The sequence below is a fragment of the Chryseobacterium sp. CS3K3.1 genome, assembly GCF_059515165.1.
On sequence record NZ_JCAKRV010000009.1, the window covers coordinates 1 to 57,671 of the forward strand.

Consider the following 57,671-nt stretch of genomic DNA (forward strand, 5'->3'; position numbering starts at 1 on the left):
TTTTTACCTATTTAATGAATATTGTTTTAAGCAGAGTATTAGCCATAAAACTTTATGACTATACAAAATAAAGTTGATGTCTACTTGTTTTTATCCGTATACTTTGCTATCCACTTATATAGTGTAGTTTTTGGGATTTTATAATCATTTATTATCTCCAGCTTTGTTTTTTTTCCTGTTTCAATTTGCTCAAGAATAAATTCTATTATTTCCTTGGTGTAGATGTTTTTCCTGAACGCTGGCAGAGAAGATGTTTTTTTATCGGAAGTTTTATGGGAAGCCTCCTTTTTGGGAGGAGAAAAGAGTATAAGATGTTGTGAGTAGGCCCGGAAAAAATCATACTCCAGCAACTTGCTCCACCTCAATAATTTATCAGTTGTCAGATCTTGTTCAAGGAACATTTGTTCAATTTCAGATTCAGTACATTTCATGAAACTGCATGCTCTCTGCATGTCCAGTGCTTCTTCCTGAAACTTAGCTTTAATAGTACTGCCAATATGTATTTTTTTAAAATTCAAAATAAACGGTATTATATAGTTAAAATTTTTTTTTTGCAAAGAATAATTAAGTCTTAGGACTTATTTTCGTTGGTTGGATGACAGATATGGTTTGGATTATAGTGAGTATTTTCACTATGTTCTATACAGGTAATATTAATTCCTACCTGAGAAGAGAAAATAATAAGGGTAACCTTTTTTCTATCATTTGTTCAAATTTAGCATTCATTATTTTTTTTTAATTAAATGGCTCTACATCAGAGATACATCAATTTCTATGGTATAGGATCAAAAAACTCCCGTAAAACGGGAGTAGCAACTTTGATCAGTATTATAGATTTCTATAAAAATGAAAACTGATTTTGTTATTAAATATTGAGAACTGAAAGTTTTACAACGGATGTTTTTATTTGTGTGAAAACTTTAATTAAATTCTCAACTCAATATTTTTTTTGTGCTTTATATCAGATTGTATCAATAAATTTTACTGTTACAAAGTTAAATCTGGTATATGATTAAAGCAAAATTTTATATACATCAAAAGTACATCAATTTATAGTTTGCCATTGTAGTAGTATCCGGGGCATGAAGATTTAATGCAAAAAAGAAATTTTATCAATTGGTTTACTACCTCAATAAATTTATTAATATAAATAAATTTCTGATGATTTTTAATTCATTAAGATTGACTGTTTATGCGTTTCAATTAATCAACATATGGTGAATATGATCATGATATATTATTTAATTTAACTAAAATTAGCAAAAATTTTATAGCGATATGTTTTTTTTATTTAATTTTATGGAAACTAAATTGTGCGTTGTAATTTGGTTGAAGAAGTTATTATTAATATCTTGTTAAGTAGTTTTTTGTGGTAGAATCTGATCTTGCTTTTTCACTTTAGAAACTAATTATTATTAAATTTACTATGCAAACATTAAAGCTTAACCAATTTTCGAAAGTATTGCTAAGCACGCTGATATATTTTTTGTTTTCTAACTTATACTTTTCTCAGACATACACCCCTCAATATATAGATAGTATGTTGATCAAAGTAAATGAGAATTTGAGAGTAAGTGGGAGAAAGAAAGAATTAATTGACCTTAATACGAAATTTTACAATATCAGTAAAAAACAGGATTATAAAAAAGGAGTCGTACTTTCATATATTAATCTGGGTAATATGTATGCGACTGTCGGGATGTATGAAAAAGCCTTCAAATACCTTCAGCTGGCTGAAAATGACCTTGAAGGGATGGAAGATTATTACCTGTGTACAAGACTATATCAGGAGTATGGCCAGGCAAACTTTGTAATAGGTCTTTATAAAAAAGCGATTAAGTATAATGCCAGGTCAATTTATTATGGTAAACAAATAAAAGATAAGCATGACCGGGAAATTTTATCCGTTGTGTATGCAAACAGAGCCGACTTTTTAAGGGAAACAAATTCGGTTGACTCTTCATTAATCTATCTGCACAAAGCGTTAGATGTAAAACCTACACCGGTTATCAATTCCACGATTGCTAATCACTATCTGCTTTTTGGTAAAAATGAGGATTCTGCACAGGTATATTTTAACAGAGCATTTTCTCTTTTAGAAAAAAAAGATTACTGGGATTCCCAGAGGGCGCTTACTTATTTTTATTATGGGAATTTTTTATTTGATAAACAGGATTATAGTCAGGCATTAGACTATTATACCAAATCGGTAGAAATACTCAAAAAGACCCAGAGAATTTATCAGGTTCCCGCATTGTATCAAGCTATTGCCAAGACCTATAAAAAATTAAACAATGATTCCAAAGAAAAAGATTATCTGGAGAAATATACGAAATTAAATGATAGCCTTGGAAAGATATGGGATGAGTCAATCAATACTTCTATTGATAAAATGCTTCTGGAAAAGGAGAAAAATGATATTGAAAAAAAGCATTCAGCCATCATATACAATGTAATCGTTTTTACATTATTAGGCGTTATTATAATTGTTTTTTTTGTCTATCGTAAAAGAATTGCCAAAAAGCATAAAATAATAGAGGAGAAAGAATTAGAGACGGAAGTTTTAATGAAAAAAATGTCTGCTAATGATGAAAGGCTGGTGTTTTTAGCAAAGAAAAATGATCCTTTGTTTTTTAATGAATATCAAAGTGCTTATCCTGAGCTGGTTGAAAAGCTTTTTGAGATTAATCCAAAGCTGTCAGCAAATGAACTTTCTTTCTGTGCAATGATACAACTGGGCTTTTCCTCTAAGGAAATTGCACAATATGGCTTTATGCAGCACAGATCGGTACAAACAAAGAAAAATAGATTAAGGAAAAAATTAAATATTCCATCCGATGTGGATCTTTATTTTTTCTTGCAAAATTTAAATTCCAAATAATAATTCAATCGCATTTTACGTGAACTTGTAAGTGTATGGGTAAAAATAAAGGCTGTCTGAGAGACGGCCTCTATTGGGTTATATCGGAAATGCGGAGTCCTAAATGTGAAAAGGAAAGAATCGCCGGCTCATACAGAGGGTTGGTTAACTTTCCAAATCCATATTTACAAAATATGAATGGTAACCCATTGGATGTTGCAGAATCATAATCAGTTTGGGTATCTCCAATATATATGGTGTCTTCAGCAGATAACTGATTTCTTTCCATAAGAAGCTGTATGTTTTCAGATTTGTTTTTTCGGGTTCTTCCGTGGGACTCAAAATCAACAAACAGATCACTGAATTGATAATAATCTAAAAAAGATTCAATATACCCATCCTGGCAGTTGCTTACAATGAAAAGAGAATAGGTATTAGCCAGATTCTTTAAAGTTTCTTCCACACCATCATATAAAATTCCACCTTCTAAGTGTAGAATTTTATTTTCTTCGCCTACAATTTCAGAAAGGAGTTCCTGAACCTGCAGGTCTGAAATGCCGGGAATAATATCTTTTACAATGTCATGAGCTAATAATCCCATATACTGATTCATGTCTTCAGGTTTCAGTTCTTTTTGGATCAACTGATGTTTACCCAATACTTTATTCCATATTTTGATAATCGTAGCTCTGGAATCCCATAATGTTCCATCCAGATCGAAGATTAAGTTCTTTGTTTTCAAAATGATAATTGTTGGTTTAATTTAAATACATAACGGTTAAACATTACAAAATCATGCTCAGTTGTACTCTTTTTCTTGCTTCATCCACTTCCGTTACCTTTACACGGACATGCTGATGAAGTTTTACCACTTCATTCACATCTGATACAAAGCCATCTTTAAGCTGGGAAATATGAACCAGCCCGCTTTCTTTGATTCCAAGATCTACGAAACACCCAAAAGCGGTAATATTATTGACAATTCCGGGAAGAATCATTCCTGCTTTTAAATCTTTGATGCTTTTAACATTCGGGTCGAATTCAAATACTTTTGCTGCTTTTCTAGGATCCAGTCCCGGCTTCTCAAGTTCTTTTAAAATATCTTTAATTCCTAAAATTCCGATTTCTCCTGTTGTATAGTTTTCCGGTTTTACCAGAGCTATTTTTTCTTTATTGGCAATCAGCTCAGTGGTTTTAATACCCAAATCTTTTGCCATTTTCTCTACAATTCCATACGCTTCCGGGTGTACTGCAGAGTTGTCCAGTGGATTTTTGGCATTGGTGATTCTCACGAAAGCGGCAGCTTGCTGGAAGGCTTTTTCTCCAAGCCTTGGAACTTTTTTAAGCTGTTTTCTGTCTTCAAATGCTCCGTTCTCAGTACGGTAATTCACAATGTTTTCTGCCATTTTTTCTCCGATTCCGGAAACATAACTCAATAGTGACTTACTGGCGGTATTTAAATTAATTCCCACCGAATTTACACATTTCATCACAGTAGAATCCAGCTCATTTTTCAGTTGAGTCTGGTCCACATCGTGCTGATATTGCCCAACGCCTATAGATTTAGCATCAATTTTCACCAATTCAGCCAGCGGATCAGAAAGTCTTCTTCCGATAGAAACAGCTCCACGTACTGTTACATCATACGAAGGAAACTCATCTCTTGCAATTTTACTTGCAGAATACACGGATGCTCCGGCTTCAGAAACTACAAAAACCTGCAAAGGCTTATCGAAAGCAATTTTTTTAATAAAGAATTCTGTTTCGCGGCTTGCTGTTCCGTTACCAATGGAAATAGCTTCAATATTATAGGCATTCACCATAGAACGGATTTTTTTCATCGCCATTCCGCTTTCATTCTGCGGAGCGTGAGGGTAGAGGGTTTCGTTATGCAGTAAGTCTCCCTTCTCATCCAGACACACAACTTTGCATCCGCTTCGGTATCCGGGATCTATTGCCAGAATTCTTTTTTCTCCCAAAGGTGGGGCAAGAAGCAGCTGGCTTAAATTCTCAGAGAAAATTTCAATTGCTTTTTTGTCTGCTTTTTCTTTGGCTTCCTGTAATGTTTCATTTGAAATAGCGGGTTCCAGAAGTCTTTTATAACTGTCTTTTATGGCCAGTGCAATCTGGTCCGAACTTTCATTGTTGGATTTAATGACCGCTTTTTCAATAAAACCGATTGCCTCTTCTTTATCTACAGCTACATTTGTTTTTACAAAACCTTCCGCTTCTGCTCTCAACATTGCAAGAAGTCTGTGCGAAGGAGTTCTGGCAAGGCTTTCTTCCCATTCAAAATATTGGGAAAATTTTTGCGCATCCTCTTCATCTTTTTTGGCTTTTACAACTTTAGAAGTGATAACAGCCTTACGCTGAAATAATCTTCGGAGATTTTTACGGACATACATATTTTCATTGATCCATTCTGCCATGATATCTCTTGCTCCCTGCAATGCTTCTTCTTCAGAACTTACTTCATTATTAAGATATTTTGAAGCCAAAAACTGCAGATCGTTATTCTTTTGGCTCATTATGATTTTGGCTAAGGGTTCCAGCCCTTTTTCCTTGGCAGTATCTGCTTTGGTTTTCTTACGCTTTTTGAAAGGCAGGTAAAGGTCTTCCAGCTCCTGGATATCAAAGCTTTCTTCTATTCTCTGCTGAAGTTCAGGCGTTAATGAATTCTGTTCTTCTATCGATTTTACAATAGATTCTTTTCTTTTAACAATGTCCTCAAACTGCTTGCTGATTTTTGAAATCTGTTCAATCTGTGTTTCATCAAGGTTTCCTGTCTTATCTTTTCGGTAACGCGAAATAAAAGGAATGGTGCAGTCTTCTGCTAATAATTGTAAAGTATTGTTGATGCTCTTTTCTGAAATATTGAGATGTCTCTGGATAAATTCTACGGTCGTCATTGTTCTGTTTTCGGATAGCTAAAATAGGGTTTTGGAATGAGAAAATATAGATCCTGAATGTATTAATCTGTTTATTTTTATATATTATACCAATTATTTCGGTAGGCATTTAATTTAATAGAAATATTTCCGCAAATGGTATTATCATTACAAATACTACAAAAATACCACATTTCTTGATGTATGTTAAGGCTCCTCCAAATAGGTTTTTCTATTTTTGTACCCGAAAACAACAAAATTCAAACTTTTTTAAACAGTTCAATATGAAAAAAATTAGCGTAATTGCATTAGTTGGAGTAGGATTGCTTATGGCATCATGTGATAAAGGAAAAACAGCAGAGTCTGCAGCAACAGCTCAGGAACAGACAGTAGCTGAAAGTAAAGGAGAAACACTGGCAGTAGACACAGCAGCTTCAGTAGTAAACTGGAAAGCATTCCACAAGGGAGGTATGGCACCTCGTTGGGGAACACTTACTGTAAAATCAGGAGATATCAGTGTTGATGCAGGTCAGGTTGCTGCAGGAAACTTTATTATTGACATGAATTCTATCAAAGTAGATCCGGCTTCAGTAACAGAAAAAGATAAAAAACCGGCAGACCTTGAAGCTCACCTTAAAAACCCTGATTTCTTTGATGTAGCTAAAAACCCTACTTCAGATTTCAAAATTACCAGTGTTACAGATTTGAAGGAAGCACCAAAAGATGCAGTAGCAGGAGCTAATAAAACAGTAAGCGGAAACCTTACATTATCAGGAAAAACAATGAATGTTACTTTCCCTGCTAAAGTAGATGTGACTGAAAACTCAGCGGCTATTCAGGCTAAATTTACAGTAAACAGAGCAGATTGGGGAATCAAATTCGGTACTTCAGAAGCAGACCCTGCAGAATGGATGATCAGCAAAGATATCGAGATTGCTATCGATGTAAAAGCTAAAAAATAAGTTATTTAAACTTTAATAACAACCGGGCTGTCTTTTTAAAAGGCAGCCCTTTTTATTTACTTAAAAATCAGTTCAAAATCGTTGAATTCTGAATTCTCACACAATATTCACTTCCAAGATATAGAGGATTACCGTGCTTTTCAGACCAGAATCCATCAAGTATATCCTTATTTAGACAGCGATATACAGCAACACCCTTATATATTTTATGATCTTCACCTTCATAATTGAAGTTGATTACCAGGATCTGATTTTTATAAAATCCGGTGCCATTTTGTATATGGTCGCCGATAATCCATTGCGCGATGATACGGTTATTCTCGTCAATGGATATGGTTAATATACCATGATATGTGGGTAGGGAAGACTCTTCCTGATTACTTCCTTCAATAGAGTAGCTTCCTGCAAGATCATGTACTGTCATTGATTTTATTTTTAGGAAGCGCAAATTTATAAAATCTTATTCTGATAAAATTATAAATATATTCATGGTTGTAAAGTTGTTTCCATATACAAATTAAGCTTTATTTTTGCCACAAATTAATTTTTTGAATGATTCCTTTTCTTTTTATAACAAACCTGATTACATTTGGGATCTTTGGATTTGATAAATGGCAGGCCCAAAAACATCAATGGAGAATCTCCGAAAATGCTCTTTTAGGAATCTCCCTTCTAGGTGGAATTTTAGGAGCGGCTTCAGGAATGGTGATTTTCAATCATAAAACTTCAAAAAAATCTTTTTTAGTAAAATTTGTGCTTGTGGTTTTGATTGACCTGGTTGTGTTTTACAGATTAATAAGACGTTGATATTAAAAATGTTAAATGTTTTTAATAAATAGTTGTCATGATTTATTTTTTTTATCTTTATCAGGCTAATAACAAATAAAGAACAACATGAAAAATCTCAAAAAAATTTCCAGAACAGAAATGAAATCAGTTCAGGGAGGAATCGTCAAAGGAATGGTAAGATGCAAAGATGCTGATACATGCGTTGTAAGATGGGGATGGGGAACCGGATTCTCCAGCAATTGTGCAGAGTTTGACATTATATGTGGAGAACCGCCTGCAGTAGATCCATGCGAAGTACAGGCTTGTGTATAAATAATCTAAAGAGTGTTTTTTGAGCACTCTTTTTTTATTGTCTTGTAAATAAGTATTTTAAACAAAATATTAAATATTTGTATAACTAAATATTTTTTCATTAAAAATCACTACTTTTGCACCCGTAAAAATCTTTTATGCAAAACATTAGAAATATTGCGATTATCGCACACGTTGACCACGGAAAGACGACTTTGGTTGACAAGATCATTCACGCTACCAACATTTTCAGAGAAAATCAGGAGAGTGGGGAGTTAATTATGGATAACAACGATCTTGAAAGAGAAAGAGGGATCACGATCTTATCCAAGAATATTTCTGTTACTTATAAAGACACAAAAATTAACGTAATCGATACTCCTGGTCACGCCGATTTTGGTGGAGAAGTAGAAAGAGTATTGAAAATGGCTGATGGGGTTATTTTGTTGGTGGATGCGTTCGAAGGACCAATGCCACAGACAAGATTCGTACTTCAGAAAGCTTTGGAATTAGGATTGAGACCATTAGTGGTTATCAATAAAGTAGATAAACCAAACTGTCGTCCTGACGAAGTTCATGATAAAGTATTTGACCTGTTCTTCAACCTTGATGCTACAGAAGAGCAATTGGATTTCCCTACATTCTATGGATCTTCAAAACAAGGATGGTTCAACACTTCATTAGAGCAAACTGAAGATATCTTACCATTATTGGATGGTATTTTACAATATGTTCCTGAACCAAAAGTAACAGAAGGTAATCTTCAGATGCAGATCACTTCTCTTGACTTCTCTTCATTCTTAGGAAGAATTGCAATCGGGAAAGTGACAAGAGGGGAGATCAAAGAATCTCAATGGATTGGTCTTGCTCAGGCAGATGGTAAAATTGTAAAAGGAAAAGTAAAAGAACTTTACGTTTTTGAAGGATTAGGAAAGAAAAAAGTAACTGAAGTACAGGCAGGTGATATCTGTGCTGTAGTAGGATTTGATGCTTTCCAGATCGGAGATTCTTTCGTAGATCTTGAAAATCCTGAGCCATTGGAAAGAACGGCAATTGATGAGCCTACGCTGAATATGACGTTCTCTATCAACAACTCACCTTTCTTTGGTAAAGACGGTAAATATGTTACTTCTAATCACCTGAAAGAAAGATTAACAAAAGAATTAGAGAAAAACCTTGCCTTAAGAGTTCAGCAGACTGACGATGCCAATACATTCCTTGTATTCGGTAGAGGTATTCTTCACTTATCAGTTTTGATCGAAACAATGAGAAGAGAAGGTTACGAAATGACAATTGGTCAGCCGCAGGTTATCTTCAGAGAAATTGATGGTGAGAAATGTGAACCTTATGAATCTTTGGTTGTTGACGTTCCTGAAGAATTTGCTTCAAGAGTTATTGACCTGGCAACTCAGAGAAAAGGTGACCTTCACATTATGGAAACTAAAGGTGAAATGCAGCACATGGAATTCGAAATTCCTTCAAGAGGTTTGATCGGATTACGTTCTCAGATGTTGACAGCTACAGCTGGTGAAGCTATTATGGCACACCGTTTCACAGAATATAAGCCTTTCAAAGGTGCTATTCCTGGAAGAAACAATGGTGTTTTAATCAGCAAAACAACTGGTCCTGCTACAGAATATTCTATTGCTAAACTGCAGGATAGAGGTAAGTTCTTCGTTGATCCAGGTGAGGAAATCTACACAGGAATGATCATCGGTGAGCAAAACAAACCTGGTGACTTAGTAGTAAACATCGTAGAAGCAAAACAGTTGAACAACATGAGAGCTTCCGGAAAAGATAAAGATACTGGTGTTGCTCCGAAAATCTTATTCTCACTTGAAGAATGTATGGAATACATCCAGGGTGATGAAGCGATTGAGGTAACTCCGAACTTCATCAGAATGAGAAAGAAAATTCTTTCTGAAGAAGAAAGAAAAAGAGTAGAAAGATCTGCAAAAGCATAATAAAATCTTATACATAAAATCAAAGCCTCGATTTTCGAGGCTTTTTTTCTATACCTACCCATTAAATGCTTATTTTGGCATAATAATCTCTGAAATAAAAAAATAAATTTTAAAGTAGTTTTGTGACTATGAGAATGAATAAATTAAAACTTATCGTTTTATTGGGCGTTTTTGCATCTTACGCTACCTCCTGTTCCGTTCAGAACAACGTTGTAAAAACACCTTCCGCGAAGAATCCGACAAAACCAATCAACAATACAAATCCTCCGAAAGTAAATCCGACAGCTGTAAAACCTGCTACAAATACAGGAGCTTCCGGTGAAGAAAATTTCAGAACCAATCTTCCCGAAATCAAAAGAGAATTCCGTGGAGCATGGATCGCAAGTGTTGCCAATATCAACTGGCCATCAAGAAATGATCTTACGGTGGATCAGCAGAAAGCAGAAGCAATAAGTATGCTTGATATGCTGAAAGATAACAATTTCAACGCCGCTATTTTCCAGATCAGACCTTCGGCAGATGCCCTTTATACCAGTAATATCGAACCATGGTCTTACTTTCTGACCGGAGAAACAGGAACTGCACCATATCCCAATTATGACCCGCTTCAGTTCTGGATTGAAGAAGCTCATAAAAGAGGTCTGGAGCTCCATGTCTGGTTAAACCCTTACCGTGCACATCATACCAACGGAGGTGCGGTAAATAAGCTGTCAATGGCCAATAAACTGTCTGATATTGTGGTTAGACTAAAGAATGGAATGTATTGGTTTGATCCTGCTAATCCGAAAACACAAGGTCACGTATCCAATGTGGTGAAAGATATTGTAAAAAGATATGATATTGACGCTGTACATTTCGACGATTATTTCTATCCTTATGCTACTTACAATAAAGGTGCGGATTTTCCTGATAATGCAAGCTGGAATGCCTATGTAAGCAGTGGCGGAACCTTATCCAGGGCAGATTGGAGAAGGGATAACGTGAATAAATTTGTAGAACGTATCTATAAAGAAATTCACGCAGAAAAAAATAATGTAAGATTCGGGATCAGCCCGTTCGGAATATGGAAACCAGGATATCCGGCAGGAGTTGTAGGATCATTACAATATGATGAACTGTATGCAGATGCTAAATTATGGTTAAATAAAGGCTGGGTAGATTATTTCTCACCACAGCTTTACTGGCCTATAGATTCCAAAGGACAAAGCTTCGAAGGCCTGTTAAGCTGGTGGCAGTCTGAAAATACAATGAAACGTCACCTGTGGCCGGGATTGAATACTGTTGAAATAAAAGTATCAGACCGTCCGGCTGAAATCAAAAACCAGATTGCAATTTCCAGAAATATCCTTAAAAATGATGCCGGAGAAATTCATTGGAGTATTGCCGGGCTTAGCAAAAATCCAAATATGCTTCCCGCTTTGAAAAGCGGACCATACAATGAAAAAGCATTAGTTCCAAAATCTCCGTGGATTAAAGCGGTTCCATTGCAGACTCCAACCTTGTTTATTGCTGATAACGGAAGCTTTGCTCAGACAAGCTGGAGTACAAAAAATGCTGCAGATGTTTTCCTGTGGGTACTTTTTACTCAGTACAACGGAGTATGGCAAACAGAAATTCTGACATTGGATACGCTTTCAAAAGATATTCCCAAATCTAAAGACGGAAAAAAATTGAATGCTGTTGCCATCAAAGCTATCGACAGATTAGGAAATGAGAGTGATTATACAGCAAGAAAGATTAAATAGTTAGTATGCCCATTCTAAATTGGTCATTGCGAACCTTTAGGTGAAGCAATCTCAATCATAAATTTAAAAAACCGGTTCTCAGACAGAGCCGGTTTTATTTTAGAATAACTATAAATTATTAATTTAAGTTACTGAATTTCAGTTGTATTTTAAAGGTGTTTTGGAATTTTTGTACGGAATAATAATCCTATCGGAACTGTTTTTGCATGATTCATCCCATAATCACCAAAATATAACATTATGAATACTAAAAGACTTTCCGACAACATGGAAAAGGCATTAAGTGATCAGATGAACAAAGAAATTCATGCATCACACGTTTTTTTATCTTATGGGATCTGGGCTGATGATAAAGGTTATCAGGGTATTGCCAATTTTCTTTACCGCCATGCTCAGGAAGAAAGAAACCACTCCATCAAATTCATGGAATATATCTTAAACCGCGGTGGAAAACCAAAAGTAGACGCTATTCCCGCTCCTCCGGCAGATCCGGACAGCCTTACTGCCTGTTTTGATGGCGTCTTTAAGCATGAAGTTGACAATACCACCGCAATTTACAGAATTGTAGATCTTTCTCTTGAAGAAAAAGACTGGGCTACATGGAATTTTATGCAATGGTTTGTACAGGAACAGATTGAAGAAGAAACATTAGCGCAGAACTTAATTGATAAATTAAAAATTGCAGGCGGCGACAGGGCAACAGATGAATCTTTATTTACTTTAGATAAAACTTTGCAGGAAGCACCGAATGATGTGCCGCTGGCTCAGAATGCTACAGGGGATAATCCTTAAAACAATTGGTGAAACCAGGCCATTTAAAAATCTGTCAGAATATCGGCAGATTTTTTTATTATGAAACTCCCTCAAAAATCACTATCTTTGCACACTCGTAATTCAAGGTTCTGAGTTCAATGTTTAAAGTTGGAGAAACCTTGAGTTACCCTAAACCTTAAACTTTGAATTTTACAATATGAAATGTGGAATCGTAGGCTTACCGAATGTAGGTAAATCAACTCTTTTTAACTGTCTGAGCAACGCAAAAGCTCAATCAGCAAACTATCCTTTCTGTACGATTGAACCGAACCTTGGAACGGTTTCTGTACCGGATCAGAGATTGTTTGAACTGGAGAAAATCGTAAAACCTGAAAGAGTTTTACCAGCTGTGGTTGAAATTGTTGATATTGCAGGTCTTGTAAAAGGAGCCAGCAAAGGAGAAGGATTGGGAAATCAGTTCCTGGCTAACATCCGCGAGTGTGAAGCGATTATTCATGTTTTAAGATGTTTTGACAATGGAAATATCGTTCACGTAGAAGGTTCAGTAGATCCGTTAAGAGATAAAGAAATTATTGATATAGAACTTCAGCTGAAAGACCTTGAAACGGTAGGAAAAGCAGTTGAAAAAGCTAAAAAATTCATCAAATCAGGGAAGAAAGAGGATATTCTTACTTACGAAACACTTCAGAATTTACAGAAATTCCTTGAAGATGGTAAAAATGCAAGAGAATTTGCTGCTGATGATTTTACAAAATCAATTATCGGAGAAGTTCAGTTGTTGACGAATAAGCCGGTTCTTTATGTTTGTAATGTAGACGAAAACTCTATCAAAAACGGAAATGAATGGATTGCCAAGATTGAGGAAATGGCTGCAGGTGAAGGTGCTGAAGTCGTAGTATTGGCAGCACAGATTGAAGCTGATATCAACGAACTTGAAACTTTCGAAGAAAGAGAAATTTTCCTTGATGAGCTGGGACTTACAGAACCAGGGGTTAACCGTTTGATCAGAAAAGCTTATGATCTTTTAAAACTTCAAACATACTTTACAGCCGGAGTAAAAGAAGTAAGAGCCTGGACTATCGGACAGGGATGGACGGCTCCGCAAGCTGCAGGAGTAATCCACACAGACTTTGAAAAAGGATTTATCCGTGCAGAAGTAATCAAGTATAATGATTATGTAAATTATGGTTCTGAAGTAAAGGTAAAAGAAGCAGGAAAGCTTTCTGTAGAAGGTAAAGAATATATTGTACAGGATGGTGACATCATGCACTTCAGATTCAACGTATAAGAAAAGTATTAAAGTTAGTTATATTAAAAAAGCGCTTCCATGTATTTGGGAGCGTTTTTTGCGTAAAATTAATAATGTAGGCTGTCTGTTTATATTTTGATATTTGGGACAGGTACTAAAAATTACTGCTCCCTGAAGTAGAGAGCAGTATTTTTATTTTTAAAGTAGAATACCTATATCAAACCGGCATTTTGGCTCGATACAGGATGGAGAGAAAACTACACAGTTATTGATGGTATCTGTACATTTTAACTGCGCCTGTCCAGTTCGGCACTCCGGTTCATAGCATGAAGGATGAATCTGTGCGCAAATACCTTGATGGCTGCATATCATCACACCTCCTTTAATGGTTTTCAACTCTTTTTTATTGAGTTTTTTACCATTATTTACATGTTGATTTCTCATTCGTTAAAGTCTTATGGTTTAGTTTTTTATTGGCTACAATTCAATACCAGGCTGGCATTGAATTTCTGCACAGGTAAAAGAATATTTCTTACAAGTAAGGTCTGGAAGCAAGCACATTTCTTTTCCACCAGTAATTACTCTTAATTGTTTTTTATTCAATTTTTTTCCGCTAGCTAAATTTTGATTTTTCATAATGTTAGATTTTAATGATTATTGATAAAATTAGAATTCAAGAAATATGATGTCTTACGGTCTGCAAATTTTCTGTGCACAGCTTGGAGAAAATATAGTACAGTTTCTAATATCTCCAGGTGGATAAGTTTCGCAAGGAAACTCTGTACACGGAACTGCCTCCATACAATCCAGCAAGCCCCCGTGAATCATTTTTAATTGTTTTTTTTCAAGCTTTTTACCTTTGCTTAATTCAATCTTTTTCATAGTTTTTTGTTTAAAATGATACTATCGTTATAACTCTGGTCTGCACTCTTTTTGTGCACATTTAGGAGAAATGATTGTACATCCGTATGGATCAGAAGATGGCTCACATGGTGTTGGACATAAAACAGGTTCCATACAGTTAATAAGACCTCCTTTGATTGTTCTTAATTCTTTTTTGTTTAATTTTTTTCCAATCTGACTGATTTGATTTCTCATTGATTTGATTTTTAATGGGTTAGTTTTAACGAAAGTAATAAAAATAAATGAAGTATATCACTGTCGTTAGAAAAAAATAGAGGATTTTTTAAATATTTTATTATGATATTGATGGTGAATATTAACTACAATCGGCAAATACATTGAATTTTTCAATAAGTTAATAAGGTTTTATTTTTGATATTTAAAAAGACTTTTTTGCTTCGCCAAACAATCTGGACTCATTTCAAAAAATATTGGTTGATAAGTTTGTATATTTGAATTTTACAAATTATTTGTGATGGAAAAATTAGCATTTACTTCACTGGAAGATTTTTATAAAGAGATGGCTGCCAAACTGGGCAAAGATCTTGAAAGTATTTTTCCAAAAGGACTTCACAAAGATATTGGTCATTTTAATGTTTTTGATATTGCCCAAACGATAGAAAGAGCAAGAACTACTTCTGAAATGCCTTATAACAGAAGGAAGTATTATAAGATAAGCTTTATAAAAGGACGGAACAGAGCAGAATATGCCGACAAGGTCATTTCAATTAAAGAGAACGCTCTGTTATTTGCAACGCCTAAAGTGCCTTATCACTGGGTTCCTGAAGATCCCGATCAGTCAGGAAGTTTCTGTGTTTTTACCGAAGACTTTTTCATCAAGGATAAATCGTACTACAACCTCAAAGATCTTCCTATATTCCAGCCAGGTGGAGTGCCGATCTTCGAAATTGATGGTGAACTGGCAGAAGAGATTGAAAACCTTTTTAAAAAGATAAAAAAGGAAATTGATTCAGATTATGTGTTTAAATATGATCTGATCAGAACCTATGTTCTTGAGCTAATCCATTACGGACAGAAATTACAGCCTGCTTCTAAAATATCATCGTCAAATGATGCATCCATGAGAGTGGTTTCTTTGTTTATAGAGCTGCTGGAAAGACAGTTTCCCATAGAATCCTGGGAACAGAGACTGCAATTGAAGACTGCAAAAGATTATGCAGACCGGTTGGCGGTTCATGTCAATTACTTAAACAAAAGATTAAAGGAAAGTACAGGAAAAACAACTACGGAGTTTATTTCGGACCGGATTATTCAGGAAGCTAAAATACTTTTAAAACAGACAAAATGGAATGTTTCAGAAATATCGTATGCGCTGGGATTTGAGGAAATTGCCCACTTTTCCAATTTCTTTAAAAGGAAAACTTCCTTTACTCCATTGGAATTCCGTTCCTGATTTGAATTTTGCAAATTTCAGATTGATTCAAGCAAACCCTTCAGCCTGAAAATTTCCCAACTTTGTACCATCAAAATAATCAAAATACAATGAACACAAAAACAAATATTGCACTGGTAACCGGAGGAAGCCGTGGATTAGGGAAAAACTCAGCACTTAAAATTGCTCAAAAGGGATTAGATGTTATTATTACCTACAGAAGCAATAAAGAAGAAGCAGAAGCTGTTGTGAATGAGATCAAATCAATGGGAAGGAATGCTGTTGCATTTCAGCTTGACACAAAAGATACTAAGAGCTTTGATACTTTTGTGAAAAACGTAACAGATCACTTACAGCAAAATACAGGAAGCACTCATATTGACTACCTGGTCAATAATGCAGGAACAGCTTTATATTCACCGATTACAGAAGTGACAGAAGAACAGTTGGACGATGTGGTAGACATTCATTTTAAAGGCGTATTTTTTCTGACTCAGAAATTATTGCCATTTATCAATGACGGAGGAGGAATTATCAACGTGTCTTCAGGCTTGGCAAGATTCGCAACACCGGGATCTTCTGTTTACGGATCCATCAAAGCAGGAGTTGAAATGCTCACAAAATATATGGCGAAAGAATTAGGTTCAAGAAAAATCAAAGCCAATGTTGTAGCTCCTGGAGCTATTGAAACAGATTTTGGCGGCGGAAGGGTGAGAGATAATGAAGAAATCAATTCCATGGTAGCTGGTGCTACAGCTTTGGGAAGAGTAGGTCTTCCTGATGATATTGGTGGAGTGGTGGCATTCCTGTGTACGGAAGATGCAAGATGGATCAACGGGCAAAGAATTGAAGTTTCAGGAGGGATGTTCTTATAAAGTGTCATAACCTTGGTGAATTATTATCTTTAAATAAATCGGCCGGCTCAGAATGAGCCGGCCGATTCCGGATATGGAGTAATGTATTTTATTCAACAGCTTCAAGAGGTTCCGGCAGCTGGCATTTTTGTTCTGAACAGCCGGGTCCGATGTAGATACAGTAGCCTGAAGAATTGGTGCATCTTATGTTGCCCAATCCTCCGTTGAATGTTTGCAGTTCTTTTCTGGTTAATTTTTTTCCTTTGTTTAAATTCTTGTTTTTCATGGTAGTTTTATTTTTGGTAATTATTGATTTATTATTTTTTTTGATTTAGATAAAATAGGAAAAATAAACTAAATAAATCACTAAATAATGATTATATATGATGACATTACTATTGATAAAACTATAAAAACATTTAAATATCAATATTTACGTATCATTAACAGGCCGCTCCTCCGGAGCTTTATTTTTTTGCAGGAACTTCACTTTTTTTCTACTAACAGCAGATTCCGATGGGATCAAATCCAGCTCCTATGGGAACTGACTGCTAATAGAACGTATTTGTTTTAAATATAGCTCCAGGGGAGCACCTCATACTCATGCTTTAATTTAATCGGACAGGAATAATATTATAAATAAATACTCCACAGATTAAACAGACAAGACCGACAGTTTTGATCTGCCAATCTGAAAAATCAATGGGAATAAGGTGGATGAAAAATAGATTACTGTTAAACCTTTGATAAATTCTCAAGAGCCTTTTCCAGTGTTTCCTGCTTCTTCGCAAAGCATAATCTGATCACATTCTCGTTCAGCCTGTTTTTATAAAATGAAGAGAAAGGAACGCTGGCTACCTTATGGTTGATGGTAAGTTCTGAAGCAAAATCAAAATCATTTTTATCTGAAATTTTATCATATTTTACTGCCTGGAAATAAGTTCCTTCACAATCCAGAAGCTCAAACGATGTGCCTGCAAGGCCTTTTCTCAGGAAATCTCTTTTTTCCTGGAAAAACTGATTAAGATGGGTGTAATGTTCATCATTTTTCATGTATTCTGCCAGTGCGAGCTGAATGGGAGTATTTACGCAAAAAACATTGAATTGATGAACCTTTCGGAATTCATCTGTTAGGTTTTTTGGTGCAGCACAATAGCCCACTTTCCACCCGGTAACATGGAAAAGCTTCCCAAAAGAGGCTACAAGAAGGCTTCTTTCTTTCAGCTCAGGGTATTTACAGATGCTTACATGCTGTTTCCCATCAAAAACAATATTTTCATACACTTCATCACTCAAAATAAGAATGGAAGTTCCTTTTACAATCTCAATAAGTTCCTGTATATCATTTTCTTTCAGGATTTTTCCTGAAGGGTTGTTGGGATTGTTAAGAATAATCATTCTGGTCTTTTCACTGACAAGATTTTTTACGGCAGCCCAGTCAATTTCGTAATCCGGAGCTTTCATTTCAAAGCGCTTTATAATTCCTCCGAAAAGTTCCACAGTAGGTTCATAGCAGTCATAAGCCGGTTCAAAAATAATCACTTCGTCATCCCTTTTAATAAAGGAGGCGATAGCGGTAAAAATGGCCTGGGTGCCGCCTGCGGTAATTGTTATTTCAGAATCCGGATGGTATACTGCCTGATGGCTGTTCTCAATTTTTCGTGCAATTTCTTCCTTTAAGCCAATCATTCCGCCAAGAGGAGCATACTGATTGAACCCTTTTTTGATAAAGTGATCCACATCATTGAGTAATTCCGGATCTGGCATAAAATCAGGAAAACCCTGAGAAAGGTTGATCGCCTCATTTTCATTGGCAAGTTGAGTCATCTGACTGAAAATAGTAGTTCCTACGTTGGAAAGTTTTGATAAAGGAAGTTGTATCATAAAAGCAGTTTTGTTGACCGAATTTAATGAAATATTTAAAACAGTTTGAACTTATGGTAATAAAAATTAGAAAATAGCAGGTTTAAAGAGAATGATGGAAATTGTAAATTAAATAGTCAGTTTCATAGTATAAAATAAATCTAAACATTTGTTTAAATTTTCCTTTTAAGTTAATGGAAAGATACTTACATTTGTTAGACAACAACCATAAAAACAATGACAATGAAGATTAAGAAGACAGAATTTCCTGAAAAATCTATTTTATCTCCGGGAAAAAAAGATTTCAATTATATCGATAGTTTTGAAGGAGAATTTGCGGATGGAGGCCGGAATATCGATATCTCAGAAGTAGGAAGAGCATTCTTTACAAGCGGGCCAAAATGGGGAAAGAAAATGTTTGCTTTCAGGAATAAAGCAGTGGGAATATTCGGGCTGAAGACCGGATCTGAAGCTGAAACACGGCAAAAGGAAAAGGATTTTAAATGTGAAGTAGGAGAACGTATGGGGCTTTTTAAGGTGTTTGATAAAACCAGCAACGAAATTGTTCTGGGAGAAGATGATAAGCACCTGGATTTCAGAGTATCTCTTCTAGTTGAAAAGAGTAAGGTACATCCTGATGAAAATTCACTTACCATTTCCACTACCGTAAAGTATCATAACTGGCTGGGTGTGCTTTATTTTCTGCCTGTACGCCCTTTCCATAAGCTGATTGTTCCGGCTATGCTGAAAAATATGATCGGGCAGCTGGAAAAGAAGAAATTGCATACCGTGTAGATATTGATATAAAATGACCATCCTCATCACAGGATGGTCATTGTTTTTAAGGGATAAAGTTTAATAATAACTCAATATCCAGGTTGTTTAATTGATGATCCCTGAGATCTGTCATAAAAACAGGTTGAAAAGAATAAAATTATAAAGAATATGAGGAAAGTAAAGAAATTTTTCACTTGATAATGATAATTTCGTAAATATATAATTTGATTAAAAATACTACAATGTTTGTAGTAGAATATTGAAAAAAACACGTTGAAAAAATTCGGATAATTTTGGACAATTTTGTACTTTTGTATGTTTGCTGAAATCATATATGTCACAAGAAATAAATCCAACCTACTCCGAAGATAATATCAGAACCCTCGATTGGCAGGAACACATCCGTCTGCGCCCCGGTATGTACATCGGGAAGCTCGGTGACGGTTCTTCTGCTGATGATGGTATTTATATCCTGCTAAAAGAAATTCTTGATAACTCTATTGATGAGTTCAGGATGAGAGCAGGAAAAAGAATTGAAATCAAGCTGGATGACGGTAAAGTTACCATCCGTGATTTTGGTCGTGGGATTCCATTAGGAAAAGTGGTAGACGCGGTTTCAAAAATGAATACCGGAGGTAAATACGACAGTAAGGCGTTTAAGAAATCTGTAGGACTGAACGGGGTCGGTACCAAGGCGGTAAATGCCCTTTCAGATTATTTCAGAGTTCGTTCTTTCCGTGACGGAAAAATGAAAGCTGCCGAATTCTCCCGTGGGATGATCAAAGAGAACTTTGACGAGAAAGAAACTTCGGACAGAAACGGTACCGAAATTTCCTTTATTCCTGATGGAGAGATCTTCCTGCATTTCAAATACAGAAAAGAGTATATCGAAAGAATGCTCCGTAACTATGCTTACCTGAATCCGGGACTCAAAATTCTCTTCAACGGAGAAACCTACTATTCTGAAAACGGTCTTAAAGACTTGTTGGAAGAAGAGCTGGAAAGCGATATCCTTTATCCGATTGTTCATTTGAAGGATGATGATATTGAGGTTGCCATTACCCATTCCGACAAATCACAGACAGAAACCTATTTCTCTTTCGTTAACGGACAGAATACAACGCAGGGAGGAACACACCTGAATGCTTTCCGTGAAGCGTATGTGAAAACAGTTCGTGAATTTTTCAATAAAAGTTTTGATGCTTCTGATATCAGAAAGTCGATCATTGCCGCAATTTCCATCAACGTGGAAGAACCTGTTTTTGAATCCCAGACCAAAACAAAATTAGGATCCAATGACATGGGACCCAACGGACCTACCGTAAGAACATTCATCATTGATTTCCTAAAGAGTAAACTGGACAATTTCTTACACAAAAATCCGGAAATAGCAGAAGCAATTCAGAGAAAAATCTTAATTTCCGAAAGAGAAAGAAAAGAGCTATCCGGAATTCAGAAACTGGCCAGAGAAAGAGCAAAAAAAGTATCTCTTCACAATAAAAAACTTCGTGACTGCAGGCAGCATTATAACGACCAGAAAGCCGAAAGAAAAGGAGATACCCAGATCTTTATTACCGAGGGAGATTCTGCATCGGGATCGATCACAAAATCCAGAGATGTAGAGACTCAGGCTGTATTTTCACTGAAGGGTAAACCGCTGAACTGTTATGGTCTTACCAAAAAAGTGGTGTATGAAAATGAAGAATTTAACCTTCTTCAGGCAGCTTTAAATATTGAAGAAAGTCTGGAAGACCTGAGATACAATCAGGTAATTATTGCTACCGATGCCGATGTTGACGGGATGCACATCCGTTTGCTGATGATTACTTTCTTCCTGCAGTTCTTCCCGGATCTGATTAAAAACGGACACCTTTATATCCTTCAGACTCCGTTATTCAGAGTTAGAAATAAAAAAGAAACAAGATATTGCTATACAGAAATAGAAAGGGTAAAAGCATTAAATGAACTGGGGAAAAATCCTGAAATCACGCGATTTAAAGGATTAGGAGAAATTTCTCCTGATGAATTTAAGCACTTTATTGGTAAAGATATCCGCCTGGAACCCGTAGTAGTAGGAAAAGACCAGACGATTGATCAGCTTCTGGAATTTTATATGGGGAAAAATACTCCGGACAGACAGACTTTTATTCTTGAAAATCTTGTGGTAGAGGATGATACAGATATTGATAAAAAAGAACTCCTGGATGAAGTAGAAAATTAAAAAAACTGTAACTTTAAAAAACTGGTTGTAAGGCCATTGCAGACTGAAAAAAGCACAACTTTGGATGAAGTAGGAATTATAGTACTTACACAGCCAAAAAAAATAAAATGAGACTAAGTAACCGTAATAAAGCATCAATTTATAATTTTTTATGCACGTTGCTTTTGATGATAACCGTGGTTGGCATCATCGCATTTGCTGCTAATGAATATAGGTTTAATGCAGTGGGGAAAGAAAGTTATTTATTGATTATTGTTCCTGCTCTGCTGCTGATTATCTTTTACATCAGCGGAAGACAGATTTTTGAATATGACAGCGATGGAGAAGCTTTGAATTTTAAAAACAGGAATATCATTCCATTTCTGGATAAGCCTCTTCACGACGAATTTCCAAAATACAAACTGATCAAATATGATGTAGTCAGTATTCTCTTTTTCAAAAGATTATACATCACCGTTTCAAGTAAGAATAATGGTTCTACTATCCTGAAGTACCAGATCTCTTATTTGAACAGAAAACAAGTAAACGATTTAAAACTCTCTCTGAACAAAGTAGTGAAAACTAATAAAGAGAAAAAAGATAAACTAGATGATGACAGAAGAATATTCGCATGAGGGTGAAAGCTTAAAAAAAGTCTCCGGTCTCTACAAAGACTGGTTTCTTGATTATGCTTCCTATGTAATTCTGGATAGAGCTATCCCTTCAATATATGATGGTTTAAAACCCGTTCAACGAAGAATTATGCACTCCATGCGGGAGCTGGAAGACGGCCGTTACAACAAAGTGGCCAATATCGTGGGAAATACCATGAAATATCACCCGCACGGTGATGCTTCCATTACAGATGCCATGGTGCAGATCGGGCAGAAAGAGTTGTTAATAGATACACAGGGAAACTGGGGTAATATCTATACAGGAGATTCTGCAGCCGCTGCGAGATATATTGAAGCTAGACTGACACCTTTTGCTCTGGAAGTAGTATTTAATCCTAAAACTACAGAATGGACAAAGTCTTATGACGGAAGAAATAATGAACCTATCGATTTACCGGTAAAATTCCCTCTGCTTCTTGCTCAGGGAGTAGAAGGTATTGGAGTAGGGCTTTCCACTAAAATTCTTCCTCATAACTTTAATGAACTTATCAATGCCTCTGTAGCCTACCTGAAAGGTAAGAAATTTGAACTGTATCCGGATTTTTTAACAGCCGGTTATCTTGACGTTTCTGAATATAATGACGGTCAAAGAGGAGGAAAAGTAAGAGCAAGAGCCAAAATTACCCAGACGGATAAGCATACATTGGTGATTTCCGAACTTCCTTATTCTAAAACAACCACTGATCTTATTGACTCTATTTTAAAGGCCAACGAGAAAGGAAAGATCAAAATCAAAAAGATTGAGGACAATACTTCAGACAAAGTAGAAATCCTTATTCATATCCATAATGATGTTTCACCGGATAAAACTATTGATGCTCTTTATGCATTTACAGACTGCCAGGTGACCATCTCTCCCAATGCCTGTGTGATTGTAGGGGATAAACCTATGTTCCTTACGGTATCCGATATTCTGAAAACGAATACGGATCATACAGTTTCATTGCTGAAGAAAGAATTGGAAATTGAGCTTCATGAGCTTCAGGAAAGCTGGCATTTCTCTTCACTGGAAAGAATTTTCATCGAAAACAGAATTTACCACGATATTGAAGAGGTAAAAACCTGGGAAGATGTACTGAAGACCATTGATGCAGGATTAAAACCGCACACCAAACATCTTTTAAGAGCCGTTACGGAAGAAGATATCTTAAAACTGACAGAGATCAGAATCAAGAGAATTTCAAGATTCGATTTGGATAAGTTTAAGGAAAATATCGCTTCGCTGGAAGGTAAAATAGAACAGGTAAAATACAACCTGGCCAACCTGATCGCTTATGCCATTGAGTATTACTTAAATATTCAGAAGAAATACGGTAAAGACAAACAAAGGAAGACTGAGCTTAGAATCTTTGATACGATTGATGCTACAAAAGTAGCCGTAGCCAATGAAAAGTTCTACGCGAATTTTGAAGAAGGCTTTATCGGAACATCTTTGAAAAAAGATCAGTATTTGTTCGACTGTTCTGATATTGATGATATCATCACATTCAGAAAAGACGGAAGTATGAAGGTTGTAAAAGTGGAAGCGAAAACTTTCATCGGAAAAGACATCCTCCATGTTGCCGTATGGAAGAAAAACGATAAAAGGACAGTGTATAATATGATCTACCGTGAAGGTAGGGAAGGACCCTATTATATGAAACGATTCTCTGTAACCGGAGTAACCCGAAATACAGATTATCCGCTGGCTTCAGATAAAAAGGGTTCTGAAACACTCTATTTCTCAGCCAACCCTAATGGAGAAGCAGAAACGGTAACCGTGCTTTTAAAACCAAACCCAAGAATCAGAAAGAACAAAATGGAGATTAACTTCTCCGATCTGGCCATCAAAGGACGTGATTCCAAAGGAAATCTGGTAACTAAGTACGCTGTCAAGAAAGTAGATATGAAGGAAGAAGGAGTTTCTACTCTGGCCCCTAGAAAAATCTGGTTTGATGATACGGTAAGAAGACTGAATGCCGATGCAAGAGGAACACTGCTGGGAAGCTTCAAAGGAGATGATAAAATTCTGACCATCAATACAAACGGTGAAGTAAAACTGGTATCTTTTGACCTGGGGAACCGTTTTGATGACGAATACCTGGTATTGGAAAAATGGAGACCTGCACAGCCGATTACCTGCATCTATTACGACGGAGAAAAAGATATTTATTTCATTAAGAGATTCTTACTGGAAAATACAGTTAATGTACAGACTTTTATGCCATCTGAACATCCGAAATCATTCATTGAAAATGTAATTGTTGCCAACGATGCCACTGCAGAAATCATTTTTGCAAAAGATAAAGGAAAAGAACGCGATCCGGAAACGATAAATATTGATGAGTTCATAGCGGTAAAAGGAATAAAAGCCATCGGAAACCAGTTTACAAAATTCAAAGTAAAGGCCATCAATATTACCATTCCTGAACCGGTAGAAGAGGAGCCTGAAGTATACGAAGATCCCGAACCTGCCGGCGAAACCGATGAAGACGGCGGAATGATCGGAGATCTTTTCCAGGATAACGGGAATAATGAAAATGAATAGATTGCATGTTTATTCAGTTATAACATAAAAGAACATAATGGATATAGTTGTTATCATTATCATTGCAGCCACATGTATTTTTAGCTACATGGGTTTCAATAATACAGCATTATTTGAAAAATATAAATTCAACGTCGGAGCGATCGCGAATCGTAAAGAATATGTAAGGCTGATCAGCTCTGCATTTTTGCACGCAGACTTTATGCACTTGTTTTTTAATATGCTGTCCCTGTATTTTTTCCAGGGCGTGGTTATTAGTTTCTTTGGAGAAATAGGATTTCTGATTCTTTATTTCGGATCCATGATCCTTGGAAACCTATTCAGCCTGCAGATTTATAAAAAGCAGCCGTGGTATTCTGCAATTGGAGCATCAGGAGCGGTTTCCGGAATTATTTTTGCCTCCATAGCTATGGCTCCGAATGAGATCAGTGTCAACTTTTTGCCGGGATGGTTATTCGGAACACTGTATTTCGGATATTCTGTATACATGATGCTGAACCCAAAGCAGTGGGACAACCTGGGGCATGCTGCTCACCTTGGGGGGGCGTTTTTCGGATTGGTTTACTCTATTGTAATGCATCCGCAGCTCGCCATGAGTAATATTCTTTTCCTGGGAATCATGTCACTTCCGCTCATCTATTTAGGATATGAAATTTTTGTAAGAAAGCGAATAGGATAAAAGACTATTTATAATCAAATATCAAAACCAATGAACACATCAGAGTTAAACAGTTTCATCGTGATACTTATCTATGGTTCATTGGTTTTGCTTTCTCTGCTGAAGCTGGCCAACCCCTTAAAAGTAAACCATAAGGCCAATTTCTGGTTTGGGATATTTCTCTTTTTATGGTCTACCTTCTGGCTGGATGAAGTGCTGTTTCTCATTACCGGTTCAGTAATAGAGTTCCACTCCCTGTTTTTAGTCAGAGTTATTCAGTTTTTTACACCTATTGTTTTTTACTTTAGTGTACTGTTCTATACTAATCCGTCTTTTACTTTTAAAACTAAAGATTGTAGATTTTTGATACTTCCTGCAGCTTTTGTGCTGTGTCTCATACTGGTAAAATCAGGGTACGAAAAACCATTTGAATATCTCAGTATTATTCTGATCCTGATCCAGGCTCTCTTTTATACGGGACTTTCCTATATTACCATCAGAAAACATCAAAAGAAAATTCAGCAGTTCTCATCCAATACAGAAGGAATCAATCTGAACTGGTTGGAATATATCATTCTGGTACTGCTTATCGTGAATATTATCTATGTAATTTATAATCTGTTCTATGATCCGAAATCACTGAATTTCTTTATCAATGCGGTCTTTTTATCCGTTATCTACTGCGTGGGATACTATTCTCTGAAGCAGAAGGAAATTTATCCGTTAGAAGAAAAACAAAGACAGGAGCTGATCTCTATTGATGAAGATTCCGGTCCGGAAGAAGTAAAGAAAAAACTGATATCCGATGAAGAACTATTAAAGATTAAAACCTTGCTGGAAGAAATCATGGAGCTTCAGAAACCTTATCTTGACAGTGAACTTAACCTGATCAAGCTGGCGGAAATGCTGTCCGTTTCTACCCACCATCTTTCTTATGTTATCAATACAGGGTTCGGAAAAAACTTCTTCCAATACGTCAATGAGTTTAGAGTTGAGTATGCCAAAAAACTTCTGAAAGAGCCCAACAGTAAATTGTCTGTTTTGGGGATTGCCTATGAAGCCGGATTCAATTCTAAAACCTCTTTTAATACAACCTTTAAAAAAGTGACCGGACAAACACCTTCTGAGTTCAGAAAATAAGTTCAGGTTTATAAACTTTTACTTTTTATTTGTTTTAAATAATTGATTTTCATATAGTTGTTTATTTTAATTTCCTCTTCTTAAAATCAGTTCGTTCAGATAACCCGGAACATTCAGACATCCTCTTTGCGATAGCTTTGTACCATACAATTTAAACTTATGGATACCAAAGAATCATATGCAGTCGTCACGGGTGCAAGCCAGGGACTTGGAAAATCATTTGCTGAACATCTTGCAAAACAAAAAATCAATGTCATTCTTATAAGTCTTCCGGATCAGAATCTCAGAGAATTATCCGGAGAGCTGGAGAAACAGTATGGAATAAAGGCTCATTACTATGAAACAGACCTTTCTGTTAATGAAAATGTAATGAAGCTTACAGAGTGGCTCAACCGTTCTTTTGATGTTCATATTCTGATTAATAATGCAGGACTTGGAGGAACGAAAAAATTTACGGAAGCCTCGTCGGATTATATCAACACTATTCTACAGGTGAATGTGGCGGCCACCTCACTGATGACGCATCAGCTGCTTCCTAACCTTTTAAAACAACCCAAAGCCTATATCCTGAATGTTTCAAGTATGGCTGCTTTTTCTCCGATTGGTTTTAAAACCGTATATCCAGCTTCCAAAAGTTTTATCCATTCATTTTCAAGAGGACTGCATGAAGAACTGAAAGATACCAATGTTTTTGTAAGTGTTGTGAATCCCGGGGCAATGAAAACCAATAAGGATGTGTGTGAAAGAATAGAAAAGCAGGGTCTGATGGGAAGATTAACACTTTTGAATCCTGATAAAGTAGCTTCATACTGCATCCGGCAATTATTTAAAAAAGATTCCGTAATTATGGTGAACCCAATCAGCTGGCTGGTGATGAAAATTTTACCCATATGGATCAAACTGCCATTGATGACCCAGGCTATAAAAAGAGAGATCGAAGCATGAAAAAAGTATGTGTAACCGGAGCAACAGGGCTTCTGGGAACTAATGTTATCCTTAAATTATTACAAAATGGTTATTCTGTTATTGCTCTGGTGCGTAAGAAAAGCAGCTGGCTGGGCGAAGAAAACGAAAATCTGAAGCTTGTGGAAGCGGATCTTCTGTGCGATATTTCTGGGCAGCTGACCGATATTGACTGTATTATTCATGTGGCAGCAGAAACACGTCAGAATCTTATCCGTTATGATGAATACAGAAAAGTGAATTACGAGGCCGTTGTAAATCTCTTTACCCATGCACAATTGATGGGCGTAAAAAAGTTTTTGTTTGTGAGTACTGCCAATACCTTAGGATTTGGAAACACCGCATTCCGGGGAACTGAAAAAGCACCGCAAATTTATCCTTTTACCCATTCACTGTATGCTCAAAGCAAGCAGGCTGCGGAAGATTATCTTTTAAAGAACAGTAAGAACACAGAGGTTATTATTGTTAATCCAACCTTGATGATCGGAGCATATGACAGCAAGCCAAGTTCCGGGAAAATAATCTTCTGGGCATGGAAAAAGAAACTGGTATTTTATCCGAAAGGAGGTAAGAACTTTGTACACGTGGAAGATGCAGCCAATGGAATAGTAAATGCTGTTGAATACGGAAGAACCGGAGAAAAATATCTCCTGGCCAATGAAAATCTGACTTACAGAGCGTTTTTTAAAAAAGTAAACCGGATTACCAATCAGAACCCGGTTATGATTACTATTCCCAACACGCTTTTGAGTCTCATTGGATTAATTGGTGATGGTTTAAGGATATTAAAAATAAAAACAAACCTCAGTACCCCCAATATGAAAGCATTGCAGATTTATAATTATTATTCTAATCAGAAGTCAGCAGACGAATTGGGAATTCAATATCAATCTGTTGATAGGGCAATTGAGGATGCTGTCCGGTATTTTATTGAAAACCCCGTAAATAATAAAAAAACCAGCTCTTAAAAGCTGGTTTCAAGTTATCTTGTTATTTTCTGAGTTACATTTTTATTGGAAATAACGCAGGCTTTGCTGCAGTTATTGGCAGTTGAAATATTAACCTGTACCAATGCCGGTAATGATCTGTATTCTTCACTATTGTAAGGCGCTTCAGTACCATTGCTTCCACCTCCTTTAATATCATACTGTATCTGGGCTACTCCTGTGAATCCTGCCGCAGGTTTGAAAGAAAGCGCTGCGGTAGTTGGGAAATAGGTCCATGTTCCCTGGCTATTGGTGTAGACACCGCCTGTTATATTGGGAATTACAGCTCCGTTATTATCTAAAAAACGAAATGAATTAAAATCAAGGTTATTATAGGAAAGGGTTGGAGGATTCTGGCCATTAGCTGAAGAATAAGCCGCATCATTAAGCAAAGGATAATACGTCGACTTTATCCCTGGACAGCCTGCAAACAAATCATCTGTTACTTCGGCAGCATAAGGTCTTGTAACCCCTAAATTTTTCAGTAAATGTATATTTTTGGCAGCTCCCGTAGATGCTGCAAATCCAATTCTGAAAGTAGAAGGAGGCGAAGTATCCAGAGTCCTTACCGTAGTGTTGGAAATGGTAGTCTCGGTATATTTCAGTGAAGTAGGGTAGTAATAATTGTCAATCACTTTTTCTTTCACCGTTCCGTGCTGGATTTCCAGGGTTATATTGTAACCGCCGGCCGAATTGGGGACAAGGGTAACATATGCTTTACGGAATCTTGCATCATTTTCGTTTTGAGGAATTGTAGTTCCGCCACTTTCGATGCTGAACTGTTGAAGTGCTGTATTTTTAATCCCGATATATTTCCCTGTTGCCGTATCCAGATAAGCAGATCGGTTGCTGCTGGTTGGTAAAGCATTGGTGGCGATACTGTAAAGCAGCGGATAACCGTTATATCCTGCAGGCTCAGCTGAAGACAGATATTGGTTTCCACGCTTTCCTCTTAATGAAACGTTGCTGCGCCCATCTGCCAGTCCCACCCCAAATATTCCGTTTCTGATCCTTTCAGTTTGGTTAAAACTTGTTTTAAAATTTCCGTATTCATCCAGGCCTATTCCCAGGTAACCACCTCTCAGTCCTTCCGTAGATTCTCCTCCGCGTACAAAACTGTATCCTAATCCTCCCCCAAAATACCCAAGGTTAAGCTGATCTTTAGGAATAGAACCATCTACCAGGAATATGGAAATTCCATCTCCTCCGTTGGTATTTCCTCCATAAATGGCAAATTCAAACTCAAATTTGATTCCCTGATCACTTTTGAATATTTTATCTGCCAATATCACTCCTCCTGAAATATTATTCACACTTCGGGTGAGCCTTAGCCCGTCTGTAGTAAAGGTTGCGTCATTCTGAACACCGCTGGTAGCTACCTTATAGGCTTCCTGGGGCTGTAATCCCTGAGTAAAGTTTACAAAATAAGGATAACCCGTTCCCTGTTCGTTCTGAGCCTGGATATTTTGAGAACAGGCAAATAAGGAAAAGGTAAACAAAAACCTTTTGTACCGTAAAATTGAGCTGCTGTTTATCATAACTCAATTATTTAACAACAAAAACAATATTGATAAAAGAACAGTCAGTAGCTGCAGCTTTTACATCATAAGTCATAACTCCGTCATCAGAAATAGAAATATTACTGAATACATTAGGGTCGGCATCGGTTACGTAATAGTACAGATCTTTACTGGACGGGAAAAAAGGAATAGAAGCTGGAGCACTGCTACTCTTTGCTTTTGGAGATCCAAACTGGGTTTTATACAATGTATACAAATCTTTAGTCCGGCCAGTGGCTGTGATGGAAGTGTCAAAAGAAACACTAGGCATATAAAACATTTTTACGGCATTGCTGCTGATACAAAGCCAGTCCGGCTTGAGAGGAGTACCGATATTCTGACTTAAACATTTCTTATCAGTATCGTAGATAAGAAGCGAGTTGGCAGGATTGGCAATGGCATCTCTTTGTAATGTAGTAAGTCTTGGTATCAATAACCCTTTACTTTGACTGTAAACATCAAGAGCGGCACTTCCATCAGGATTGGATGTGTTAATCCCTATCTGAGCAAATGTCAGAGAACTTACTAAAACGACTGGTAGAAATAATTTTTTAATCATGATGTCTTAATAATTTTTTATTTGTGTATTTTTTGTTTTTTGTAGGAAGGAATCTTTAAGAGGCTTAATTCATAAAGGCAAAAGATATAATCACAAGTTCATTAATACAATGAATTGTTCTGCTCAAATAATAGCCAGACGAGACCTTTGTTCAAAAGCTCATCAACAGATATAGCAAGCATGCTTCATAAAGAAAGATCCTATGCCTACCTGGTTGGTCGAAAAATTAAATTGAATTATGTAGCCGTATAAGCTTCTAAATAAGTAAGATTCATATTCCCTCGTGTTTTTTGCAAATATACAAAGAAATGTTCGGATTTTTATGGCTATAGAATTAATTCTAGCCTTCTCTTAATGATTAACATAATTTGAATTGAATTTTTACATAAACTTATAAACCTAAACGGTTATTTTTATTATGTAAATCTTTGTACTGTGGTAAGGAATTAAAAAACAGAAGATGCCGAGACCGTGATATCTCAAATTGAAAAAAGCTTTCGGTTTTTGTATCTAAAGAATTGAGAAATCGTCTATTTTGAAAAATAGACTAGAGCATCGTCCAATGATGGTACAAAATTAATGTGATTTGTTTTATTACTTTCAAAAATAAAATCCCTCATACTTTTGCTTTCATATTTACTGAAATCGCCAACAATAGCCAATCCTATGCGGTAGTTTGAAAACTTCTGGAGAATTTCTCCGGCAATTTTTGTTTTTAAATCGAAGAATTCAGGAGTAATATTTTTTTCGTAAAGAATAACTTTATCAAACCCCTGATAATAGATATTTCCCATAAGATCCAACCCATCTTGTGCAGACCGGATAATGATGTCGTCAGAAATAATTTCTGCAATTTTTATAGAATTGATTTCGTGTTGCTGAATAATCATGTTTATCGTATTGTTTTTTTTATGTCCTGTAGAAAGTTGCCTGGCAGAAATGCATCTCCCTGATTGGTAAGTGCAATAATACAGCTGTTATGCTGCAAATCTCTCCAGAATAAAGCTCTAAAACCGTTCAGGCCACCTGTATGCATTGCTGATTTTTTTCCATTTTTATTCTCTAAGTACCATGCAAAGCCGTAATTTGATATTTGTCCGTCAGATAACTGGAAAGGAGAATACATCATACTGATATTTTCTTTATTAATAAAAGAATTGTTTCGCAAAGCCTGATCAAATTTATAGAGATCTTCAGGAGTAGAGTAGATTCCACCGTCACCGGTTGTTAAAATTGAATAATCATCAGGCTGCTTTTGTTCATTATATCCCGATGCTCTATTGTGAATAACTGTCCCATGTTCATACACATAAGTGTTATTCATTTTTAATGGAGTAATAATCTGTTCATTGATGAATGCACTGTATGATCTACCTGAAACCTTTTCAATAATCAGGGATAGAATGATATACCCGGTATTGCTGTACTTAAATTTGCTGTCCGGAACAAAATCAAGATTTTTAAGATTAAACAGCCAGTTTATTACCTCCTGATTCGTTAATCCTCTTTTAGAAAACAGGTTTTCATAATCCCTGATTCCTGAAGTGTGATGCAAAAGCTGTCTGATCGTAATGTTTCTGGCATATTCAGGAAGCGTTATAAACCGGGACGCTTTATCATCAAACTTCAACAAACCTTTTTGCTCCAGCATGATAATAGCTGCTGCAGTGAAGGGTTTACTGAGGGATGCAATATAAAATGAGGTATTTTTATCTGTTTTCAGCCCTTTTTCAAAGTTGCGGAAACCCAAAGCCGTATCACAAACAATCCTGCCGTTGTTCACAATCAAAACGGAACCATTGAACTCTCCTTTACTATAATATTTACTCACCACATCCCGAGGATGCTTTTGGCAGGATACCAGCTGCATAATCAGTGAAAGACAAATAACGATGTTCCATAGTAAAGTTTTCATAGGTTAGGTGTGTATGAAAACAAAATTACTTATTTCCTTCCATAAATGAATCTGTCGTTTTCAGATAAATCCTTCAATAATTGTGCATTAGAAAAATCCAGATATAATTCCAGTGTTTCAGGACCCAGTTTCTGATTGATTTCAAGAAACAAAAGTCCGTTCTCATTCAAATACTTTTCAGCATCTTCCGCAATTTTTCTGTAAAAGATCAAAGCATCCGAAGTAGGGGAGAAAAGGGCCATTTTAGGTTCAAATTCTTTCACAGAATCAGCAATTTCGATCTCTTCTTCAATCCCGATGTAGGGAGGATTTGAAATGATGATGTCATAATTTTCAGCCAGATCAAAATTAAGGTAGTCGGCATGAATGAACCGGATTTCCAATTGGTGATACTCTGCATTTCTTTGGGCTGTCTTCAAAGCTTTTTCAGAAAAATCAATAGATGAAACCTCTGCTTCCGGGAAATGTTTCTTTAAAACCAATGGAATAACTCCGCTTCCGGTACCTATATCCAAAATCTTTAACCCTTGAAGCTTAAACTCTGAACCTTTAATCTCCCTGATAGCAATTTCCAATAATTCTTCTGTTTCAGGGCGGGGAATCAGAACATTTTCATCCACAAAGAATTTCATTCCGTAAAATTCTGTTTCACCCAATATCTGCTGATAAGGTCTTCCGGTTTTAAGTTCTGAAACAATATGATCAAGTTTTTCTTTATCATCCATCAGAAGTTCCTGTTCAGCAAATCTTCTTTGCTGAAATGAATCGAAACCTACGATCTGCTGAATGAATAAAGACGATAAAAACACACTTTCCGAGTCTGTATAAAGATCGGAAAGCTCTGTTTTGAAATATTTTTTAAATGCTGAAATTGTCATTTATCTTGTAAAAACCAGTTTTGTATCTGTTGACTTTTCTTCATCAATTCTGTATCCCTCATAGTTGAATGCTTTTACATCCTCCAGTGTTTTGGCGTTGGTTTCTGCACAGAATCTGACCACAAGACCTCTGGCATGCTTTGTATATACCACGATGGTCTTCAGTTTTCCGTCTTTTAATTCATAGAAATCGAAATCAATTACTGTATGGTTCAGTTTCTTTCTGTCGACTACTTTTCCATATTCGTTGCTGGCAAGGTGAAGGAGGATTTCTCCTTTTTTCATTTCAGCATTCAACTGCTCTGTAATCTTTTCTCTCCAGAATTCGTATAGGTTTTTGTATTGCTCAAATTCAAAAGGACGGCCCATTTCAAGCCTGTAAAGCATTACTTTATCAGATGGTTTCAGTAAACCGTAAAGCCCGGAAAGGATTCTGTAGTTTTTTTGAAGGTAATCTACAGCATTTTTATCCAGTGTTTTAGCATCAAGACCTCTGTAAACCTCTCCTGTAAAGGCAAACATAGCAGGAGCAGATTCTTTTGCTGTAGGTTTGGACTTCCATTTTTGATTTCTTTCCCAGTTTTCATCAGCAAGCTTTGGGGATATTTCCATAAGCTCGGAAAGGTATTTGGGTGATTTTTCTTTTAAATAAGATTGTATCAATGCTGCATCTTCAATGAATCTTGGAGTAGTGGTTTTCAACAGATCCGTTGAATTTTCCGTGTTCATTAATTTGGCAGGAGATGTTATAATTTTCATAATGTTAAAATACAGATAAGTGTTTAATATCAATACAATTCATGACCACCATTGCGATAAAATCAATCATAAAATGACAGATGATCAGAATTTTAATATTTGAATAGCGTTTATAAAATACAGCAAACACGATTCCGATAAAAAAAGGTCCAAGAACCTGGCTTATGGTACCGTAAGTGCTGTGCAGAATTCCAAACAAGACAGCTGAAATAACAATGGCAACTGTCGGGTTATTATATATTTTTTCAATCCTGGGCTGGATATAGCCCCGCATCAGAAATTCCTCTACAATAGCAGCCGTAAGGCATGTAAAAATAACTAAAAAATAATTATTTCTAAGAATGGGAACAAGGTTGAGAAGCTTCTCACTTATTTTTTCCTGTGTAACGAACATGACGACTGCATTCAGAATCACTCCGCCAATCAGACAGATAAAATATAAGCTCACAACAGCTTTGATGTAAAATGTTGCGGAATATTTCTTCTCCTTTTTAAGAAAAAAAGCACTTTTCTCAATAAAGACATTGTATAGAAATACAGTGATAAGAACTATCCATAGTATAATTCTGCTGAGAAAGAAATTGGTTTCTGTTATTCCTCTTATTCCTGTTATTGTGGTGACAGCAGGGAAAGAATACAGCATGGCTGCAGCTAAAATAGCAAAAGTGAGTAAAATTCCTACAGCATATTTCCCGGTAAGATTCATCATTCAGTACCCTAAACCTTGAACTTTAAATTAAATGATCCCTTTTCCCTGACGGATGATTTCCGGTTCTCCTGAAGTAAGGTCTACAATCGTAGAAGCTACATTGTCACCATACCCTGAATCAATAACGATATCTACCAGATGATCATATTTTTCTGCAATAAGTTCAGGATCGGTAGAATATTCGATAATTTCATCATCATCTTTAATGGAAGTGGATGCTATGGGATGGCCCAGTTTTTCAACAATAAGCTGCGGAATCGGATGATCCGGAACACGGATACCAATTGTTTTGTGGCCTTTATAGGCTAAAGGTAAACTTTTGTTGGCTTCAAGAATGAAGGTAAACGGCCCGGGAAGATGACTTTTCAGAAATCTGAAAACTGATGTATCGATAGGTCTTGTAAAGTCAGAAAGATGGCTGAGATCATTACAGATAATTGAGAATTTAGACTTGTCAAGCTTCATTTTTTTGAGCTGAGCCAGCTTTTCCATGGCTTTTATATCAAAAATATTACAGCCTAAAGCATAAATAGTATCTGAAGGATAGATAATCAGCCCGCCATTGTTTAATGTTTTAATAACCTCATTCACAAGATTTTCCTGTGGGTTGTCTGGATAAATTTTTAATATTTTTGCCATAAAACAAAGATACAAATAATAAAATAGTTTTTATAAAAGTCCTTTATTTAAAAGAAAAATTAGGATTTGTAAAAATTATTCGTACCTTTGCAATCCAATATCGCGGGATGGAGCAGTAGGTAGCTCGTCGGGCTCATAACCCGAAGGTCATCGGTTCGAGTCCGGTTCCCGCTACTAAGCAAGTGTTTTCGGTAAACACTCTAAAAATACACCGCGGGATGGAGCAGTAGGTAGCTCGTCGGGCTCATAACCCGAAGGTCATCGGTTCGAGTCCGGTTCCCGCTACTAAGTAAGTGTTTTCGGTAAACACTCTAAAAATACACCGCGGGATGGAGCAGTAGGTAGCTCGTCGGGCTCATAACCCGAAGGTCATCGGTTCGAGTCCGGTTCCCGCTACTAAGTAAGTGCTTTCGGTAAGCACTCTAAAAATACACCGCGGGATGGAGCAGTAGGTAGCTCGTCGGGCTCATAACCCGAAGGTCATCGGTTCGAGTCCGGTTCCCGCTACTAAGCAAGTGTTTTCGGTAAGCACTCTAAAAATACACCGCGGGATGGAGCAGTAGGTAGCTCGTCGGGCTCATAACCCGAAGGTCATCGGTTCGAGTCCGGTTCCCGCTACTAAACGAAAAATCGGTATGACTTATTGTTATACCGATTTTTTATATGTTCTGTCTAAAAAAGCTTAATTAAATAAACATACTAATTAAGCTTGTAAATTCTATAGTATTTTTAAGATCTGTTGATGGTATCCGATAGTATGATATTGCATAATTATTGAATTAGTTCAATTGAATTTTCATCTGTTAAATTTTGCAGTTTTTGTTTTTGTATATTTCGTACCGTTTCCATAGACTCTGATGTTATAGTGGTCTCCGAGTTTGAAAGTGATCCGATCATATTATTAATGAAATTCTTTTTCGCCTCTTGTAAGCCCGCTATAGAAGTTTCCGTAGAATTCTCATATCTTTTTTTCCTTACTGTCAATTCCATACCCTTCAGTTTCTCGCTTGATACAGATTTTACAAGTTCATAGTCATAATCCCCATTTTGATCCGATATTTTAATAATCAACCCCGGTAATCCTGTAAATTTATAAGGGCCGTACGAGAGGGGAATATCGGTGGAATACCAGGCGATCCAGTTTCGCCCTTTGTAATTAAGTTCAGCTTTTTTACAGTTAAATGATTTTATCACTTTGGACTCATTAATAAGTTTCCAGTTGTTTATGATAGGTTCTTTATAGGAAAGTAATGTCATCCCGATATTTTCAAAATATTGAATGTTCTGATTCGATTGGATAATCGTGTACGGGAATTTGGTTTTTGGGAAAGATTTTCCCCTAAAATCTATATTTGAATATCCGTTTACGGTAGCTTTTTTAAACTCACTTTGAAACACAGAATCAAATTTTACAGCTTTTTCACTGATAAAAAAAGCCCGGTCATTCAAGACTTGTAAAGAGAAAAACTCTTCATGTATATAGTTGGGGGTTGATTTGTTTATTTTCCCTTTTAATAAATAGGTGAAGTCCGCAACAAGGGCTTCTTTTCTTTCTGTCTGAGAATAAAATAATACAAATAAAAAGAAGGAAAAAAATAAAGAAATTTTCTTAGAGTTACTCATGATATTATGATAAATAAAAACTGCACTTACAGTTTATTGTTATTATTACTGTAAGTGCAAGATATAATTAAAAAATTAATTACAGTAATTTGCTTCAAGAGCTTCTGTCCATGCCATTATCTGTGCTTCACTCCAGTTAGACTGATTAGTTACCGCAGCTACACCACAGCTTGTAGTATAATAGATTGGATAAAATTTGGAATATTTCTTCTTTGTTTTAGAATCTTTCTTCAAAACTTCTATTCGGTTTTCTTTTTGAATCTTAGACGTAGTTGATTTCTCGTTCTTAGATGGAGCTGTAGCAGCACTCATGATTCCCGCTGTAAGAATTCCAGCGATTAAAATAATTTTTTTCATGGTTTTAAAATTTAAAATTAATTGAGTCGCGAATATCCGAGCGTCTTTGTTGTCAAAGGTTCTCTTCTGTTTTCATTTTTGTAAATCTAGGACATTACTACTTCTAATATATGTTTCAAAAATGATATTCTGATAACTGCTTAAATACTATCGTAATAATCAAATTTATATAACCATTAATTAATTTGATTACGGTTTTCCATAAGGAAAAATATAAAATTTTTTTATAGCAGCTTAAATTTTATAGAATTCTGTTTTTATTCTCTGGTCATTGCAGACAAAACGATGTTGGTGTACATTTGAATCATTCCATATTCATTTCCTTCCATTTTTTATAAGCTTCTTTCATACAATGCCCGCAGGGACGATAACCATTTTCTAAAGCTTCTTTCTCATCTGTGAAGAAAACCCTGTTCTCTTTCTTCATTCTTTTTCCTGAGCGGCAGCAGAGCAATCCATAGATTTTCAGTTTTTTATTTCCTCCAAAACGAATTTCTCTGTGATGGATTTTACTTCTTAGACTTTCGGTTGGGATCTGAGAGTGCTGAATCATGATTTACTTATTGAATAATTAAGCAGTCGCATCATGGAAGATAATACCCAACGCGTAGCGGTTTCCTTCTTTAACTTCACTTACACCATGTTTCATATTGACCCTGTAATAGCCTTTGGTTCCTTTCTCTGGTTTAAACTGAGTCGTAAAAATAAGTACATCTCCTTTTTTGGGTTGCAGAACAATAGCCTTTGACTGAGCTCTGGGAATCTGCTGGGTAAGCACAAACTCACCACCCGTAAAATCCTTGCCGGGTTCGCTGAGCATTAAAACAATCTGAATGGGAAAATAAATATCGCCATATAAATCCTGATGCAGCGTATTAAATCCTCCTTTTCCATATTTTAAAATTAATGCCGTCGCTTTTTGCTGCCCGTTAAGATGACATTGGTTTAAGAATTCCTGATGATCTGAAGGAAATTGGGTGTCTATTTGTAAAGCTTTAAACCATGCATTGGCGACAGGCGCCAGATAAGGATAAATAGTTTTTCGTATGGTTTGAATAATTTCAGGTAATGGATAGTTAAAATATTTATATTCACCCAATCCGAAACGATGTCTGGCCATGACAACTGTTTTCCGGTAAAAAGCTGGATGATCATAATCCAATTTCAGTTTTTCACATTCGTTTTCTGACAGCAGATTATCAATGATGGCATAGCCGTTTTGATGCATTGTTTCCGTAAGGCTTTCCCAGTCAATATTCTTGATTGTATGAATGATATCTTTCATTATTTTGATTTTATTCTGCAAAAATCCATAGTTCTTCAGAACAATACAATCCGAAACATGCGGTATTTTTATCGATGAATAAAGAGTTATAAAATATCTGGCCTATTGATTTAATATATTTCTGGATGATACCACTGGTCCTGTTTAAGGCTACCTTTGCCCTGTTAATAAAATAGATATAACGATGAATTACATTATTAAAAAGGCAAGTCTTGAGGATCTTGATGAAACAGCTGAATTGTTCAATCTTTATCGTGTTTTTTACAGACAGGAATCAGATGTTGAAAAGGGGAAGGCTTTTCTCAAAGAAAGGTTTTTAAACAGTGAATCCGATATTTTTCTAGCAGTAGCGGACGGAAAAGCCGTAGGATTCGTGCAGCTTTACAAATTATTTCACTATACCAAATTGCAAAAACAATGGCTGCTAAGTGATCTGTTTGTTCATCCGGACTATAGAGGAAAAGGTCTTTCTGTAGCATTAATTGACCGAAGTAAACAATGGTGTGAAGAAACAGGAGCGTGTGGACTTATGCTTGAAACTGAAAAAACGAATGATATAGGAAACACATTGTACCCGCGCTGTGGGTTTGAATATGACGGACTGCATAATTACTACCACTGGTGGAAGTAGAATAAGGCTATTCAGTACTGATCATAGCGCAGCTTTTTCAGCTACTTTTACTTCTATAAGGACAAGTAGTATTAGTTCTACAGTTCTGAACGTTTAATTCTACAGGTATTTTCAGCCAGCAGAAGGGTATAATCCTATTTTTGTAAAGCTCTTACAGATCATGGGTAGGACAGTTGATCTGTAGAGCGTATGCAAAAAAATCTCTGCCTATTTTCTACTTTTTCCCCAAGGTTTTATGATTAGTACCACAAAACTGCTTTTTCCGGCGGAGATTTTTTGCTTTTGAATACAAAAAGAGAATGACGATCGTCATTCTCTTTTTGTATTCTTAAAATATATTTAAATATTATTGAGCCAGTTGAGTGTAAGGAGTAAGCTTGTTGTCATCAGACATCGTCTGTCCCAGAAAGTCTCTTTTCTGATCCGCTTTCATTCTGCCTGCAGCATCATTGGCATTGAAATAAGCTTCACTTAGTTTTGTAGCGATATCAGCAGGTTTGAAATCGAATTTTGTATCTCCTTCAACTCCAAGATAACCGTTTTTTCTTGTAAGGTTGGTAATATAATTGTTGTAATTGATCATTGTTCCTCTCATCATATTGTTATGGTATTCCATACATTTCTTAGCTTTTTTAGATGAATTGTTCAGGATACAGTTTTTCATGTTGTTTCTGTATAAAAACCATTCAGATTCTACAATACCATATTCTCTACCCAAAGCAATCTTTCCATTATTCACAATATTATTATCGCCTTCTTTTGTAGCGATCGTCTGAAGATGTTGAATAACCAATGGAACGGTAGCTTCGATTTTTGATTTTGTATCTTTCAGTATGCTAAGATCGGCAGCAGGAGAACCCTTCTTTTGTGCTGTAGTAACATTAAAAATAAGCAGTAATAGTACAATCAGTAAATTATATCTTTTCATGAGAAATTTTTAAAGCACTAAAATAAATATAATTTCCCGGTTAAAACAAATTCATTTTAATTTTATTTAATAAAATTTAACAAGTTTTAAGAATTTACCTCTGAATTGCTTCTTTTTCTATCGATTAAGCAGGCTATATTTTCACTCTCTTAAAAATTTAATATATTTTAACTATTTTTATTTAATTGATTATCAGTTGTTTAATGTTTTGCTGGTGTTTATCACTAAAAAAATAGTTGTTTGATTCGATTTTATTTCTACATTTGTATAACTAATTTCTTAGTGATATAGAAGTCAAAAGGTTTATATCACGATAAATGATAAATGAACAGGATATGAAAATTCAGACTTTAACAAAAGCAGAAGAACAGGTAATGCAGTATTTATGGAAAATAGAAAAAGGATTTCTTAAGGATGTTCTTGATCTTTTTCCGGAACCCAAGCCCCATACCAATACGGTATCTACCATTTTAAAAGTGTTGAAAGACAAAGAATTTGTAGACTATCGTGTACATGGAAGACAGCATGAGTATTTTCCGCTGGTTTCAAAAGAACAGTATTCCGGGAAAACCATGAAAAGCCTTGTAAAGAACTATTTCAAAGGCTCTTACAAAAGTGCCGTTTCATTTCTGGTAGAAAAAAATGAAATGACGGTAGAAGATCTTGAGATGCTATTGGACGAACTCAAAAATAAAGACTAAAACCTATGGAAGCAATACTTTTATACTTTGGAAAAATTATTTTATGTTCGGGTGTAACATTTTTGTATTATCAATTGTCTTTAAAGGACAAGACATTCCATCATTATAACAGATTTTATCTGCTGGCAGCAATTGTGATATCCCTGTTATTGCCACTCATCAGAGTAGATGATTTTACGATAGAGGTGAATAATGATATATATATGCTTCTTGACAAGATTCAGAATTTTAATTCAGAAAAAAATATAAACAATGGTAACCTTTATTTTAACATTATTTTTTCAGCTCTGGGACTGGTTTCTTTCTATTTTCTAGGAAGGCTGCTGTATGGGATTTTTAAAATCCAGCAGTTTAAAAATCAATTTCAGAAAGAAAGCTTTGACGGGATCAACTTTTACCGTACAGACCTTAATGAAGCTCCATTTTCCTATTTTAAAAACCTGTTCTGGAAGAATACAATTACCCTGCATTCTGATATCGGAAAACAGATTTTAAAGCATGAAATGGTGCATATTGAGCAGAAACATTCCTTTGATAAGATCTTTATTGAGATTATTACTTCTGTGTTCTGGTTCAATCCGTTTTTTCATATCATCAAAAAAGAAATTAATCTCATCCACGAATACCTGGCGGATAAAAAAGCCGTACAGCAGTCGGACACCAAAGCATTTGCGCAGATGCTTTTAGCAAGCCACTTTTCCGGAACACAGTTGCCTGCAGCCAGTCCGTTTCTAAGTTCAAACCTTAAAAAAAGACTTAAAATGTTACAAAAACCAAAAACCAAGTTCGGATATGCGCGAAGAATTCTTGCATTGCCGGTTTTATTTACCGTAGCGTTTGCTTATCTGGTAAATGCGAAGAACAGAGAAATCGAAGAAACCAATCTTTCTATTAAAAAAGCAGTTTCAGAAATAAAAAAAGATACCATCAGACCTGAAAAATCGGTTCAGGGAAATATCCCGGAATTAAAAACCTTATCACCTGGTGAACACAAAAAATTGACTGATCTTGAAAAAAAGATAAAAGAAAAAGAGAAGGAACTGAAAGGATTGGATCCGGAAAGTGATGCCTTCAGTGATAAAATTGAAGAAATAAGTAATCTGGCATCAGAGATAGGAGAGATGGCGGCCAAAGTTGAAGTTGATAAATATTTCAATTCTGCTGAATGGAAAAATCAAATGAAGGAACTTGAAAATATGGATCCTCTTGATAAGAAAGAACTTCGCAAAATAAAAAGAGCAGCTAAAAAAGCGGGAAGAGAGGCTGCAAGAGCTGTAAAACACATTGTTCCGCCCACACCGCCTAATGCACCGGATGCACCTCTGGCGCCAATTGCTCCAGAAGCTCCACTAGCCCCAAAGGCTCCCAAAGTAGTTTACTTTAAAAATAATAACACCGTTTATTATAAGGATCTGAGTGCTAAAGAAAAAGAAGAAGTACGCAAAGCAATGGCAGAAGCCAGAGATGCGATGAAAGAAGCGGTAAAAGCCAGAGTGGAAGGTGAAACAGCAAGAGCTGAAGGAGACAGAATCAGATTGAAGGCTGAAAGAATCAGAATTGATGGGGAAAAAATCCGAAAACAAGTTGAAAAAGCCCGTGCAGAAGCAGAGAAAAGATCTGTCAGCTTTAGAAACGGAGCATTTATTAAATTTGACGGTAAACCTGATGTAATTGTAATGAATGCTGATTTTATCAAAAAGGATGGCAACGGAAATATTGCCATGAATGGGGTGAAAAATTTCAGAATAAGCGGTAATGATGATGTACAATACAAGTATTATATTGACGGAAGGGAAGTTTCTAAGGATGATGTAAACTCATTGGATACAAGCAATATATCGAAAGTTAATGTCAATACTCAGAAAAAAGGAGAGGTTAAGCAAGGGGAAATAAGAATCGAAACAAAGAAATAAAGTTCCATCAGGCTTTGTCAGTTTCAGATTGGCAAAGCCTTTTTTTAAACATACATTATGAAAAGTAAAATTCTATTTTTTTTATTTCTGGGTGTGCTTGTCAGTGCACAGGTCAACAGGTTTTTTTATGAATACAAATTTATTCCGGATTCCAATAACAAGGAAGATGTAAAGACAGAAATGATGTTGCTTGATATTGATAAAGAGGGATCAAGCTATTACAGCCGTGATAAATTTGTATCAGATTCTATTGGAAAGGCAGAACTTGAAAAACAGTTAAAAGCCGGAGGTGGAAATATCAGTGTTAACAGACGGGAAAAGCCCGGGCAGGTTTCTTATAAAGTTACCAAACAATATCCTGATTTCAAAACCTATCTTTTCAGAAGCATTTCCACAGATAAATATAAAATAAAAGAAGATCAGAAACCGGAATGGAAAATATTGGGCGAGAAACAAAAAATAGGAGCGTATCAGGCTCAGAAAGCCACTGCCAGTTTTGGAGGAAGGGAATGGATAGCCTGGTTTGCAACAGATCTTCCTTTTCAGGATGGGCCTTATGTCTTTTACGGTCTTCCCGGTCTTATCGTAAAGATTGAGGACACCACCGGATCTCATATCATGACGATGATAGGTAATAAAACGATTAATACTCCGGCTGCTGACTCGGAAATGCAGATGCCTGATCATGTAAAAGTGTTGGGAATAGGCGGAAAAGAACTGGAAGTCACAAAAGATCAGTTCAAAAAAGTATGGAAGGCTTATATAAATGATCCAGCAAAGAATATGAGAGAAATGTTGATGAAAAATGGTGATGGCAATACCAAATTTAGTTTCAAGCTGAGAACAGGAGATGGTAAAGAAATCTCAGATCCCAATCAGGTACTTAGGGAAATAGAAAAAAATACTAAAGAAGCCCTTAAAAAAGATAACAATCCGATTGAACCGGATCTGGTAAACTAAAAATTATATTTTCTAATATCTGCAGGATGGCATTTTTTGTCATCCTGTTTTTTGATAAAAGAAGTCAAAGAAAATGTGATCGTATCAATTTATAATGTTATAATATATTTTTTTATCTTTCAATAAGCAATAAGCAATAAGCAATAAGCAATAAGCAATAAACTTTATATCTTATGACAGAAAAGGAAAAATGTGCAGCCGGACTTTTATACAACGCCAACTACGATAAAGAATTAATAGAAGAACGCATTGCATGCAAAGATTGGTGTCAGGAATATAATGCTCTAAAAAATTCCGATTCCGAAAACCGATTCCGATTGCTTAAAAGCATTATCGGCAGTATCAAAGGGAATATCTGTATAGAGCCCAGTTTCTGGTGTGATTACGGATATAATATAACCGTAGGAGAGAATTTCTACGCCAATCACAATCTGGTCATTTTGGATTGTGCCAAAGTAGAGTTTGGTGATAATGTGTTTATCGGTCCCAACTGCAGTTTCTATACCGCAGGCCATCCTCTTGATGCAAAGCAAAGGAATGAAGGACTGGAATATGCACATCCCATCAAAGTAGGTGACAATGTTTGGCTGGGAGGAAACGTTGTTGTACTTCCGGGTGTTTCTATCGGAAATAATTCTGTGATTGGAGCTGGAAGTGTGGTAACGAAAGATATTCCTGAGAATGTAGTAGCCGTGGGAAATCCGTGTAAAATGGTGAAAAATATTCCCAAAGAATAATATGCAGAATCATTATAAAGTAAAATCCCGAAACAATGTTCCGGGATTTTTTATGTAATAAGGATCAGTGATTATGCTAATTTCTGAGAATCTGCAACAAACTGAGCCAATCCGCTGTCTGTTAATGGGTGCTTCAATAAGCTCAGGATCGGAGGAAGTGGAGATGTGATAACATCAGCTCCGATCTTAGCACAGTCGATGATATGCATTGAGTGACGGATAGAAGCTGCAAGGATTTCAGTTTCGTACATATAGTTATCGAAAATCAATCTGATTTCCTGAATAAGGTTCAAGCCGTCTGTAGAAATATCATCCAATCTTCCTAAGAAAGGAGAAACATAAGTTGCTCCCGCTTTAGCTGCCAAAAGAGCCTGCCCCGGAGAGAAGATCAATGTACAGTTGGTTTTGATACCTTTATCGGAAAAATATTTTAAAGCTTTGATTCCATCTTTGATCATCGGAATTTTTACAACGATATTCGGGTGAATAGCAGCCAATTCGTCTCCTTCTTTAATCATTTCTTCATACGTTGTAGAAAGAACTTCCGCAGAAATATCTCCGTCTACAAGCTCGCAGATCGTTTTATAGTGGTTTTTGATGGCTTCAGCTCCCTGAATACCTTCTTTTGCCATTAGGGAAGGGTTGGTTGTTACACCATCTAAAATTCCAAGGTCTCTTGCTTCCTTGATTTGCTCTAAATTAGCTGTGTCAATAAAAAATTTCATTTTGATAAATAGATTTATTGATACAAATATAGGGAATTAATTGGGTTATGAGGTATGAATTTTAAGTTACGGGGTTTTGGGTTTGCAGGGGTAGAGTGAGAGGGTTTGAGGGTAAACGGGTTTGGCTGTGGGAGTGTATGAAAGTAATGGTTTTGAAATAATAAAAAAAGAAATTCCTAGATATTCGTCAAACTGTTATTTTTGCTTCTAGCTTCTAGCTTCTAGCTTCTAGCTTCTAGCTTCTAGCTTCTAGCTTCTAGCTTCTAGCTTCCAGCTTCCAGCCAGACCAACTTAAAATACCATCCATGAAAAACAATAGTTTCAGCGCCACATTGGAAATCATAGGAATTAATCCTTTTGTATTTGTTCCGGAAGAAATATTGGACACGATTTTTGAAAAATCCGGAAGAAATAAGAGCCCAATCGCTGTAAAAGGAACGGTGAACGGGAAAGAATTCAAACAAAACCTCATGAAATATTTAGGTGAGTGGAGGCTTTACGTGAATCTGATTATGCTGAAAAATTCACCGAAAAGAATCGGGGAAATTATTGAAGTTGTTCTGGAATATGATGATTCCGACCGAAGTATACCTATTCATCCTCAATTAGAAAAGGCAATCAAAGAAAGTGCTTTAGCTGCGGAAAATTTTGAAAAGCTGATTCCTTCAAGAAAAAATGAGCTGGTAAGGTATATTAATAATTTAAAAACCGAAGCCAGTATTCAGAGAAATATTGAGAAAATCATCAGGCATCTACATGGTGAAACAGATTTTTTCGGAAAGATGATTGAGTAGGATCATAGCAAGACAAAATTTCAAATAATTACCGGAAATCTGGAATTATAAAAGATTAACTCTGCAAAAAATATATTTTAAATTTAATGCAAAGATTAGCTTAAATTCTCTTATTCCTAAGTGTGCTAAGAAAGCAACAATGTTGCTGATGAAGCTTTATGGTATACATGCGCTTAGAAAGGATCAATGAAATAGATTCCATCCTTGGCTTCCTCAAATATTTAACAGTATTTACTTGATCTTTGCGTTAAATTTAAATCATGATTTTTGATATTAAAACATATAAATAAACAAAAATGCCGGAAAAACTTCCGGCATTTTCTTTTTTACTAAGAATTTAATGCTTTGCTAAGCTTCACAGCATCCTGGTTGGTAGGATCATACTGTATCGATTTCGCAATATGTTCTTTTGCTTTATTGGGATCAGTTTTCTGTTCTGTAAAGGCAAGATAGAAATAAGCGTACGCCAGATTTTTCTTATTTTGCTCCACTTCTTCAGGTTTTACGGCTGCAATATACTTTTCGTAAGCAATTTTTGCGTTGGCATCATCTTTTGCAGACTGATAGGCATAAGCCTGGCTGTAATAAGCCGGAGCCCAGTCCGGTAATAAAACTGATACTTTTTTCCAGGTATCAATAGCATTGGGCCAGTCTGAAGCCTCCTGATAAGCATTAGCCAGTTTTACTAATGATTCGGCATCCTTTGGATTGGCCGCGATCTGTTTTTTAAGATCTTCGATAGTTGGATTAGTTGTTTGACTCGTTGCTGCTGAAGTTTCAGGCTGAGTCGTTTGTGCATTTACAAGACTTACACTTCCTGCCAGTATTAAGCCTAAAAACAGGCTATTAATTTTACTCATTTTCATAATCTTATATTTTAAAGTCAAAATCTAAAATTCAATAATAATTCCACAAAACCGTAAATTTTAGAGGCTTTAAGTTTTTTTAGAAAATATTAACGGGATTGATGTTTTTTTTAATTTAATTTTTGATTCGTTGATCTTTGAGGCTATCTTTGTGATTCGTTTTTAATAATACTTATAAATTTCGTGGTATGAATATCATATTAGCTTCAACATCTACACTTTTTGGTGGAGAATATCTGGAATACTTAAGAGAAGAATTAATCCAACTTTATAACGGAATTGATGAAATTGTATTTATTCCTTTTGCAAGACCAGGCGGAATTTCCCATGATGATTATACTGCAAAAGCACGTTCTTTCTTTGAAACCATCGATATAAAAGTGAAAGGCCTTCACGAATTTGAAGATAAAAAGGAAGCCATTCATCAGGCAAAAGGTTTCTTTACAGGAGGCGGAAATACCTTTTTATTGGTTAAAACATTACACGAAGAAGGGCTGATGTCTGTCCTGAAAGAAAATGTATCAAAAGGAAAAGCCTATCTCGGATGCAGCGCAGGAAGCAATATCGGAGGCCAGAATATGAAGACAACGAACGATATGCCGATTGTATATCCGCCAAGTTTCGACTGTATGGGATTGGTGCCTTTCAATATTAATCCGCACTATCTTGATCCTAATCCCGACTTAAAACATAACGGAGAAACCAGAGAAACCCGTATTCAGGAGTTTCTTACCCAGAATGATATCAAAGTGGTAGGGCTTAGAGAAGGGAACTGGATCAGAAGAACCAATGATTCCATTACTGTGGAAGGAAGTGAGCTGACAAGGATTTTTGAAAAAGGAAAAGAGCCTTACGAAATAGAAGCAGGAAGCAGACTTTAATGAGCGAAAATGAAATTAATCTTTTCATAGAACGCAATCTCACTAATTTTTCAGTGAACAGTACCGGATGGAATGAACTGATCCGGAAATTGCTGTATGAATTTGCTTTGGCAGGCTGGAATATGGAACACCGTGTCTTTGGAAAGGAGAAGTTTGGTGAATTGAGATGCTATACCTATTCTGAGGATGAAACGCTTAATGACAAACTTAAAAAGATCAAAAGTAAATATTCGGAACTTTCTGTCAAGACCTGTGAAATCTGTGGAGAAGAAGGTAAAATGAGAGCAATAGGCTCATGGCAGACCACATTGTGCCTGAACCATTTTCTGGAACAACAGCCCGTTATTGAAATTGATGACAAACAGAATGTCAAAAGAAGTAATGAGGTTGTTCTGAATATTCAGAATATTGTTAAAGCCGAGGCAGAATATGATCTTCAGAGTTTATGGCTTTATACCCATCATGAAAAGGGATTTTATTTTTCATGGCAGGAACCCAATTATTATCTGCTTTTGAGAAGCGTTCCCCTTTCTTTTTTTCCAGAAGAAAACCGGAATGAAATCTCAGCAGTATTTCAGGACCTCCGGAATTGTGAAATATGCGGTTATAAAGCTGTGCACCAAAGAAATTGTCTGCGCTGTCATCATGAACCCTGGAATGATTCAGGATATTTTATTCAGGATTACGGGGAAAAATCAAACTATATAAAGGAATGCCAGATGGACATTTTTATAGATGAAGATGATTATGAGAAATATTTCAAACATGATCGTTCATTTGAAAAAACTCCTGGCCATCAGATACTTTTCACCTCCGAAGAGCTCAGTGAGTATGAAAAGCTTTTATTTTAACTATATTTGATCAGAATTTAAATCAATAGAAAAAGGTCCGGATACTCTTTGTAAACTGTATTGGAGCCTTTGCATGCAGACCCAAATAACAATGTAATGAAAAAAACATTTGCAGTTCTCATACTCTCTGTACAGATGGTTGCTGCACAGAATATAGCCCAAAAATTAGATAAAGTAACAAAGGATCTTATGGATTCTTCAGGAGCAGCATCTTCCAGCTTATCTTTTTATGTTTCCGATGAAAACGGGAACTTTTTATATGAATATCAGGGAAATAAAGGTCTTTCTACTGCCTCTACACAAAAGATTTTCACAGCAGGAGCTGCACTGGAAACTTTAGGAAAAAACTATACTTTTACCACCACTTCAAGCTATTCCGGAAATATCTCCGGAGGAACGCTGAATGGAAACCTTTTCATCAGCTCCAATGGCGACCCTACTTTGGGAAGCTGGAGATATGATGGCTATAAACTCGAAAATTTTAAAAAGAAACTGATTGATGCTATCAAAAATTCAGGGATAACAAAAATATCAGGAGATCTGATCATTGATGATTCTTATTTTGATCATCAAACGATTCCGGGAGGCTGGCCGTGGGATGACCTGGGGAATTACTATGGTGCGGGTGTATGGGGAATCAACTGGAAAGAGAACCAGTTTGATATCAATATTAATGGAACCGATTTTAAAAGCTTTTCTTATCCGCTGGAAGGCGTAAAGTGGCTGAATGACCTGAAAACAGGAGGAAACTCGGATCAAAGCCTGATCTTTACCGCTCCTCATTCTGATGTCGCTTTGATTAATGGAATGCTTCCGGCTGGAAAAACAGTTACTGTTTCCGGTTCTGCTCCCAATCCGCCGCTGCAGCTGGCAGCAGAAGTAAAACAATGGCTGAAGGAGTCAGGAATTGAACTTTCTGGAAAAGCTGTAACGAATTCTCAGCTTGAAATAGAAGGAAAAAATCCTTTATCAGCCCCAAAAAATAATATTATCCTGACTTATCAATCTCCGACTCTTGATAAAATTGTGTACTGGTTTCTGAGAAAAAGTATCAATCTGTATGGAGAAACATTCATTAAAACGTTAGGAAAAGAGAAAAAAGGAAATTCAAGCTTCAAAAGCGGAGTTGCCTATCTGAAAGAATTCTGGAAATCAAAAGGAATCAATCCTAATATGATCAACTTTGCAGATGGAAGCGGACTTTCCCCTCAGAATTATGTGTCCGCAAAAGCAGAAGTGCAGGCTCTTTTATATGCTAAAAAACAATCCTGGTTTGAAGCATACTACGATGGATTTCCGGTCCAGGATAATGGAATGAAAATGAAAAGCGGAACGATGAGAGATACCAAATCATTTGCCGGATACCACACCGCAAAAGATGGGAAAAAATATGTATTTTCGATTATCATCAACAACTATCAGGGAAGCGGAAATACTGAGCTGCAGAAAATCCTGAATGTTTTAAAATAAAATACTTTGAGAAAATCCATCCTCACCAGACTGAATAACTGGATCATTTTTGTTGTGATGACTACTTTGGTGATCGCCATTGTAGTGGCTTCAACATCGCTTATTAATTTTCTCAGAAAAGAGGAGATCAAAAGGATCAGTCTTCTTTCCAAAGCGATAAGAATACAACAGGAGGTTAAAACTCCGGATACTGATGTGCTGGATCTGCTGCCGGATATTCTGAACATTAACAATACCATTCCGTTCATTGTAACAGATAAATATAAAAACCCGATTCTTGACCTCGGATACTACAGAAATATTCCTGAAAGTACGATTAAAAGTCCTGAAAAACTGCAGGATCTGATCCGCAATATGGAAAAAAATTATGATCCTATTGAGATCAAAGTGCCGGATGGAAATAATCAGTTTGTCTATTATGACAACTCGCGTCTGCTTAATAATCTCCGGTATTCTCCCTATATTTTAGGGCTGTTTATTCTGCTGTATTTTGGTTTTTCTTTCTGGTTTTTCAAGACCATTAAAAAGACGGATGAAGGATATCTTTGGGCGGGTCTGGCTAAAGAAACCGCGCATCAGATCGGAACTCCTTTATCATCCATGATCGGATGGATGGAAATTATGAAGCTTGATAATCCGGATTCGGAAGGAGTGCATGAAATAGAAAAAGATATTGAAAGACTCAGAACGATCTCAGAGCGATTCTCAAAAATAGGTTCTGTCCCCGAACTGAATGACAGAAATTTTAATGAAACCATTCAGGAGAATTATGACTATTTGAAAACAAGGATTTCCAGAAAGATCAATTTTACGCTTAATCTTCCTACGTATACCGTTCTGGTTCCTCACAACAAAATTCTGATGAGCTGGGTGATCGAAAATCTGGTGAAAAATGCCGTAGATGCTATGAAAGGAGAAGGAGCTATCACCATGTCTGTTTTTGAAAGAAATAAAAATATTCTCATTGAAGTAAAAGACAACGGAAGCGGAATGACCAAACAGCAGGCACGAAATGCTTTTAATCCTGGCTATTCTACCAAAAAAAGAGGCTGGGGATTGGGATTGTCACTGGCAAGAAGAGTGATTCATGAATACCACAACGGAGATATCAAAATATCTCAGACTGAAGTAGGAAAGGGAAGTACTTTCAGGATTACAATCAGAAAAGAGGATTGATTCTCAGTGAAATTAAGGTAAATAAGAAACCTAACAGGTTTCAAAACCTGTTAGGTTTGCATCAAGTAATCTTAGGCTTGTTTAAAAAGCTCAACTTTGAGAAATTAAAAAGCGGGGAAATTTTCCCCGCTTTTCTCTTATTTTTTACCTGTAAGCCACTGATTCTGAAGTTTCAGTTCTTCCGGTGTTGGATTCGCTTTGAAAGAAAGTGTTTCCATGGTCATTTTATCCAGAATTGCTTTTCCTTTCAATGTCATTTTCTCTTTTTTGCCGGCATTGTCTCTTAGAATGGTTACCGTAACTTCCTGTCCGTCCTTGATCGTTCTGGTATATCCGATAAAATCCTGTACCTTTTTGATATCTACCGTTCTTCCATCTAAAGCAAGCACCTGGTCTGTGATTTTAAATCCGATGCTTTTTGCAAATGGGGACAGTGCAGAATGTTCATCAAAAGCAAAGGCATTGGTCTTTTCATCAAAACCTGTCTGGTTCGGATCTTTGATAAACCAGAACAAAGGCTGGCTTTCCTGCTTTTTAATATCCACCCCTACCATGCTCAGATATTGTGCATAAGGTGTTGGCTGGTTTCCTGCGATATATTTGTTGTAGAATTCTTTTACCTGAGGATATCCGGTAATTGTTACCAGTTCGTCAATCAGTTTATCATCTTTGAAAGGTTTGTTTTCACCAAATCTCTGAGACAGTTTTCTGATCATATCACGATATCCCATTTCTCCGTTGGACAATTTTCTAAGCTCGATGTCTAAACACATGGCTAAAAGAGCTCCTTTCTCATAGACATTTCTGTACTGATCTTTATAAGGCTCTACCAATACATTTTTACTCATTACCGTAAATGGCATTGTATCGTCATAGCTCTTGGAATTGGCAATTTTCTCTCCCATTCTCTGAAGGAACTGATCTTTACTGATCAGGCCTTCCTGGATCTGGAATAAGTTGGCAAAATATTCCGTTCCGCCTTCGTACATCCATAAGTGCTGAGACATTTTCGGATCTGCATAATCGAAATAATGAATTTCTTCGGAATGGGTTTTCAGAGGGTTTACGGTATGGAAAAACTCGTGGGAAACCACATCTGTAATGGTCTTGTCAATAGCATCTTTCGGCATTGCTTCAGGCAGTACTACACTTGTAGATTCGTGGTGTTCCAATGCTCCGAAACCTTTAATGCTAGGTCCGTCACCACCGGAAAGATAAAGCATGATAGCATACTTTTTATTCGTGTTCATATCGCCCAGGAATTTCTTTTGGGCAACCACCATTTTTTCAAGATTTTCTTTGAAATCGGCTGCTTTATATTTTCCTGTCGGAGAATATACACCCAGTACAAGATCCATTCCTCCGGCATTAAAGGTAATGTAATCCGGTTTGGTGTACATCAATGGAGAGTCTGTCACTTTAGCATAGTTGGCAAGAGTAAAGGTATCTGTATTCTCAGATTTATCCTGATCTACCAGTGCTGTGGTTCCGTAGAAATCAGTTGGTTTCTGAATGACAAGCTGATAAGGAACATCCTGCATGTTTTCGATATATCCGATAAATCCGTGGGTATTGATCATATATACTTTTCCGGCTTCAATATCAGTTCCTGAAGGAGAAAATACGGCTTTATGTTTTGAGGTATCCAATTCATCATCAAAACTGTCATTCACAAGATAAGAGATTTTGGAAAGACCCTGAGCATTTTTCAATGAATAGGTATTGTCATTTACTTTAGTATAAGTAAGCTCTTTTCCTTTATTATCGTAAAATTTGATTCCTTCGATGAATCTTCCATAGTCGTCTACAGAATAAGTGCCCGGAACTGTTTTAGGGAAATGAAATTTGATGTCACCGGATTTCATTTTTGGGAACTCCATAGTAACGGGTACTTTATCATTTTTTACATTGACAAGGTCAATAGTGGTTTTTATAGACTGCGCATTTGCTAAAAAAGCAGCAAAAATACCAAGGCTAAGTACTGTTTTTCTCATTAGGTTTAAAATTAATAGTTAAATAGTTGCTTTTTTTCTGAATTTGTTACGAGAAAAAGTATTAAACTTTTCTTAAAATTTTAAGGTCAAAAAAATGAAAGGCAAATCTGCTGGTTTGCAAATCTGCCTTTTTCTTTATTTAATATTTTTATAATTAATATAATAGTTAGGGTCAAGCTCAACAGGAGAGCTGTTTTTAAGCTTTACAGTCTGCCATTCTTCCGTTGGATTTATGTCCTGGTCACCATTGATAATTATCGGCAGTTTAATGTTTTTTACCACATCGGTATACCGGAATTTTAAAGTATCACCATCCTGAGCATACTCAAGGGTTGGAATTTTTATTGTTCTCAGGTACTGATCAAATACTGTTGAAAAATCGATTCCCGATTTTGAGGAGATGTAATTTTCTACCTGTTGTGTGGTAACCGTCTGATGATAAAAATCTTTATTCAAACCTCTTAAAATCTGTCTGAATTTTTCATCATTATGGATAACCTGTCTTATCGTGTGAAGCATATTGGCCCCTTTCGGGTACATATCTCCGCTGCCTTCATTTCTTACACCATAACGGCCGATGATAGGAATGTCATTGTCTATCAATTTCCTGATCCCCTGAACATAGGTGTCAGCAGATTTCTTGTCCATATATTTTTCGGTGAAAAGAGTCTCGGAATAATTGGTGAAACTTTCATGGATCCACATATCAGCCTGGTCTTTTGCTGTGATATTATTGGCGAACCATTCGTGGCCGCTTTCATGAATAATAATGAAATCCCATTTCAGACCCACTCCTGTCCCGGAAAGATCTCTGCCCAAATAGCCGTTCTGATATTTGTTTCCGTAGGCTACATTACTCTGATGTTCCATACCAAGGTGAGGAGATTCTACAAGTTTGTATGAATCCTCATAAAACGGATACGGGCCAAACCAGTATTCAAATGCGGAAAGCATAGGCTTCACCTGCTGAAACTGTTTTTTTGCCTTATCCAGATTATAGTCAATTATCCAGTAATCCAGATCCAGTTTTCCTTTTTCGCCTTCAAATACATCTTTAAAATTTACATATTTTCCTATACTCGGGATAATGGAGTAGGCATTGATGGGATTTTTAACCTCCCAGGTATAAGTAGTTTTATTTCCGGCTGTTTTTTTATCAGTGAGTCTGCCGTTACCCACACCTACCAGATCATTAGGAGTTATAATTTTCATAATGATTCCGTTGTCAGGTTCGTCGCTCCAGATATCTTTGGTAGGAAGCCATATGGAAGCTCCTATGCCTTCGTCAGCAGCAGTCATCCATGGATTTCCTTTCTCATCTTTAGTGAAAACCCATCCTCCATCCCATGGCGCCTTTTTAGCAATCGTAGGATTTCCGGAATAGATGACGTTAATTGTATATTTTTCGCCTTTTTTGAATTTTTTATTCGCTGTAATGAAAATAAAGTCTCCATCCTGTCTGTAATTCGCGATAGGAAAGTTTCCTTCCACTTTGTCAGCTTTCATAGGCTGCTGAAGGTCAATCTGAAATACAGGATTGGTAATATCTTTTATAATCTCAAAACTGATTTTATTATTTCCTTTGATACTTTTCTGCTCAAAATCCGGTTCTACGGAAAGGTCATATTTTTTGACATCCCAAAAATTTCTGAACTCGGTATTGGATCCCTTTAAAGTATCCTGTTTGGTGAAAGTCTTATCTTTTTCAAAGAACTGTCCGAAAACCAGTCCTGATGCAAATAAGAGTGTGTATGACAATTTTTTCATGTAAACTGTTATTAAATCTTTTCAAAAGTATAAAATTAAATTAATAGCCCGATGCCGGAAATCAAATTAAATACAGATTTTAGGAAGGCATAAAAAAAGCCCGGTCATTGCCGGGCTGTAAAAACGGGTTAGGTTTTATTTTTTGATGAATTTCAGATTTGAAGTTGTTCCTTTGTCTTCAATTGAAATAATATAAGTTCCTGTCGTTAATTTTGAAACAGAGATTTTATTATCATTAATAGGTCCGTTCATAACTTTCTGACCCGCCATATTCGTAATGATAAACTGAGCTTTAGATGAGATTTCAGTTACATTCAATACATCACTTGCCGGGTTAGGGTAGATCTGAATTGGACTCTTATCCTTCACTGTCTCACTGGTGGAAAGCTGCTGCTGGATCAATACCGGATAATCTTCAACCTCACCATACTGCTGGTTGCTGCATCCGCTGCTTGGCTGGCTTTCATATCCTAATACAACTCTCATAATAACGTTGCCACCCGTATAAGCATCAGCAGGTACGGAGAATGTTCCGGAAACCGGTGTTGCTATGCTTGGTGCGCTGGTGTAGATTACTTCAGAAGAAGAGAATACTCCGTCTTTGTTGAAATCGATCCAGGCGGTTACTCCATCGTTATACTGTGAGCTCGTCCACGCCTTGGTGATGCTTATATTATTCCCTGAAGATCCGGACATAAGGGTAATCAGTTTCGATGGATCAGTAGTGTAGTCTGTGTAAGGAGTGTTGCTGCTGGTGTTTGAAACGGGGCTCATTCCTGCGCCGGTTACCGTAACATTGGAAATATACTCGTCAGCGGCATTGGTTCCGGTGATTGAACATTTAGCAAAAGATAATGTGGTAAAATTCGTTGAAGCTGAATAAGAACCAACCGAAGCACTACAAACATTGGCTACCTGTACTTCATATTGAGTAGCTTCTGTAAGCCCTGAAATATTATAAGAATTTGTTGAAACAGGAACAGTAGTCCATGTGGCTGTCCCCACTTTTCTGTATTGTACAGAATACGTTGCTCCAATTAACGCTGTCCAGTTTACAGATGCAGATGTTCTGGTAATACCACTTACCGTAACTCCTGCAGGAGCAGATGTTGTACAGGCGCCGGCTGATGCGGAAACAGTGGCATTCCCAATGGCATAGAATACATTGTCAATGGCACTTACTCTTATTTTTACACCTGTACCTGTAGCCAGAGAAGAGAATGAAAACGGTTCAGATCCGTCATTGGCAGTAGATGGGCTGATAACTGTCCATGTCGTTCCATTATCTGTAGTATAATCTATTTTAACATTCTGAACATTGTATGGAGCATTATTAGTGTTTACGACATCCCAGGTAACAGCTCCCGGTGTATTATTGTAAACGGTGGTTGAAGTCACTTTGAAAGGACCTTCATTTCCTATGTCCACCTTCATCAGGCTGCTCTGTGTCTGCTGCTGTGCAACATCCGGATTGTTATCTCTCACCGTTACCTTGAAATTCATCGTTCTTGGGATATTGGATACCGTTTCCCAGTCTGTAGGGCTGGTAAGAGTACCATTAAGAACATTGGTGAATTTAGGGAAATAACGGGTAGGGGAAGTGGTAGGCATCAGAGATCTGAAATTCGCACCATTATTTCTGGTTGCACTTACCGGACCAAAAGCAGATGTAGCCAGATCATACTGTTCCCAGGTATAGGTCATCGGATCATTTTGTGTATCTGTTGCAGAAGCTGTTAACACAAAAGCTGTTCCCTTAGGGATCATTTTATTAGCCATTGGCTGAATAGAAGGTGGTGTATTTGCCACATTCGTAATAATTCCACAGTCCTGAGCATTAACGTAGGCTCCTACTTCTTCAATGTTTTTGGTATGGAAATAAGCATCAGAATGCATCTGAACATTATAGTTGGTAATACCGGCATATCCCATAATAGAAGATCCTGATCCCGGTTCCATGTGGGCTCCGTGCAAAGCAATAGACATGGTGTGTGCAGCACCGAACTGGTGGCCAATCTCATGCGCTACAAAATCGATATCATAATTATCTCCAAAAGGCTGATCCGGAGTAGAAGGAGAAGTTATTCCTGCTCCTTTAGAAGTAGCATCATTGTTGTTTGCAGGGTTTCTGCAGACATTTCCTACATCTCCGGCACTTCCGCCGCCACCTCTGTGGCCAAAGAAATGTCCTATATCATAGGCTGCGTTACCTACACCAGCGGTATTGGTAAGAGTTTGCTGAAGCTGAAGGTTCCATGCTGCGGGAGCACTATAGGTACCATTTGTATTGGTTATTACATCCGAATAAGGATCCGTAGCGGGATTGGGAAATATGAGCTGTGGAAGATCCTGCACAATCATATGGATTCCGAAGTCTTTTTCAAAAACACCATTTACACGGTTCATTGTAGCGTTAATACGGGCTGCTGCTGCAGGAACACTTCCGGCAAGTTGCGTGTATTCACCGTTTACGGAGATCGCAATTCTGTAGGTTCTGTATTTTTGCTCGTTACTTTTATTAGCGCTCCCTAAAC

Annotated in this window: 56 protein-coding genes and 5 tRNA genes (1 of these 61 running past the window's edge); 33 read left to right on the forward strand and 28 right to left on the reverse strand. The window is 36.5% G+C overall.

Annotated features, from left to right (window positions below; genetic code table 11):
- Positions 1-80: 80 nt before the first annotated feature.
- On the reverse strand, positions 81-518 hold the full coding sequence (locus AC5YGI_RS10030) for a transposase (protein WP_330746669.1): 438 nt from the start codon (positions 516-518) through the stop codon (positions 81-83).
- A gap of 1,022 nt (positions 519-1,540) precedes the next feature.
- Between AC5YGI_RS10030 and AC5YGI_RS10035 the strand changes: the two genes are divergently transcribed.
- On the forward strand, positions 1,541-2,881 hold the full coding sequence (locus AC5YGI_RS10035; protein WP_454511940.1) for a LuxR C-terminal-related transcriptional regulator: 1,341 nt from the start codon (positions 1,541-1,543) through the stop codon (positions 2,879-2,881).
- 70 nt (positions 2,882-2,951) lie between these two features.
- Here the strand turns inward: AC5YGI_RS10035 and AC5YGI_RS10040 are convergent, their stop codons facing one another.
- Positions 2,952-3,602, reverse strand: a complete 651-nt coding sequence (locus AC5YGI_RS10040; protein ID WP_496168173.1) for an HAD family hydrolase — start codon at positions 3,600-3,602, stop codon at positions 2,952-2,954.
- Positions 3,603-3,645: 43 nt separating this feature from the next.
- The gene (locus AC5YGI_RS10045; protein WP_496168175.1) at positions 3,646-5,769 is read right to left on the reverse strand and encodes a Tex family protein; all 2,124 of its coding nucleotides are present in this window, start codon (positions 5,767-5,769) and stop codon (positions 3,646-3,648) included.
- 263 nt (positions 5,770-6,032) lie between these two features.
- On the opposite strand from AC5YGI_RS10045, the gene AC5YGI_RS10050 reads away from it, so the two are divergent.
- Positions 6,033-6,710 (forward strand): YceI family protein, encoded by a 678-nt coding sequence (locus AC5YGI_RS10050; protein ID WP_496168177.1) that lies wholly within the window; start codon positions 6,033-6,035, stop codon positions 6,708-6,710.
- A gap of 67 nt (positions 6,711-6,777) precedes the next feature.
- On the opposite strand, the gene AC5YGI_RS10055 is transcribed toward AC5YGI_RS10050, so the two are convergent.
- Positions 6,778-7,134 (reverse strand): hypothetical protein, encoded by a 357-nt coding sequence (locus AC5YGI_RS10055; protein ID WP_330746664.1) that lies wholly within the window; start codon positions 7,132-7,134, stop codon positions 6,778-6,780.
- 128 nt (positions 7,135-7,262) lie between these two features.
- On the opposite strand from AC5YGI_RS10055, the gene AC5YGI_RS10060 reads away from it, so the two are divergent.
- The 6 genes from AC5YGI_RS10060 to ychF all read left to right on the forward strand — a co-directional run bounded on the left by AC5YGI_RS10060 (position 7,263) and on the right by ychF (position 13,561).
- The gene (locus tag AC5YGI_RS10060) at positions 7,263-7,517 is read left to right on the forward strand and encodes a DUF1294 domain-containing protein (RefSeq protein WP_411413043.1); all 255 of its coding nucleotides are present in this window, start codon (positions 7,263-7,265) and stop codon (positions 7,515-7,517) included.
- An 87-nt stretch (positions 7,518-7,604) separates the two neighbouring features.
- Positions 7,605-7,811, forward strand: a complete 207-nt coding sequence (locus tag AC5YGI_RS10065) for a bacteriocin-like protein (protein WP_137905639.1) — start codon at positions 7,605-7,607, stop codon at positions 7,809-7,811.
- Positions 7,812-7,948: 137 nt separating this feature from the next.
- Positions 7,949-9,754: a translational GTPase TypA gene (typA, locus tag AC5YGI_RS10070; RefSeq protein ID WP_062675162.1), complete on the forward strand. Its 1,806-nt coding sequence runs from the start codon at positions 7,949-7,951 to the stop codon at positions 9,752-9,754.
- 128 nt (positions 9,755-9,882) lie between these two features.
- Complete coding sequence (locus AC5YGI_RS10075) at positions 9,883-11,499, forward strand: glycoside hydrolase family 10-like protein (RefSeq protein WP_496168181.1); 1,617 nt, start codon at positions 9,883-9,885, stop codon at positions 11,497-11,499.
- A 240-nt stretch (positions 11,500-11,739) separates the two neighbouring features.
- A complete protein-coding gene (locus AC5YGI_RS10080; RefSeq protein WP_330746661.1) occupies positions 11,740-12,291 on the forward strand; it encodes a ferritin in 552 nt (183 codons plus the stop codon).
- 178 nt (positions 12,292-12,469) lie between these two features.
- Positions 12,470-13,561 carry a redox-regulated ATPase YchF gene (gene ychF / locus AC5YGI_RS10085; RefSeq protein WP_202838764.1) on the forward strand — a complete coding sequence of 364 codons (1,092 nt, stop codon included), beginning with the start codon at positions 12,470-12,472 and terminating at the stop codon, positions 13,559-13,561.
- 159 nt (positions 13,562-13,720) lie between these two features.
- Here the strand turns inward: ychF and AC5YGI_RS10090 are convergent, their stop codons facing one another.
- The 4 genes from AC5YGI_RS10090 to AC5YGI_RS10105 are packed head-to-tail and all read right to left on the reverse strand — an operon-like array spanning position 13,721 to position 14,620.
- A complete protein-coding gene (locus AC5YGI_RS10090) occupies positions 13,721-13,966 on the reverse strand; it encodes a bacteriocin (protein ID WP_330746660.1) in 246 nt (81 codons plus the stop codon).
- A gap of 33 nt (positions 13,967-13,999) precedes the next feature.
- Positions 14,000-14,158, reverse strand: a complete 159-nt coding sequence (locus AC5YGI_RS10095) for a hypothetical protein (protein WP_330746659.1) — start codon at positions 14,156-14,158, stop codon at positions 14,000-14,002.
- 54 nt (positions 14,159-14,212) lie between these two features.
- Positions 14,213-14,404, reverse strand: a complete 192-nt coding sequence (locus AC5YGI_RS10100; RefSeq protein WP_330746658.1) for a hypothetical protein — start codon at positions 14,402-14,404, stop codon at positions 14,213-14,215.
- Positions 14,405-14,431: 27 nt separating this feature from the next.
- Positions 14,432-14,620, reverse strand: a complete 189-nt coding sequence (locus tag AC5YGI_RS10105; RefSeq protein WP_330746657.1) for a hypothetical protein — start codon at positions 14,618-14,620, stop codon at positions 14,432-14,434.
- A 280-nt stretch (positions 14,621-14,900) separates the two neighbouring features.
- Here AC5YGI_RS10105 and AC5YGI_RS10110 point away from each other — a divergent pair, with 280 nt between their 5' ends.
- Entirely contained in the window at positions 14,901-15,839 is a 939-nt protein-coding gene (locus tag AC5YGI_RS10110) for a helix-turn-helix domain-containing protein (protein ID WP_496168185.1), read from the forward strand.
- A gap of 89 nt (positions 15,840-15,928) precedes the next feature.
- A complete protein-coding gene (locus AC5YGI_RS10115; RefSeq protein WP_496168187.1) occupies positions 15,929-16,693 on the forward strand; it encodes an SDR family NAD(P)-dependent oxidoreductase in 765 nt (254 codons plus the stop codon).
- An 88-nt stretch (positions 16,694-16,781) separates the two neighbouring features.
- Here the strand turns inward: AC5YGI_RS10115 and AC5YGI_RS10120 are convergent, their stop codons facing one another.
- Both AC5YGI_RS10120 and AC5YGI_RS10125 read right to left on the reverse strand, forming a co-directional pair.
- Positions 16,782-16,958: a hypothetical protein gene (locus AC5YGI_RS10120; protein WP_330746654.1), complete on the reverse strand. Its 177-nt coding sequence runs from the start codon at positions 16,956-16,958 to the stop codon at positions 16,782-16,784.
- Positions 16,959-17,407: 449 nt separating this feature from the next.
- Complete coding sequence (locus tag AC5YGI_RS10125; RefSeq protein ID WP_496168190.1) at positions 17,408-18,556, reverse strand: methionine aminotransferase; 1,149 nt, start codon at positions 18,554-18,556, stop codon at positions 17,408-17,410.
- Positions 18,557-18,778: 222 nt separating this feature from the next.
- On the opposite strand from AC5YGI_RS10125, the gene AC5YGI_RS10130 reads away from it, so the two are divergent.
- From AC5YGI_RS10130 to AC5YGI_RS10165, 8 genes are all read left to right on the forward strand, one after another.
- Positions 18,779-19,330, forward strand: a complete 552-nt coding sequence (locus AC5YGI_RS10130; RefSeq protein ID WP_496168192.1) for a DUF2867 domain-containing protein — start codon at positions 18,779-18,781, stop codon at positions 19,328-19,330.
- A 316-nt stretch (positions 19,331-19,646) separates the two neighbouring features.
- Entirely contained in the window at positions 19,647-21,533 is a 1,887-nt protein-coding gene (locus AC5YGI_RS10135; protein WP_227943794.1) for a DNA topoisomerase IV subunit B, read from the forward strand.
- 107 nt (positions 21,534-21,640) lie between these two features.
- A complete protein-coding gene (locus AC5YGI_RS10140) occupies positions 21,641-22,147 on the forward strand; it encodes a hypothetical protein (protein WP_330746651.1) in 507 nt (168 codons plus the stop codon).
- Entirely contained in the window at positions 22,122-24,713 is a 2,592-nt protein-coding gene (locus tag AC5YGI_RS10145; protein ID WP_410493551.1) for a DNA gyrase/topoisomerase IV subunit A, read from the forward strand. Before AC5YGI_RS10140 ends, AC5YGI_RS10145 begins: the two co-directional genes overlap by 26 nt.
- A 37-nt stretch (positions 24,714-24,750) precedes the next feature.
- Positions 24,751-25,392: a rhomboid family intramembrane serine protease gene (locus AC5YGI_RS10150; RefSeq protein ID WP_137905634.1), complete on the forward strand. Its 642-nt coding sequence runs from the start codon at positions 24,751-24,753 to the stop codon at positions 25,390-25,392.
- A gap of 30 nt (positions 25,393-25,422) precedes the next feature.
- Complete coding sequence (locus AC5YGI_RS10155) at positions 25,423-26,511, forward strand: helix-turn-helix domain-containing protein (RefSeq protein WP_454512163.1); 1,089 nt, start codon at positions 25,423-25,425, stop codon at positions 26,509-26,511.
- A gap of 159 nt (positions 26,512-26,670) precedes the next feature.
- Positions 26,671-27,456 (forward strand): SDR family NAD(P)-dependent oxidoreductase, encoded by a 786-nt coding sequence (locus tag AC5YGI_RS10160; protein ID WP_330746649.1) that lies wholly within the window; start codon positions 26,671-26,673, stop codon positions 27,454-27,456.
- Entirely contained in the window at positions 27,402-28,442 is a 1,041-nt protein-coding gene (locus AC5YGI_RS10165) for an NAD-dependent epimerase/dehydratase family protein (protein ID WP_496168197.1), read from the forward strand. Before AC5YGI_RS10160 ends, AC5YGI_RS10165 begins: the two co-directional genes overlap by 55 nt.
- A 14-nt stretch (positions 28,443-28,456) precedes the next feature.
- On the opposite strand, the gene AC5YGI_RS10170 is transcribed toward AC5YGI_RS10165, so the two are convergent.
- From AC5YGI_RS10170 to AC5YGI_RS10205, 8 genes are all read right to left on the reverse strand, one after another.
- Complete coding sequence (locus AC5YGI_RS10170) at positions 28,457-29,998, reverse strand: L-type lectin family protein (protein WP_330746647.1); 1,542 nt, start codon at positions 29,996-29,998, stop codon at positions 28,457-28,459.
- 7 nt (positions 29,999-30,005) lie between these two features.
- Complete coding sequence (locus tag AC5YGI_RS10175) at positions 30,006-30,578, reverse strand: phage tail-like protein (RefSeq protein ID WP_496168200.1); 573 nt, start codon at positions 30,576-30,578, stop codon at positions 30,006-30,008.
- A gap of 530 nt (positions 30,579-31,108) precedes the next feature.
- Positions 31,109-31,468 (reverse strand): DUF4180 domain-containing protein, encoded by a 360-nt coding sequence (locus tag AC5YGI_RS10180; protein ID WP_496168202.1) that lies wholly within the window; start codon positions 31,466-31,468, stop codon positions 31,109-31,111.
- Between the two features lie 2 nt (positions 31,469-31,470).
- Complete coding sequence (locus AC5YGI_RS10185; RefSeq protein WP_496168204.1) at positions 31,471-32,493, reverse strand: serine hydrolase domain-containing protein; 1,023 nt, start codon at positions 32,491-32,493, stop codon at positions 31,471-31,473.
- A 29-nt stretch (positions 32,494-32,522) separates the two neighbouring features.
- Positions 32,523-33,371 (reverse strand): peptide chain release factor N(5)-glutamine methyltransferase, encoded by an 849-nt coding sequence (gene prmC, locus AC5YGI_RS10190; RefSeq protein WP_496168206.1) that lies wholly within the window; start codon positions 33,369-33,371, stop codon positions 32,523-32,525.
- Positions 33,372-34,130, reverse strand: coding sequence for a peroxide stress protein YaaA (yaaA, locus tag AC5YGI_RS10195; protein ID WP_446105656.1), 759 nt, complete (start codon positions 34,128-34,130; stop codon positions 33,372-33,374). It lies immediately after the preceding gene.
- 4 nt (positions 34,131-34,134) lie between these two features.
- Positions 34,135-34,839 (reverse strand): CPBP family intramembrane glutamic endopeptidase, encoded by a 705-nt coding sequence (locus AC5YGI_RS10200; protein ID WP_496168208.1) that lies wholly within the window; start codon positions 34,837-34,839, stop codon positions 34,135-34,137.
- Positions 34,840-34,866: 27 nt separating this feature from the next.
- Positions 34,867-35,478, reverse strand: a complete 612-nt coding sequence (locus AC5YGI_RS10205) for an L-threonylcarbamoyladenylate synthase (protein ID WP_202838779.1) — start codon at positions 35,476-35,478, stop codon at positions 34,867-34,869.
- A 101-nt stretch (positions 35,479-35,579) separates the two neighbouring features.
- Here AC5YGI_RS10205 and AC5YGI_RS10210 point away from each other — a divergent pair.
- The 5 genes from AC5YGI_RS10210 to AC5YGI_RS10230 all read left to right on the forward strand — a co-directional run bounded on the left by AC5YGI_RS10210 (position 35,580) and on the right by AC5YGI_RS10230 (position 36,096).
- Positions 35,580-35,652: transfer RNA gene (locus AC5YGI_RS10210), tRNA-Met, on the forward strand.
- Between the two features lie 38 nt (positions 35,653-35,690).
- Positions 35,691-35,763, forward strand: a tRNA-Met gene (locus AC5YGI_RS10215).
- Between the two features lie 38 nt (positions 35,764-35,801).
- Positions 35,802-35,874, forward strand: a tRNA-Met gene (locus AC5YGI_RS10220).
- A gap of 38 nt (positions 35,875-35,912) precedes the next feature.
- Positions 35,913-35,985 (forward strand) — tRNA-Met (locus tag AC5YGI_RS10225).
- A 38-nt stretch (positions 35,986-36,023) separates the two neighbouring features.
- A tRNA-Met gene (locus AC5YGI_RS10230) sits at positions 36,024-36,096 on the forward strand.
- Between the two features lie 153 nt (positions 36,097-36,249).
- On the opposite strand, the gene AC5YGI_RS10235 is transcribed toward AC5YGI_RS10230, so the two are convergent.
- The 4 genes from AC5YGI_RS10235 to AC5YGI_RS10250 all read right to left on the reverse strand — a co-directional run bounded on the left by AC5YGI_RS10235 (position 36,250) and on the right by AC5YGI_RS10250 (position 38,743).
- Positions 36,250-37,101, reverse strand: a complete 852-nt coding sequence (locus AC5YGI_RS10235; protein ID WP_330746640.1) for a GLPGLI family protein — start codon at positions 37,099-37,101, stop codon at positions 36,250-36,252.
- 75 nt (positions 37,102-37,176) lie between these two features.
- Positions 37,177-37,458: a hypothetical protein gene (locus tag AC5YGI_RS10240; protein ID WP_110010973.1), complete on the reverse strand. Its 282-nt coding sequence runs from the start codon at positions 37,456-37,458 to the stop codon at positions 37,177-37,179.
- Between the two features lie 304 nt (positions 37,459-37,762).
- Positions 37,763-38,011 (reverse strand): Ada metal-binding domain-containing protein, encoded by a 249-nt coding sequence (locus AC5YGI_RS10245; RefSeq protein ID WP_330746639.1) that lies wholly within the window; start codon positions 38,009-38,011, stop codon positions 37,763-37,765.
- 18 nt (positions 38,012-38,029) lie between these two features.
- Complete coding sequence (locus tag AC5YGI_RS10250; protein WP_496168212.1) at positions 38,030-38,743, reverse strand: 2OG-Fe(II) oxygenase; 714 nt, start codon at positions 38,741-38,743, stop codon at positions 38,030-38,032.
- A 184-nt stretch (positions 38,744-38,927) separates the two neighbouring features.
- Between AC5YGI_RS10250 and AC5YGI_RS10255 the strand changes: the two genes are divergently transcribed.
- Positions 38,928-39,374 carry a GNAT family N-acetyltransferase gene (locus AC5YGI_RS10255; RefSeq protein WP_496168214.1) on the forward strand — a complete coding sequence of 149 codons (447 nt, stop codon included), beginning with the start codon at positions 38,928-38,930 and terminating at the stop codon, positions 39,372-39,374.
- Positions 39,375-39,720: 346 nt separating this feature from the next.
- Here AC5YGI_RS10255 and AC5YGI_RS10260 read toward each other — a convergent pair whose 3' ends face one another.
- Entirely contained in the window at positions 39,721-40,302 is a 582-nt protein-coding gene (locus AC5YGI_RS10260; protein ID WP_227943778.1) for a hypothetical protein, read from the reverse strand.
- A 335-nt stretch (positions 40,303-40,637) separates the two neighbouring features.
- Between AC5YGI_RS10260 and AC5YGI_RS10265 the strand changes: the two genes are divergently transcribed.
- From AC5YGI_RS10265 to AC5YGI_RS10280, 4 genes are all read left to right on the forward strand, one after another.
- Positions 40,638-41,003 (forward strand): BlaI/MecI/CopY family transcriptional regulator, encoded by a 366-nt coding sequence (locus AC5YGI_RS10265; RefSeq protein WP_202838784.1) that lies wholly within the window; start codon positions 40,638-40,640, stop codon positions 41,001-41,003.
- A 5-nt stretch (positions 41,004-41,008) separates the two neighbouring features.
- The gene (locus AC5YGI_RS10270; protein WP_496168217.1) at positions 41,009-42,916 is read left to right on the forward strand and encodes a M56 family metallopeptidase; all 1,908 of its coding nucleotides are present in this window, start codon (positions 41,009-41,011) and stop codon (positions 42,914-42,916) included.
- A 57-nt stretch (positions 42,917-42,973) separates the two neighbouring features.
- Entirely contained in the window at positions 42,974-43,876 is a 903-nt protein-coding gene (locus tag AC5YGI_RS10275; protein WP_496168219.1) for a GLPGLI family protein, read from the forward strand.
- A 173-nt stretch (positions 43,877-44,049) separates the two neighbouring features.
- Positions 44,050-44,613, forward strand: coding sequence for a sugar O-acetyltransferase (locus AC5YGI_RS10280; RefSeq protein ID WP_496168221.1), 564 nt, complete (start codon positions 44,050-44,052; stop codon positions 44,611-44,613).
- A gap of 71 nt (positions 44,614-44,684) precedes the next feature.
- Here AC5YGI_RS10280 and fsa read toward each other — a convergent pair whose 3' ends face one another.
- Positions 44,685-45,338, reverse strand: coding sequence for a fructose-6-phosphate aldolase (fsa, locus tag AC5YGI_RS10285; protein WP_002978975.1), 654 nt, complete (start codon positions 45,336-45,338; stop codon positions 44,685-44,687).
- A gap of 305 nt (positions 45,339-45,643) precedes the next feature.
- Here fsa and AC5YGI_RS10290 point away from each other — a divergent pair, with 305 nt between their 5' ends.
- A complete protein-coding gene (locus AC5YGI_RS10290; protein ID WP_496168224.1) occupies positions 45,644-46,132 on the forward strand; it encodes a YdeI/OmpD-associated family protein in 489 nt (162 codons plus the stop codon).
- 329 nt (positions 46,133-46,461) lie between these two features.
- Here AC5YGI_RS10290 and AC5YGI_RS10295 read toward each other — a convergent pair whose 3' ends face one another.
- Positions 46,462-46,992, reverse strand: coding sequence for a tetratricopeptide repeat protein (locus AC5YGI_RS10295; protein ID WP_496168226.1), 531 nt, complete (start codon positions 46,990-46,992; stop codon positions 46,462-46,464).
- A 194-nt stretch (positions 46,993-47,186) separates the two neighbouring features.
- On the opposite strand from AC5YGI_RS10295, the gene pepE reads away from it, so the two are divergent.
- The 4 genes from pepE to AC5YGI_RS10315 all read left to right on the forward strand — a co-directional run bounded on the left by pepE (position 47,187) and on the right by AC5YGI_RS10315 (position 51,376).
- Positions 47,187-47,879 (forward strand): dipeptidase PepE, encoded by a 693-nt coding sequence (gene pepE / locus AC5YGI_RS10300; RefSeq protein WP_110010963.1) that lies wholly within the window; start codon positions 47,187-47,189, stop codon positions 47,877-47,879.
- Positions 47,879-48,730 carry a hypothetical protein gene (locus AC5YGI_RS10305; RefSeq protein WP_496168229.1) on the forward strand — a complete coding sequence of 284 codons (852 nt, stop codon included), beginning with the start codon at positions 47,879-47,881 and terminating at the stop codon, positions 48,728-48,730. The genes pepE and AC5YGI_RS10305 overlap by 1 nt, the downstream gene beginning before the upstream one ends.
- A gap of 96 nt (positions 48,731-48,826) precedes the next feature.
- Positions 48,827-50,200, forward strand: a complete 1,374-nt coding sequence (gene dacB, locus AC5YGI_RS10310; RefSeq protein WP_496168230.1) for a D-alanyl-D-alanine carboxypeptidase/D-alanyl-D-alanine endopeptidase — start codon at positions 48,827-48,829, stop codon at positions 50,198-50,200.
- A gap of 6 nt (positions 50,201-50,206) precedes the next feature.
- On the forward strand, positions 50,207-51,376 hold the full coding sequence (locus AC5YGI_RS10315) for a sensor histidine kinase (protein ID WP_330746628.1): 1,170 nt from the start codon (positions 50,207-50,209) through the stop codon (positions 51,374-51,376).
- A 137-nt stretch (positions 51,377-51,513) separates the two neighbouring features.
- Here AC5YGI_RS10315 and AC5YGI_RS10320 read toward each other — a convergent pair whose 3' ends face one another.
- The 3 genes from AC5YGI_RS10320 to AC5YGI_RS10330 form a co-directional block, all read right to left on the reverse strand.
- Complete coding sequence (locus AC5YGI_RS10320; RefSeq protein WP_496168231.1) at positions 51,514-53,370, reverse strand: M61 family metallopeptidase; 1,857 nt, start codon at positions 53,368-53,370, stop codon at positions 51,514-51,516.
- A gap of 135 nt (positions 53,371-53,505) precedes the next feature.
- Complete coding sequence (locus tag AC5YGI_RS10325) at positions 53,506-55,137, reverse strand: M1 family metallopeptidase (RefSeq protein ID WP_496168232.1); 1,632 nt, start codon at positions 55,135-55,137, stop codon at positions 53,506-53,508.
- 135 nt (positions 55,138-55,272) lie between these two features.
- Positions 55,273-57,671 carry the 3' portion of a reprolysin-like metallopeptidase gene (locus tag AC5YGI_RS10330; protein WP_330746625.1) on the reverse strand. Its footprint extends 562 nt past the window's final position, so only the last 2,399 of its 2,961 coding nucleotides appear in the window; its start codon lies off the right edge, out of view; the stop codon is at positions 55,273-55,275.

Excerpts from the sequence above, each read along its gene's own strand:
- AC5YGI_RS10035 (WP_454511940.1), top strand. The coding sequence starts at position 1,541 with ATGTTGATCAAAGTAAATGAGAATTTGAGAGTAAGTGGGAGAAAGAAA.
- AC5YGI_RS10045 (WP_496168175.1), bottom strand. The coding sequence starts at position 5,769 with ATGACGACCGTAGAATTTATCCAGAGACATCTCAATATTTCAGAAAAG.
- AC5YGI_RS10050 (WP_496168177.1), top strand. The coding sequence starts at position 6,033 with ATGAAAAAAATTAGCGTAATTGCATTAGTTGGAGTAGGATTGCTTATG.
- AC5YGI_RS10055 (WP_330746664.1), bottom strand. The coding sequence starts at position 7,134 with ATGACAGTACATGATCTTGCAGGAAGCTACTCTATTGAAGGAAGTAAT.
- AC5YGI_RS10060 (WP_411413043.1), top strand. The coding sequence starts at position 7,263 with ATGATTCCTTTTCTTTTTATAACAAACCTGATTACATTTGGGATCTTT.
- AC5YGI_RS10065 (WP_137905639.1), top strand. The coding sequence starts at position 7,605 with ATGAAAAATCTCAAAAAAATTTCCAGAACAGAAATGAAATCAGTTCAG.
- typA (WP_062675162.1), top strand. The coding sequence starts at position 7,949 with ATGCAAAACATTAGAAATATTGCGATTATCGCACACGTTGACCACGGA.
- AC5YGI_RS10075 (WP_496168181.1), top strand. The coding sequence starts at position 9,883 with ATGAGAATGAATAAATTAAAACTTATCGTTTTATTGGGCGTTTTTGCA.
- AC5YGI_RS10080 (WP_330746661.1), top strand. The coding sequence starts at position 11,740 with ATGAATACTAAAAGACTTTCCGACAACATGGAAAAGGCATTAAGTGAT.
- ychF (WP_202838764.1), top strand. The coding sequence starts at position 12,470 with ATGAAATGTGGAATCGTAGGCTTACCGAATGTAGGTAAATCAACTCTT.
- AC5YGI_RS10090 (WP_330746660.1), bottom strand. The coding sequence starts at position 13,966 with ATGAGAAATCAACATGTAAATAATGGTAAAAAACTCAATAAAAAAGAG.
- AC5YGI_RS10095 (WP_330746659.1), bottom strand. The coding sequence starts at position 14,158 with ATGAAAAATCAAAATTTAGCTAGCGGAAAAAAATTGAATAAAAAACAA.
- AC5YGI_RS10100 (WP_330746658.1), bottom strand. The coding sequence starts at position 14,404 with ATGAAAAAGATTGAATTAAGCAAAGGTAAAAAGCTTGAAAAAAAACAA.
- AC5YGI_RS10105 (WP_330746657.1), bottom strand. The coding sequence starts at position 14,620 with ATGAGAAATCAAATCAGTCAGATTGGAAAAAAATTAAACAAAAAAGAA.
- AC5YGI_RS10110 (WP_496168185.1), top strand. The coding sequence starts at position 14,901 with ATGGAAAAATTAGCATTTACTTCACTGGAAGATTTTTATAAAGAGATG.
- AC5YGI_RS10115 (WP_496168187.1), top strand. The coding sequence starts at position 15,929 with ATGAACACAAAAACAAATATTGCACTGGTAACCGGAGGAAGCCGTGGA.
- AC5YGI_RS10120 (WP_330746654.1), bottom strand. The coding sequence starts at position 16,958 with ATGAAAAACAAGAATTTAAACAAAGGAAAAAAATTAACCAGAAAAGAA.
- AC5YGI_RS10125 (WP_496168190.1), bottom strand. The coding sequence starts at position 18,556 with ATGATACAACTTCCTTTATCAAAACTTTCCAACGTAGGAACTACTATT.
- AC5YGI_RS10130 (WP_496168192.1), top strand. The coding sequence starts at position 18,779 with ATGAAGATTAAGAAGACAGAATTTCCTGAAAAATCTATTTTATCTCCG.
- AC5YGI_RS10135 (WP_227943794.1), top strand. The coding sequence starts at position 19,647 with ATGTCACAAGAAATAAATCCAACCTACTCCGAAGATAATATCAGAACC.
- AC5YGI_RS10140 (WP_330746651.1), top strand. The coding sequence starts at position 21,641 with ATGAGACTAAGTAACCGTAATAAAGCATCAATTTATAATTTTTTATGC.
- AC5YGI_RS10145 (WP_410493551.1), top strand. The coding sequence starts at position 22,122 with ATGATGACAGAAGAATATTCGCATGAGGGTGAAAGCTTAAAAAAAGTC.
- AC5YGI_RS10150 (WP_137905634.1), top strand. The coding sequence starts at position 24,751 with ATGGATATAGTTGTTATCATTATCATTGCAGCCACATGTATTTTTAGC.
- AC5YGI_RS10155 (WP_454512163.1), top strand. The coding sequence starts at position 25,423 with ATGAACACATCAGAGTTAAACAGTTTCATCGTGATACTTATCTATGGT.
- AC5YGI_RS10160 (WP_330746649.1), top strand. The coding sequence starts at position 26,671 with ATGGATACCAAAGAATCATATGCAGTCGTCACGGGTGCAAGCCAGGGA.
- AC5YGI_RS10165 (WP_496168197.1), top strand. The coding sequence starts at position 27,402 with ATGGATCAAACTGCCATTGATGACCCAGGCTATAAAAAGAGAGATCGA.
- AC5YGI_RS10170 (WP_330746647.1), bottom strand. The coding sequence starts at position 29,998 with ATGATAAACAGCAGCTCAATTTTACGGTACAAAAGGTTTTTGTTTACC.
- AC5YGI_RS10175 (WP_496168200.1), bottom strand. The coding sequence starts at position 30,578 with ATGATTAAAAAATTATTTCTACCAGTCGTTTTAGTAAGTTCTCTGACA.
- AC5YGI_RS10180 (WP_496168202.1), bottom strand. The coding sequence starts at position 31,468 with ATGATTATTCAGCAACACGAAATCAATTCTATAAAAATTGCAGAAATT.
- AC5YGI_RS10185 (WP_496168204.1), bottom strand. The coding sequence starts at position 32,493 with ATGAAAACTTTACTATGGAACATCGTTATTTGTCTTTCACTGATTATG.
- prmC (WP_496168206.1), bottom strand. The coding sequence starts at position 33,371 with ATGACAATTTCAGCATTTAAAAAATATTTCAAAACAGAGCTTTCCGAT.
- yaaA (WP_446105656.1), bottom strand. The coding sequence starts at position 34,130 with ATGAAAATTATAACATCTCCTGCCAAATTAATGAACACGGAAAATTCA.
- AC5YGI_RS10200 (WP_496168208.1), bottom strand. The coding sequence starts at position 34,839 with ATGATGAATCTTACCGGGAAATATGCTGTAGGAATTTTACTCACTTTT.
- AC5YGI_RS10205 (WP_202838779.1), bottom strand. The coding sequence starts at position 35,478 with ATGGCAAAAATATTAAAAATTTATCCAGACAACCCACAGGAAAATCTT.
- AC5YGI_RS10235 (WP_330746640.1), bottom strand. The coding sequence starts at position 37,101 with ATGAGTAACTCTAAGAAAATTTCTTTATTTTTTTCCTTCTTTTTATTT.
- AC5YGI_RS10240 (WP_110010973.1), bottom strand. The coding sequence starts at position 37,458 with ATGAAAAAAATTATTTTAATCGCTGGAATTCTTACAGCGGGAATCATG.
- AC5YGI_RS10245 (WP_330746639.1), bottom strand. The coding sequence starts at position 38,011 with ATGATTCAGCACTCTCAGATCCCAACCGAAAGTCTAAGAAGTAAAATC.
- AC5YGI_RS10250 (WP_496168212.1), bottom strand. The coding sequence starts at position 38,743 with ATGAAAGATATCATTCATACAATCAAGAATATTGACTGGGAAAGCCTT.
- AC5YGI_RS10255 (WP_496168214.1), top strand. The coding sequence starts at position 38,928 with ATGAATTACATTATTAAAAAGGCAAGTCTTGAGGATCTTGATGAAACA.
- AC5YGI_RS10260 (WP_227943778.1), bottom strand. The coding sequence starts at position 40,302 with ATGAAAAGATATAATTTACTGATTGTACTATTACTGCTTATTTTTAAT.
- AC5YGI_RS10265 (WP_202838784.1), top strand. The coding sequence starts at position 40,638 with ATGAAAATTCAGACTTTAACAAAAGCAGAAGAACAGGTAATGCAGTAT.
- AC5YGI_RS10270 (WP_496168217.1), top strand. The coding sequence starts at position 41,009 with ATGGAAGCAATACTTTTATACTTTGGAAAAATTATTTTATGTTCGGGT.
- AC5YGI_RS10275 (WP_496168219.1), top strand. The coding sequence starts at position 42,974 with ATGAAAAGTAAAATTCTATTTTTTTTATTTCTGGGTGTGCTTGTCAGT.
- AC5YGI_RS10280 (WP_496168221.1), top strand. The coding sequence starts at position 44,050 with ATGACAGAAAAGGAAAAATGTGCAGCCGGACTTTTATACAACGCCAAC.
- fsa (WP_002978975.1), bottom strand. The coding sequence starts at position 45,338 with ATGAAATTTTTTATTGACACAGCTAATTTAGAGCAAATCAAGGAAGCA.
- AC5YGI_RS10290 (WP_496168224.1), top strand. The coding sequence starts at position 45,644 with ATGAAAAACAATAGTTTCAGCGCCACATTGGAAATCATAGGAATTAAT.
- AC5YGI_RS10295 (WP_496168226.1), bottom strand. The coding sequence starts at position 46,992 with ATGAGTAAAATTAATAGCCTGTTTTTAGGCTTAATACTGGCAGGAAGT.
- pepE (WP_110010963.1), top strand. The coding sequence starts at position 47,187 with ATGAATATCATATTAGCTTCAACATCTACACTTTTTGGTGGAGAATAT.
- AC5YGI_RS10305 (WP_496168229.1), top strand. The coding sequence starts at position 47,879 with ATGAGCGAAAATGAAATTAATCTTTTCATAGAACGCAATCTCACTAAT.
- dacB (WP_496168230.1), top strand. The coding sequence starts at position 48,827 with ATGAAAAAAACATTTGCAGTTCTCATACTCTCTGTACAGATGGTTGCT.
- AC5YGI_RS10320 (WP_496168231.1), bottom strand. The coding sequence starts at position 53,370 with ATGAGAAAAACAGTACTTAGCCTTGGTATTTTTGCTGCTTTTTTAGCA.
- AC5YGI_RS10325 (WP_496168232.1), bottom strand. The coding sequence starts at position 55,137 with ATGAAAAAATTGTCATACACACTCTTATTTGCATCAGGACTGGTTTTC.